Origin of the sequence: Mycobacterium sp. 1164985.4, from assembly GCF_001668575.1 — a bacterium.
GTDB lineage: Bacteria > Actinomycetota > Actinomycetes > Mycobacteriales > Mycobacteriaceae > Mycobacterium.
The window spans coordinates 1-56,366 of sequence record NZ_LZMD01000081.1 but is presented as its reverse complement, the minus strand read 5'-3'; the positions used below and the strand labels follow the sequence as shown (position 1 = coordinate 56,366).

At 67.0% G+C, this 56,366-nt stretch carries 57 protein-coding genes (1 of these 57 running past the window's edge); 25 read left to right on the top strand and 32 right to left on the bottom strand.

The genetic code is table 11. The features are described from left to right. On the bottom strand, positions 1 to 235 hold the beginning of the coding sequence (locus A5650_RS17445) for a class I SAM-dependent methyltransferase (protein ID WP_067080226.1). Its footprint begins 416 nt before the window's first position; the window shows 235 of its 651 coding nt (coding positions 1-235); it begins with the start codon at positions 233 to 235; its stop codon lies beyond the left edge, outside the window. A 66-nt stretch (positions 236 to 301) separates the two neighbouring features. Here A5650_RS17445 and A5650_RS17440 point away from each other — a divergent pair, with 66 nt between their 5' ends. Beyond that, positions 302 to 871 (top strand): TetR/AcrR family transcriptional regulator, encoded by a 570-nt coding sequence (locus A5650_RS17440; protein WP_067080223.1) that lies wholly within the window; start codon positions 302 to 304, stop codon positions 869 to 871. A 3-nt stretch (positions 872 to 874) separates the two neighbouring features. Here the strand turns inward: A5650_RS17440 and A5650_RS17435 are convergent, their stop codons facing one another. Beyond that, positions 875 to 1,480: a TetR/AcrR family transcriptional regulator gene (locus A5650_RS17435; RefSeq protein WP_067080220.1), complete on the bottom strand. Its 606-nt coding sequence runs from the start codon at positions 1,478 to 1,480 to the stop codon at positions 875 to 877. 99 nt (positions 1,481 to 1,579) lie between these two features. Between A5650_RS17435 and A5650_RS17430 the strand changes: the two genes are divergently transcribed. Then, on the top strand, positions 1,580 to 2,947 hold the full coding sequence (locus A5650_RS17430) for a cytochrome P450 (RefSeq protein ID WP_067080217.1): 1,368 nt from the start codon (positions 1,580 to 1,582) through the stop codon (positions 2,945 to 2,947). 8 nt (positions 2,948 to 2,955) lie between these two features. Continuing rightward, positions 2,956 to 4,287 (top strand): cytochrome P450, encoded by a 1,332-nt coding sequence (locus A5650_RS17425; RefSeq protein ID WP_067080430.1) that lies wholly within the window; start codon positions 2,956 to 2,958, stop codon positions 4,285 to 4,287. An 18-nt stretch (positions 4,288 to 4,305) separates the two neighbouring features. Here the strand turns inward: A5650_RS17425 and msrA are convergent, their stop codons facing one another. Both msrA and msrB read right to left on the bottom strand, forming a co-directional pair. After that, positions 4,306 to 4,821: a peptide-methionine (S)-S-oxide reductase MsrA gene (msrA, locus tag A5650_RS17420; RefSeq protein ID WP_067080214.1), complete on the bottom strand. Its 516-nt coding sequence runs from the start codon at positions 4,819 to 4,821 to the stop codon at positions 4,306 to 4,308. Then, the gene (gene msrB / locus A5650_RS17415) at positions 4,818 to 5,279 is read right to left on the bottom strand and encodes a peptide-methionine (R)-S-oxide reductase MsrB (RefSeq protein WP_067080211.1); all 462 of its coding nucleotides are present in this window, start codon (positions 5,277 to 5,279) and stop codon (positions 4,818 to 4,820) included. The genes msrA and msrB overlap by 4 nt, the downstream gene beginning before the upstream one ends. Before the next feature lie 59 nt (positions 5,280 to 5,338). Here msrB and A5650_RS17410 point away from each other — a divergent pair, with 59 nt between their 5' ends. The 4 genes from A5650_RS17410 to A5650_RS17395 are packed head-to-tail and all read left to right on the top strand — an operon-like array spanning position 5,339 to position 8,118. Then, the gene (locus A5650_RS17410) at positions 5,339 to 5,737 is read left to right on the top strand and encodes a hypothetical protein (RefSeq protein ID WP_067080208.1); all 399 of its coding nucleotides are present in this window, start codon (positions 5,339 to 5,341) and stop codon (positions 5,735 to 5,737) included. Between the two features lie 38 nt (positions 5,738 to 5,775). Beyond that, on the top strand, positions 5,776 to 6,285 hold the full coding sequence (locus A5650_RS17405; RefSeq protein WP_067080205.1) for a nuclear transport factor 2 family protein: 510 nt from the start codon (positions 5,776 to 5,778) through the stop codon (positions 6,283 to 6,285). Continuing rightward, entirely contained in the window at positions 6,282 to 7,286 is a 1,005-nt protein-coding gene (locus A5650_RS17400; RefSeq protein WP_067080202.1) for an NAD-dependent epimerase/dehydratase family protein, read from the top strand. Before A5650_RS17405 ends, A5650_RS17400 begins: the two co-directional genes overlap by 4 nt. A 13-nt stretch (positions 7,287 to 7,299) precedes the next feature. Next, a complete protein-coding gene (locus tag A5650_RS17395; protein ID WP_067080199.1) occupies positions 7,300 to 8,118 on the top strand; it encodes a class I SAM-dependent methyltransferase in 819 nt (272 codons plus the stop codon). 75 nt (positions 8,119 to 8,193) lie between these two features. Here the strand turns inward: A5650_RS17395 and A5650_RS17390 are convergent, their stop codons facing one another. Further along, complete coding sequence (locus A5650_RS17390; RefSeq protein WP_067080196.1) at positions 8,194 to 8,850, bottom strand: enoyl-CoA hydratase-related protein; 657 nt, start codon at positions 8,848 to 8,850, stop codon at positions 8,194 to 8,196. A gap of 124 nt (positions 8,851 to 8,974) precedes the next feature. After that, a complete protein-coding gene (locus A5650_RS17385) occupies positions 8,975 to 10,474 on the bottom strand; it encodes an HNH endonuclease signature motif containing protein (RefSeq protein WP_231983289.1) in 1,500 nt (499 codons plus the stop codon). Between A5650_RS17385 and A5650_RS17380 the strand changes: the two genes are divergently transcribed. From A5650_RS17380 to A5650_RS17370, 3 genes are all read left to right on the top strand, one after another. Continuing rightward, positions 10,473 to 10,853, top strand: a complete 381-nt coding sequence (locus A5650_RS17380; protein ID WP_067080193.1) for a DUF427 domain-containing protein — start codon at positions 10,473 to 10,475, stop codon at positions 10,851 to 10,853. The genes A5650_RS17385 and A5650_RS17380 overlap by 2 nt on opposite strands. 27 nt (positions 10,854 to 10,880) lie before the next feature. Then, a complete protein-coding gene (locus A5650_RS17375) occupies positions 10,881 to 11,792 on the top strand; it encodes a DNA-3-methyladenine glycosylase family protein (protein WP_067080190.1) in 912 nt (303 codons plus the stop codon). Positions 11,793 to 11,873: 81 nt separating this feature from the next. Continuing rightward, complete coding sequence (locus A5650_RS17370; RefSeq protein ID WP_064418170.1) at positions 11,874 to 12,437, top strand: Dps family protein; 564 nt, start codon at positions 11,874 to 11,876, stop codon at positions 12,435 to 12,437. Here the strand turns inward: A5650_RS17370 and A5650_RS17365 are convergent. Both A5650_RS17365 and A5650_RS17360 read right to left on the bottom strand, forming a co-directional pair. Beyond that, positions 12,430 to 13,854: a chloride channel protein gene (locus tag A5650_RS17365; protein ID WP_067080187.1), complete on the bottom strand. Its 1,425-nt coding sequence runs from the start codon at positions 13,852 to 13,854 to the stop codon at positions 12,430 to 12,432. The genes A5650_RS17370 and A5650_RS17365 overlap by 8 nt on opposite strands. A gap of 12 nt (positions 13,855 to 13,866) precedes the next feature. After that, positions 13,867 to 14,682, bottom strand: coding sequence for a PaaI family thioesterase (locus A5650_RS17360; protein WP_067080184.1), 816 nt, complete (start codon positions 14,680 to 14,682; stop codon positions 13,867 to 13,869). A gap of 54 nt (positions 14,683 to 14,736) precedes the next feature. Between A5650_RS17360 and A5650_RS17355 the strand changes: the two genes are divergently transcribed. The 4 genes from A5650_RS17355 to A5650_RS17340 all read left to right on the top strand — a co-directional run bounded on the left by A5650_RS17355 (position 14,737) and on the right by A5650_RS17340 (position 24,318). After that, a complete protein-coding gene (locus tag A5650_RS17355; protein ID WP_067080181.1) occupies positions 14,737 to 16,824 on the top strand; it encodes a heavy metal translocating P-type ATPase in 2,088 nt (695 codons plus the stop codon). Positions 16,825 to 17,237: 413 nt separating this feature from the next. After that, on the top strand, positions 17,238 to 21,830 hold the full coding sequence (gltB, locus tag A5650_RS17350; protein WP_067080178.1) for a glutamate synthase large subunit: 4,593 nt from the start codon (positions 17,238 to 17,240) through the stop codon (positions 21,828 to 21,830). Then, entirely contained in the window at positions 21,823 to 23,289 is a 1,467-nt protein-coding gene (locus A5650_RS17345; RefSeq protein WP_067294110.1) for a glutamate synthase subunit beta, read from the top strand. The genes gltB and A5650_RS17345 overlap by 8 nt, the downstream gene beginning before the upstream one ends. A gap of 198 nt (positions 23,290 to 23,487) precedes the next feature. Next, positions 23,488 to 24,318, top strand: coding sequence for a polysaccharide deacetylase family protein (locus A5650_RS17340; RefSeq protein WP_231992648.1), 831 nt, complete (start codon positions 23,488 to 23,490; stop codon positions 24,316 to 24,318). Positions 24,319 to 24,706: 388 nt separating this feature from the next. Here A5650_RS17340 and A5650_RS17335 read toward each other — a convergent pair whose 3' ends face one another. Then, complete coding sequence (locus tag A5650_RS17335; RefSeq protein WP_067294105.1) at positions 24,707 to 25,555, bottom strand: LLM class F420-dependent oxidoreductase; 849 nt, start codon at positions 25,553 to 25,555, stop codon at positions 24,707 to 24,709. Between the two features lie 39 nt (positions 25,556 to 25,594). Continuing rightward, on the bottom strand, positions 25,595 to 27,091 hold the full coding sequence (locus tag A5650_RS17330; RefSeq protein WP_067294102.1) for a potassium/proton antiporter: 1,497 nt from the start codon (positions 27,089 to 27,091) through the stop codon (positions 25,595 to 25,597). Positions 27,092 to 27,278: 187 nt separating this feature from the next. Between A5650_RS17330 and A5650_RS17325 the strand changes: the two genes are divergently transcribed. Further along, a complete protein-coding gene (locus A5650_RS17325) occupies positions 27,279 to 27,971 on the top strand; it encodes a potassium channel family protein (RefSeq protein ID WP_067294221.1) in 693 nt (230 codons plus the stop codon). On the opposite strand, the gene A5650_RS17320 is transcribed toward A5650_RS17325, so the two are convergent. Both A5650_RS17320 and A5650_RS17315 read right to left on the bottom strand, forming a co-directional pair. Then, positions 27,952 to 29,580, bottom strand: a complete 1,629-nt coding sequence (locus tag A5650_RS17320; protein WP_067294097.1) for a SulP family inorganic anion transporter — start codon at positions 29,578 to 29,580, stop codon at positions 27,952 to 27,954. The genes A5650_RS17325 and A5650_RS17320 overlap by 20 nt on opposite strands. Further along, positions 29,577 to 29,954, bottom strand: a complete 378-nt coding sequence (locus tag A5650_RS17315) for an ArsR/SmtB family transcription factor (protein ID WP_067294093.1) — start codon at positions 29,952 to 29,954, stop codon at positions 29,577 to 29,579. Before A5650_RS17315 ends, A5650_RS17320 begins: the two co-directional genes overlap by 4 nt. An 87-nt stretch (positions 29,955 to 30,041) precedes the next feature. Between A5650_RS17315 and A5650_RS17310 the strand changes: the two genes are divergently transcribed. Together A5650_RS17310 and A5650_RS26910 are read left to right on the top strand one after the other, a co-directional pair. Further along, positions 30,042 to 31,046, top strand: coding sequence for a PHP domain-containing protein (locus A5650_RS17310; protein ID WP_067294217.1), 1,005 nt, complete (start codon positions 30,042 to 30,044; stop codon positions 31,044 to 31,046). A 44-nt stretch (positions 31,047 to 31,090) separates the two neighbouring features. Beyond that, entirely contained in the window at positions 31,091 to 31,639 is a 549-nt protein-coding gene (locus A5650_RS26910; protein WP_067294090.1) for a hypothetical protein, read from the top strand. Here the strand turns inward: A5650_RS26910 and dinB are convergent. Together dinB and A5650_RS17295 are read right to left on the bottom strand one after the other, a co-directional pair. After that, the gene (dinB, locus tag A5650_RS17300; RefSeq protein WP_067294087.1) at positions 31,628 to 32,860 is read right to left on the bottom strand and encodes a DNA polymerase IV; all 1,233 of its coding nucleotides are present in this window, start codon (positions 32,858 to 32,860) and stop codon (positions 31,628 to 31,630) included. The two genes, A5650_RS26910 and dinB, sit on opposite strands and share 12 nt — an antisense overlap. A gap of 20 nt (positions 32,861 to 32,880) precedes the next feature. Beyond that, positions 32,881 to 33,528 carry a TetR/AcrR family transcriptional regulator gene (locus tag A5650_RS17295; RefSeq protein ID WP_067294084.1) on the bottom strand — a complete coding sequence of 216 codons (648 nt, stop codon included), beginning with the start codon at positions 33,526 to 33,528 and terminating at the stop codon, positions 32,881 to 32,883. 79 nt (positions 33,529 to 33,607) lie between these two features. Here A5650_RS17295 and A5650_RS17290 point away from each other — a divergent pair, with 79 nt between their 5' ends. After that, positions 33,608 to 35,083, top strand: a complete 1,476-nt coding sequence (locus A5650_RS17290; RefSeq protein ID WP_067294067.1) for a flavin-containing monooxygenase — start codon at positions 33,608 to 33,610, stop codon at positions 35,081 to 35,083. Here A5650_RS17290 and rraA read toward each other — a convergent pair. From rraA to A5650_RS17240, 10 genes are all read right to left on the bottom strand, one after another. Next, positions 35,080 to 35,568, bottom strand: coding sequence for a ribonuclease E activity regulator RraA (gene rraA, locus A5650_RS17285; RefSeq protein WP_067294064.1), 489 nt, complete (start codon positions 35,566 to 35,568; stop codon positions 35,080 to 35,082). The genes A5650_RS17290 and rraA overlap by 4 nt on opposite strands. Next, positions 35,565 to 38,429, bottom strand: a complete 2,865-nt coding sequence (locus A5650_RS17280) for an adenylate/guanylate cyclase domain-containing protein (RefSeq protein ID WP_067294060.1) — start codon at positions 38,427 to 38,429, stop codon at positions 35,565 to 35,567. The genes rraA and A5650_RS17280 overlap by 4 nt, the downstream gene beginning before the upstream one ends. A gap of 2 nt (positions 38,430 to 38,431) precedes the next feature. Next, positions 38,432 to 41,239 carry an ATP-binding protein gene (locus A5650_RS17275; protein WP_067294059.1) on the bottom strand — a complete coding sequence of 936 codons (2,808 nt, stop codon included), beginning with the start codon at positions 41,237 to 41,239 and terminating at the stop codon, positions 38,432 to 38,434. Between the two features lie 68 nt (positions 41,240 to 41,307). Next, positions 41,308 to 41,943, bottom strand: coding sequence for a MerR family transcriptional regulator (locus tag A5650_RS17270; protein WP_067294056.1), 636 nt, complete (start codon positions 41,941 to 41,943; stop codon positions 41,308 to 41,310). 44 nt (positions 41,944 to 41,987) lie between these two features. Beyond that, positions 41,988 to 42,509 (bottom strand): hypothetical protein, encoded by a 522-nt coding sequence (locus A5650_RS17265; protein ID WP_067294053.1) that lies wholly within the window; start codon positions 42,507 to 42,509, stop codon positions 41,988 to 41,990. Between the two features lie 91 nt (positions 42,510 to 42,600). Continuing rightward, positions 42,601 to 43,524: a CopD family protein gene (locus A5650_RS17260; protein ID WP_067294212.1), complete on the bottom strand. Its 924-nt coding sequence runs from the start codon at positions 43,522 to 43,524 to the stop codon at positions 42,601 to 42,603. Beyond that, positions 43,521 to 44,033, bottom strand: a complete 513-nt coding sequence (locus A5650_RS17255; RefSeq protein WP_067294051.1) for a copper resistance CopC family protein — start codon at positions 44,031 to 44,033, stop codon at positions 43,521 to 43,523. Before A5650_RS17255 ends, A5650_RS17260 begins: the two co-directional genes overlap by 4 nt. Further along, on the bottom strand, positions 44,030 to 44,638 hold the full coding sequence (locus A5650_RS17250; RefSeq protein ID WP_067294048.1) for a YcnI family copper-binding membrane protein: 609 nt from the start codon (positions 44,636 to 44,638) through the stop codon (positions 44,030 to 44,032). Before A5650_RS17250 ends, A5650_RS17255 begins: the two co-directional genes overlap by 4 nt. Positions 44,639 to 44,671: 33 nt before the next feature. Further along, positions 44,672 to 45,187 carry a hypothetical protein gene (locus A5650_RS17245; RefSeq protein ID WP_067294045.1) on the bottom strand — a complete coding sequence of 172 codons (516 nt, stop codon included), beginning with the start codon at positions 45,185 to 45,187 and terminating at the stop codon, positions 44,672 to 44,674. A gap of 7 nt (positions 45,188 to 45,194) precedes the next feature. Beyond that, a complete protein-coding gene (locus A5650_RS17240; RefSeq protein WP_067294043.1) occupies positions 45,195 to 45,851 on the bottom strand; it encodes a DUF6474 family protein in 657 nt (218 codons plus the stop codon). A gap of 256 nt (positions 45,852 to 46,107) precedes the next feature. Between A5650_RS17240 and A5650_RS17235 the strand changes: the two genes are divergently transcribed. Next, positions 46,108 to 46,599: an ImmA/IrrE family metallo-endopeptidase gene (locus A5650_RS17235; RefSeq protein ID WP_067294041.1), complete on the top strand. Its 492-nt coding sequence runs from the start codon at positions 46,108 to 46,110 to the stop codon at positions 46,597 to 46,599. Further along, positions 46,596 to 47,756, top strand: a complete 1,161-nt coding sequence (locus A5650_RS17230; RefSeq protein ID WP_067294038.1) for a hypothetical protein — start codon at positions 46,596 to 46,598, stop codon at positions 47,754 to 47,756. The genes A5650_RS17235 and A5650_RS17230 overlap by 4 nt, the downstream gene beginning before the upstream one ends. Positions 47,757 to 47,820: 64 nt before the next feature. Here A5650_RS17230 and A5650_RS17225 read toward each other — a convergent pair whose 3' ends face one another. From A5650_RS17225 to A5650_RS17210, 4 genes are all read right to left on the bottom strand, one after another. Continuing rightward, positions 47,821 to 48,219, bottom strand: coding sequence for a helix-turn-helix domain-containing protein (locus tag A5650_RS17225; protein ID WP_067294033.1), 399 nt, complete (start codon positions 48,217 to 48,219; stop codon positions 47,821 to 47,823). A 387-nt stretch (positions 48,220 to 48,606) separates the two neighbouring features. Continuing rightward, on the bottom strand, positions 48,607 to 49,293 hold the full coding sequence (locus A5650_RS17220) for a TMEM165/GDT1 family protein (protein ID WP_067294031.1): 687 nt from the start codon (positions 49,291 to 49,293) through the stop codon (positions 48,607 to 48,609). Between the two features lie 257 nt (positions 49,294 to 49,550). Further along, entirely contained in the window at positions 49,551 to 50,084 is a 534-nt protein-coding gene (locus A5650_RS17215; protein WP_067090675.1) for a peptidase, read from the bottom strand. Positions 50,085 to 50,205: 121 nt separating this feature from the next. After that, a complete protein-coding gene (locus tag A5650_RS17210; RefSeq protein ID WP_067294208.1) occupies positions 50,206 to 50,514 on the bottom strand; it encodes a S24/S26 family peptidase in 309 nt (102 codons plus the stop codon). Between the two features lie 56 nt (positions 50,515 to 50,570). Between A5650_RS17210 and sodN the strand changes: the two genes are divergently transcribed. Then, entirely contained in the window at positions 50,571 to 50,993 is a 423-nt protein-coding gene (sodN, locus tag A5650_RS17205) for a superoxide dismutase, Ni (RefSeq protein ID WP_064423268.1), read from the top strand. Positions 50,994 to 51,086: 93 nt separating this feature from the next. Here the strand turns inward: sodN and A5650_RS17200 are convergent, their stop codons facing one another. Then, the gene (locus tag A5650_RS17200) at positions 51,087 to 51,245 is read right to left on the bottom strand and encodes a hypothetical protein (protein WP_156744181.1); all 159 of its coding nucleotides are present in this window, start codon (positions 51,243 to 51,245) and stop codon (positions 51,087 to 51,089) included. Positions 51,246 to 51,614: 369 nt separating this feature from the next. Here A5650_RS17200 and A5650_RS17195 point away from each other — a divergent pair, with 369 nt between their 5' ends. The 3 genes from A5650_RS17195 (at position 51,615) to A5650_RS17185 (ending at position 53,947) form a co-directional block, all read left to right on the top strand. Continuing rightward, the gene (locus A5650_RS17195) at positions 51,615 to 51,956 is read left to right on the top strand and encodes a rhodanese-like domain-containing protein (protein ID WP_067294025.1); all 342 of its coding nucleotides are present in this window, start codon (positions 51,615 to 51,617) and stop codon (positions 51,954 to 51,956) included. 93 nt (positions 51,957 to 52,049) lie between these two features. Continuing rightward, positions 52,050 to 53,090 (top strand): DUF4328 domain-containing protein, encoded by a 1,041-nt coding sequence (locus tag A5650_RS17190; RefSeq protein ID WP_067294021.1) that lies wholly within the window; start codon positions 52,050 to 52,052, stop codon positions 53,088 to 53,090. A 5-nt stretch (positions 53,091 to 53,095) separates the two neighbouring features. Beyond that, positions 53,096 to 53,947 (top strand): glycerophosphodiester phosphodiesterase, encoded by an 852-nt coding sequence (locus tag A5650_RS17185; RefSeq protein WP_067294011.1) that lies wholly within the window; start codon positions 53,096 to 53,098, stop codon positions 53,945 to 53,947. Here A5650_RS17185 and A5650_RS17180 read toward each other — a convergent pair whose 3' ends face one another. Next, entirely contained in the window at positions 53,948 to 54,493 is a 546-nt protein-coding gene (locus tag A5650_RS17180) for a ferritin (protein WP_067294205.1), read from the bottom strand. A 132-nt stretch (positions 54,494 to 54,625) separates the two neighbouring features. After that, positions 54,626 to 55,681, bottom strand: a complete 1,056-nt coding sequence (locus A5650_RS17175) for an LCP family protein (RefSeq protein WP_286150384.1) — start codon at positions 55,679 to 55,681, stop codon at positions 54,626 to 54,628. On the opposite strand from A5650_RS17175, the gene A5650_RS27555 reads away from it, so the two are divergent. After that, positions 55,587 to 55,820, top strand: coding sequence for a hypothetical protein (locus A5650_RS27555; protein WP_067294007.1), 234 nt, complete (start codon positions 55,587 to 55,589; stop codon positions 55,818 to 55,820). The genes A5650_RS17175 and A5650_RS27555 overlap by 95 nt on opposite strands. Positions 55,821 to 55,940: 120 nt before the next feature. Here the strand turns inward: A5650_RS27555 and A5650_RS17165 are convergent. Further along, a partial coding sequence (locus A5650_RS17165) for a CPBP family intramembrane glutamic endopeptidase (RefSeq protein WP_156744180.1) occupies positions 55,941 to 56,366 on the bottom strand: 426 nt, incomplete at its 5' end.

Sequence of the window (56,366 nt, the reverse complement as noted above, 5' to 3'; positions counted from 1 at the left end):
CCGGCTGGTGTTCTTCTGAGCCGTGGTGGTGGTCGACGGTGTAGATCACGCCGCCGGTCTGCTGTGCGGCGGCGCCGAGCAGCACGGTGGACTTGCCGCAGTATGTGCCGATCTCGACGCCGATGCCGTCGCCGAGATACTTCACAGCAGCGTCGAACAGGGCCCGGCCCTCGTCGTAGGGCATGAATCCGATGACCTGCTCGGCAAGGGCGAAGAGTTCGTCTGTGGTGCGCATCGGTGACTCAATCTAGTCGCAGCGGATCGTTGCTGGTGCAGGGGTGTTGTAGTAGCGTCCGGACATGTGTCCGACACGGCCATGGAGTCGACTCGGCGCCGTCTGACCGCCAAACAAGCCGACACTGTCGACCGCCTCGGTCGCGCCGCGGTCGAACTGCTCAACCGCGATGGCTTCGCCGGTCTAACGGTGCGCCGAGTGGCCGCCGATGCCGGCGTCGGGGCGGCCACCGCCTACACCTACTTCTCCTCCAAGGAACACCTTGTCGCCGAGGTGTTCTGGCGCAGGCTCGCGGCATCGCCACCGGCGGCGCACGAGTCCGAGGACCCCGCTGCCCGGGTCATCGAGGTGCTGCGCCACATCGCCTTGCTGGTCGCCGACGAGCCCGCGTTCGCCGGTGCGGTGACGACGGCGCTGCTTGGTCGCGACCCCGACGTCGAGGTGCTGCGGCTGCGCATCGGCCGCGCGATCCGCGACCGGCTGGCCGCGGCGTTGGGCGCCGACACGGATCCCGACGTCATCGACACGCTGGAGATGCTGTACTCCGGCGCGCTGGTGCGCGCAGGCATGGGATACGCGTCGTACGCCGAAATCGCGGAGCGACTGGAGAAATCGGCGCGGCTGATCCTGAACTGATCCTCAGCGCGAGCCGAGGATCGCCACCGAAGCGGTGATCGCCGGCTCGATGATGCCGCCCAGGTCGTGGCCGTCCTCGACGAAGAGCGCGGTCAGCTCGCGCAGGCCGCCAAGGATGATGAGCGCCAGGGGACGCGACAGCGGAGCCAGCGAAGCGCGTTCGAATCCCGGCGTGCTGCTGATGTCGACCAGCATGTCGGTGAAATGCTCCATGGCCTCGCGATGCAGCGGATGTGCGACGGCGCCCAGTGCGGGCGCCTCACGGATCCACGCCAGCGTGATGGCCGGTCGCGCCGCGATGTGGTCGACGTAGGCGGTCACCGCTGAGCGGATCTGGGCCCGCCAATCGGCATCGGGATCCGCGGCTGCGCGCACGCCGGCGATCATCGTCTCGTTGTTGCGCCGCAGCAGCTCGATCAGGCATTCCTCTTTGCTCGCGAACTGTTCGTAGAACGTACGCTTCGAGGTTCTCGCCTGCCGAACGATGTCGGCGACGGTGGTGTCGCGATAGCCGCGTTCGGTGATCGAGGCGGCCATACCGTCGAGCAGGCGGTCGCGGAACGCGCCGTCGGCCGCGGTATGCACGCCGTTGTCCAGCGCAGTGGTCATACCGCCTCCTCGACAGCCTTGCGTCTGCTGGTACCAAGCGGTACCGTACTACACGAACCTACGGTACATCGTAGTACCGGGGAACTGGCTGGGAGCGTCATGAGCGAAGCTTTGGTCGTCGAGAAGCCCACACCTGCAGCGGCGTCGCCTGCCGCGGTCAACCTGCCACCGAAGGCGCGGATTCCCAAGCCGCTGCTGGGTCTCGCGTTCGCGGTTTCGCGGCGCTGGACCGTCGCCCAGTTCGCCCGCCTCCACGGCCCGGTCTTCACCATGAACGTCCCGGTCTTCGGACGCACAGTCGTCGTCGGCGACCCGCAGCTGGCCAAACAGATGTTCATGGCCAATACCGACGACGTCGGCAACATCCAACCCAACCTGTCGCGCGTGCTGGGCCCCGGTTCGGTGTTCGCGCTCGACGGGTCCGAACACCGGCGGCGGCGCCGGCTGCTGACACCGCCGTTCCACGGCAGGAGCGTCAAGAACTACGAGGCGATCTTCGAAGAGGAGACCCTGCGCGAATCGGCGAACTGGCCCGAGGGTCAGGCATTTCCGACCCTGGAACCGATGATGCGGATCACCCTCAACGCGATCCTGCGTGCGGTGTTCGGCGCCGACGGCGAGCAGTTGGACGACCTGCGGCGCATCATCCCGCCATGGGTGACGCTCGGTTCGCGCCTGGCGTCGTTGCCCGCACCGTCACGCACATACGGAAGGTTCAGTCCGTGGGGGCGGCTGGCCGAGTACCGCAGGCAATACGACGAGGTCATCGACAAGCTGATCGACCGGGTCACGGCCGACCCCGGATTCGAGGAGCGGACCGACGTTCTTGCGCTGTTGCTCGCCAGCACCTATGAGGACGGTAGCGCCATGTCCCGCAAGGACATCGGCGACGAACTGCTGACCCTCCTTGCGGCCGGACACGAGACCACGGCCTCGACCCTGGCCTGGGCGTTCGAGCGGATCACCCGCCATCCCGACGTCCTTGCCAAGCTGGTGACCGAGGCGGAGACCGACGGCAACGACTACCGCCAGGCCGTCCTTGGGGAGGTGCAGCGGTCGCGCACGGTGATCGACTTCGCGGGCAGGCACGTCTACGCGTCGACCTTTGAGCTAGGCGAATGGGTTGTCCCGCAGGGCTATACGATGCTAGCGAGCATCTCGCTGATGCACGACAGGGCCGCTGAGTTTCCCGATCCCGAGCGCTTCGACCCGCAGCGCTTCGTCGACGAGCGACCGCCGACGTTCGCCTTCATCCCGTTCGGCGGGGGGACCCGCCGCTGTGTCGGCGCCGTGTTCGCCAACGTCGAGATGGACGTGGTGCTGCGGACTGTATTGCGCCACTTCGTGATCGACACCACCGCGGCGCCCGCGGAGAAGACGCACTCGCGCGGCGTGGCTTACACCCCGAAGGACGGCGGCCGCATCGTGGTGCACCGCCGCAACACACCGCTCGCGCAGGAGGAGTGAAGGAACCGATGACGAACGCTACCGCCGCCGACCAGCAAGCCCCGGTCACACCCGGCAAGTTGCCGCCGGCGGTACCGCTGCCCAAACCCGTCCAGATGGTGCTGATGGCGGGATTTCGCCGCTGGTTCCTGGGCAAGGCGCTTCAGCGATACGGCCCGGTGTTCGCGATCAACGTGCCATTTTTCGGCCGCAGCGTGGTGATCGCCGATCCAGCGCTGATCCGCACCGTGTATCTCGCGAGCACCGACGACCTGATCAACGTCCAGCCGAACCTCAGCCGAATTTTCGGCCCCGGTTCGGTTTTCGCGCTCGACGGCGTCGAGCACCGCAAGCGCCGCAAGCTGCTCGCGCCGCCGTTCCACGGCCAGAGCATCAAGAACTACGAGAAGATCATCGAGGAGGAGACGCTCCGCGAGACCGCGACCTGGCCCGAGGGCGTCGAGTTCGCGACGCTCGAACCGATGAACCGGATCACGCTGAATGTCATCCTGCGCACCGTGTTCGGGGCTGACGGGGCCGAACTGGACTATCTGCGCGAGATCATCCCGCCGTGGGCCAAGCTCGGTTCGCGCATGGCGACATTGCCCGAGCCATCTTTCAAGACCGGTCGCTACAGCCCGTGGGGCCGCCTGGAGACGTTCCGCCGCAACTTCGACCGGACCGTTTTCGCGTTGATCGACAAAGCCGAGGCCGACCCCGCTCGCGAGGAGCGCACGGACATCCTGGCGCTGCTACTGGGCAGCACCTATGAGGACGGCACCCCGATGTCGCACCAGGACATCTCCGACGAGCTGCTCACCCTTCTCGGCGCCGGCCACGAGACGACGGCGTCGACGCTCGGCTGGGCGTTCGAACGGTTGCGCCGCCATCCCGCGGTGCTGGCCAAGCTGGTCGAGGAGAACGACGCCGGCGGCAACGAGTACCGCCAGGCCTTCATCAACGAGTTGCAGCGCAACCGGACCGTCATCGACTTCTCCGGACGCCACGTGCTGGCACCGCATTTCGACGCCGGCAAGTGGCGGATTCCCCACGGCTACACCGTGATGGTGGCGCTGGCGAACATGCACGCCAACCCGGACGTGTTCCCCGACCCCGAACGCTTCGATCCCGACCGGTTCATGGGCAAGCGCCCGCCGACGGCGTGGGTGCCGTTCGGTGGCGGGACCCGCCGATGCATCGGCGCCGCGTTCGCCAACGTCGAGATGGACGTCGTACTGCGAACGATCCTGCGCCACTTCGTGATCGAGACCGACACTGCACCCGACGAGAAGGTGCACTTCCGCGGGATCGCGTTCACCCCGAAGGACGGCGGCCGCGTCGTGGTGCGCCACCGCCGGTAACCGAGCGCGTCGGTGTTCCTACTGGTTGGCCGTTTCGCGCTTGGGCAGCTTCCAGCCCGGGCGCGGGAAGTGGCAGGTGTAACCGCTCGGGTAGCGCTCCAAGTAATCCTGGTGCTCGGGCTCGGCCTCCCAGAAGTCGGCGGCCGGGGTCACCTCGGTGACGACCTTGCCGGGCCACAGTCCTGACGCATCCACATCGGCGATGGTGTCCAGCGCGACGCGCTTCTGCTCGTCGTCGAGGTAGAAGATCGCCGACCGGTAGCTTGTGCCGATATCGTTGCCCTGACGGTTCTTCGTGGTCGGATCGTGGATCTGGAAGAAGAACTCCAGCAATGCGCGGTAGTCGGTCCGCGCCGGGTCGTAGACGATCTCAATCGCCTCGGCGTGGCCGGGGTGATTGCGGTACGTGGGATTGGCGTTCTCGCCGCCGGTGTAGCCGACACGCGTCGACACCACGCCCGGTTGCCTACGGATCAGATCCTGCATGCCCCAGAAGCAACCGCCCGCCAGGATGGCTCTCTTGTGGTCGCTCATGCTTGCGCCTCCTCATTCACGAACAGCTTCTTGTAATCGCCATACCCCTCGGCCTCGAGGTCGTCGAGGTGGATGAATCTCAGCGAAGCGGAGTTGATGCAGTAGCGCAACCCACCCTCTGCGCGGGGGCCGTCGGTGAAGACATGGCCGAGGTGGCTGTCGCCGTGCGCCGAGCGCACCTCGGTGCGGACCATCAGGTGCGAGAAGTCGCGCTTCTCGACGACGTTGGTCGCTTCGATCGGACGGGTGAAGCTGGGCCACCCGGTCCCGCTGTCGAACTTGTCGACAGAGGCGAACAACGGCTCGCCCGAGACCACGTCGACGTAGATGCCCGGCTCGTGGTTGTCCCAGTACTCGCCGGTGAAGGGCCGCTCCGTGCCGTTTTTCTGTGTGACCTGGTACTGCTCCGGCGACAACGCGTTCACTGCGGCCGGATTCTTGTTGTATTGCTTTGCCATAGTGCCTGTATAACCACCGAATCGACCGCCATGTTCCAGTCGGCGATTACGGTTGTGTGATGCGCACATTCCTCGCCGTGATGGCCGCTGTGCTGGCCGTGTGGGCGGCCCCGGCGGCAGCGGCCGAGACGGCCGTACTGTCCGAGCGGCCCGGCCATCCGGGCCTGCTGTTCATCGACAATCCCGCGATCGTCGACCCGCAGCCGATGCGCGCCGAGTCCTACAACCGCGTCGCGGGCGACCGCGCCGTCGGCGTGCACTTCACCACCGGCACCCCGCAGTGTTACGGCGTGCACGCGTCCGTGCTGGAGACACCCGAGACCGTCACCGTCGAACTCTTCGGCGGCGCGCTTCCCGAAGCCGCGGGCCGGCCGTGCATCATGATCGCGGTGTCGGGGATCCTCGAGGTCCCGCTGCAGAATCCGCTGGGCAGCCGCCAGGTGCTGACCGCGTTCTGACCCTCGACAAGCTCGGTAGAACGTGTTCTAGTTCTGGTGTGACGGGCAGCAGCACCTTCAGCCGCGACGAATTGGCCGCGGCGTTCCAACAGTTCGAGGCGACAGTCGACCGCGCCGCACAGACCCGCGACTGGGATCCCTGGGTCGACCAGTACACCGAAGACGTCGTCTACGTCGAGCACGCGGCGGGCACCATGCGCGGCCGCGAACAGGTGCGCCCCTGGATTTGGAAGACGATGGAGTCGTTTCCCGGTAGCTACATGACGTCGTTCCCGTCGCGGTGGACCGTGATCGACGAGGCGACCGGCCGCATCATCTGCGAGCTGGACAACCCGATGCGCGACCCCGGCGACGGCACAGCCATCAGCGCCACCAACGTCTCGATCCTCACCTACGCCGGCGACGGACTGTGGCGTCGGCAAGAAGACATCTACAACCCGCTGCGGTTCGTCAAGGCGACGGTCAAATGGTGCCGCAAGGCCGCCGAACTCGGCACCTTGCCGCCCGAGGCCGAGGAGTGGATGAAGCAGTACGGAGGAGCCAAGTGAGCAAGCTGGTCATCGGAGCCAACGGTTTCCTCGGATCGCATGTCACCCGGCAACTGGTGGCCGCAGGCCACGACGTCCGCGTCATGGTCCGCCCGAACGCGAACACCAAGAGCATCGACGATCTGCCGGTACAGCGTTTCCTCGGCGACATCTGGTACAACGACACGCTGCGCGCGGCCATGACCGGAGTCGACGACGTGTACTACTGCGTCGTGGACACGCGCGGCTGGCTCAAGGACCCCACGCCGCTGTTCTATACGAACGTCGAGGGCACCCGAAACGTGCTCGAGGTCGCCAAGGACATGCGTTTGCGGCGGTTCGTCTACACCAGCAGCTATGTGACGGTCGGCCGCAGGCGCGGGCACGTGGCGACCGAGGACGACGTGATCGTCGACAAGGGTTTGACGCCGTATGTGCGGTCGCGGGTGCAGGCCGAGACGCTGGTGCTGCAATATGCGCGCGAGCACGGCGTGCCCGCAGTCGCGATGTGCGTGTCGACCACCTACGGCGGCGGCGACTGGGGCCGCACCCCGCACGGCGCGATCATCGCCGGGGCGGCGTTCGGCAAGCTGCCGTTCGTGATGCGCGGTATCGAGTTGGAGGCCGTCGGTGTCGACGACGCCGCGCGCGCCATGCTCCTCGCCGCCGAGCACGGCCGAGTCGGCGAGCGGTACCTGATCTCGGAGAAGATGATCAGCAATGCGGAGGTGGTGCGCATCGCGGCCGAAGCCGCGGGGATGCCTGTGCCGACGAAGTCGCTCCCGCTGCCGGTCTCCTACGCGATGGCCGCCCTGGGCACCGCCAAGGCGCGGGTGACGGGCAAGGACGAGAAGTTCTCGCTCGGCTCGCTCCGGCTGATGCGCGCGGAAGCGCCGGTGGATTGCAGCAAGGCGCGACACGAATTGCGTTGGAGTCCAAGGCCTGTCGAGGAGTCGATCCAGGCGGCCGCCAGGTTCTGGGCGGGGCTGCGGGACGCGCGGCGTACGAGCAAGGCCGGTTAGCCCGCGAGTAGAGATGCCCGACAAGCTCCCCGTCGATTTGTCCGGTGCGCCGCAGACCATGCTTGCGACGTTCTACGCCAAGGCGCTCGACGCCGACTTGCCCAACGCGATCCTGGGTGACCGGTTTGCCAAGGACATCGTCGAGCGCATCGACTACGACTGGTCGAAAACAACGATCACGCCGGCCAATTCGGCATCGGTGACCACCCGCAGCGCGCACTTCGACAGGTGGACGCGCCAGTTCCTGGCCGCGCACCCGCGGGCGGTCGTGTTGCATCTGGGCTGCGGGCTGGACGCGCGGGCGTTTCGAGTGGACACCGGGCCCGGGGTCGACTGGTTCGACATCGACTATCCGGAGGTCGCGAGTCTGCGCACGCAGCTCTATCCGCACCGCGACCGTTACCGGGTGATCGGCGCCTCGGTCGCAGATGCATCTTGGCTGTCCGGAATCCCCTCGGATCGGCCGACTTTGATGATCGCCGAGGGCCTCACCATGTATCTGACGGAATCCGACGGTGCGGCGCTGCTGCGGCGGGTGGTCGACGGGTTTCCCTCCGGTGAACTGCAATTCGACGCGTTCAGCCGGCTCGGCATCCGGTCGCAGGTCCTGAACGCGGTGGTGCGGCGCTCGGGGGCGACGCTGCAGTGGGGGATTGACGGTCCGGACGACATTGCCGAGGCGGTGCCCGGTGTGCGGTTGCTGGCGTGGGTGTCACCGTTCGATTCGCCGACATTTCGTGACGTCGCCTGGTATTACCGGGCGATGGGGCGTGCGATGGCTGTGCTGCCGTCGCTGCGGTACATCGCGCAGTATCATCGCTGGGCGTTCTGACCGTTGCACTCGAAGCTGAAGATATGCATGCAAATGAGCGGTGGTTCGTGCAGAAGCTCAGTTTCGGGAGGCTAGCTACCGGACCTTGAGTTCGGCGATCACTTCCGCGTACAGGCGCGCCTTGATGGCACCGAACACCGTGCCGGCTTTGGCGGCCAGCGCACCGGCGCGCGTGACCGCGGTGTCGAGGACTTCACCCTCCCCGGCGGTGGCCGCGGCGATCCCCGCCGCGCGGGCGTCCTCGCCGCCGTAGCGTCGCGCCGTGGTCATCGCGTCGTGCGCGGTCGCGATCGGAAGGCGGGACCGGATGAGGGCGTTCATCCCAGCGGTGAACGGGATGCCGAGGTCGACCTCCGGCAGGCAGAAGAAGCCGCGATCGGCGCGCATGACGATCTGGTCGTGGGCCAGCGCCAGCATCGCACCGGCGGCGAACGCGTGCCCTTGCACCGCGGCGATGATCGGCGCCGGGAACGCCAGCACGCGTACCAACAGCGCGTGCACGTCGGCCAGATTGGCCTCGGCCGCATCGGGATTCGCGGCCATGAAGTCGAGGTCGAGCCCGTTGGAGTAGAACTTGCCGCTGCCCGTGGTGACGACGGCCCTCGGCCCGTCGGCGGCCTCCACCTCGTCGAGTGCCGAGTTCATCGCGGTCAGCCGGTCGGGGTGGAAGCGGTTCTCGTCCTCGCCGAGGGTCAACACGTACACCGCGCCGTGCCGTTCAAGTTCTGCCATCAGCCGATTACACCACCTACTTAGGAACAGACGGCGTACTACCCGAATAAGGCCTACCCGTCGTGGCACATCATCGCGGTAGCGGCGTGGTTCGGCGACCGACCGCACCAGCCGGCGTCGGCTCTTAGAACGGTGCCGGGTCGGCATTACGCGCCCGCTCAGCTCTGATCCGTGCGGCGAATTCGGCTGCGCGAGTGCGTCTTCGCTTCGGCATCTTCGCTGCGCGATCAGGTGTGGGCGGTGGAATATCCGGTGGCGGTGGCAAGTTGGCGGTGGTCGTGTCCCATTCGAAGAACAGCTTGCTACCGGGGTGGGTGGTATAGGTGTGGCCGCTCGGTGCGGTCCAGATGACAGTTCCATCCGGAAGCTGGACGTCGCGCCAGCCGTCAGGGCCGCCGCAGAATGTCTTCATCATGTGGTTCTTACGGCACAGGCATTTGAGGTTCGACGGATGCGTGGGCCCCAGGGGCCACGGGGTCGTGTGATCGATGTCGCAGAGGTCGGCAGGCACATCGCATCCCGGTGCGCGACAGTACATATCACGCATGCGCACGAATTCGGCCAGCGCCGCTGACGGCTGATACCGCGACTCGGCTTCCGACCTCGGCATCTTGATCGGGCGCACCTTCGCCCCGCGGCTGATCAGCCAGGGCAGTAGGAACGTGGGCAAAGCCCCTTGGCCCAGCAGTACTGCAGTGCCACGCTTCTCGGTTGTGGGAGCGGCCTCGCCTTCGGTTGCGCGAGTGGCATTGTCGAGCGCGGCTTGGTCGGCGATCACGTGTATGAGGACATTCGACGCATGCACACCGGCAGCGGCGCATGTCGGCGATCCGCACGCACAAGCCAATTGGTTATGGCCGGCCGCTAAGGCGCCGACAGCGTCGGCGCGCCGCTCGCCGATACTGCGCGGATCGTCGTCGCACAGCCCCTTCATCATCTCGGCGACGCGCCGTTTGAGGGCGGCCGCATCCGTGGCCAACAACCGGCCCCACACCGAAGTGGTGCCGGCCGGGTCGTCTTCGTCACCGAAGTGGAAGTCCCGGGTGCGGGCCGTAGCTTTTGATTTCCGCACCGCGAGCGGGTCGAACCGGTGGACGAGCGCGTCGACCGCATCGTCGAGTCGTCGCTCCGACAGCGGACTCAATCGAGACGCCCGTTGGGCGAGTGCGGTGTCGATGAGTGCCAACGCCTCAGGATCCTCGATCAGCGTGGTGCGCCATGTGATCGTCGAGACGATCCGCGCACTGATACCGCCCTGCTCGAACAACGCGGCCACCTGTGGCAGCCGCTCGCGCAGCGCCTGCGCGATGCGCATCTGCCCCGAAGCGCGGCGATGACCGACCGTCATCGCCGCAGCCACCTCGGCGGCGACGGCATCCCACGGATCGAACGCGGACCGCTGCCGCTCGTCGTCATCGCACACCTTGCGCCGGACCAACTCTGCAATGGCCGCGAGCCGGCGTGCGGCGGCTTGTGCCTCCGCACGTGCACCCTCGGCGATGGCGGCGACCACAGCGGCGTCGTCGGCCTCTGCGAAGTCCGATCCGAACATGTGTTCGACTATGCCATCGTCCACCGACACGTCCGGAATGCCGACCGCCACCTTGGGCGTTGGCCATGTCATGAGCGATCGACCCGTACTCGAGCCCACCGCGGAGCATCCGATCACCGTCGAGCCGACCGGCAGACACGTCACCGTCCGGGTGAACGGCGAGATCGTCGCCGACACAGAACGTGCGTTGACGCTTCAGGAGTCGACCTATCCGGCGGTGCAGTACATCCCGCACAACGACGTCGTCCAAGACAAACTCAGGCCCAGCGACACCCAGACGTACTGCCCGTTCAAGGGCGACGCCAGCTACTACGACCTGGTGACCGACAACGGCACCGTCGTCGAGGACGCCATCTGGACCTACCAGAAGCCCTACCCGGCCGTCGCCCCCATCGCCGGTCACGTGGCGTTCTACCCGGACAAGGCGGAGGTCACCGTCGTTCAGGCATAAACCGTCGACCCGGCATAACCTTGGCCGGTGCACACCTCGGTCAGCGTCGTCTTCGACGGCCCGGTCAGCCCCGCGTTGACCCTGGCGCCGCTGCGGCGTGGCCGGAAGGACCCCTGCTACTTCGACGACCCCGACGGCGCGATCTGGCGCACCAGCCTGATGCGCAGCGGCCCGGTCACCGCGCGCCTCACCAAATCGGCACCCGACACCGTCGACTGCGAAGCATGGGGCGAGGGTGCCAGGGAATTCGCCGAGACCCTGCCCGCCCAACTCGGCGCTTACGACGACAGTGTCGGCTTCGCGCCCACGGAACCGACAATCGCCGCGGCGCATCGACGCGTGCGGCATCTCCGGCTGGGCCGCACCGACCGCGTGCTCGAAGCGCTGATTCCGGCGGTGCTCGAACAGCGGGTCTACGGCAAGGACGCGCGCCGCGCGTGGCGGCTGCTGGTCACTAAGTTCGGCGCCCCCGCACCCGGTCCGGCGCCCGCGCACATGCGGGTGCCGCCGCCCGGTGACATCTGGCGCCGCATCCCGTCGTGGGAGTTCCACCGCGCCAACGTCGATCCGCGCCGCGCTCGCACCGTCGTCGTATGTGCTCAGCGCGCCGACTCCCTGGAACGGCTGGGCGCCCGGTCACCGGCCAGGGCGCGTGCCGCGATGGCGTCGCTTCCGGGGGTCGGTGAGTGGACCGCGGCCGAGACGAGTCAACGCGCGTTCGGTGACGCGGATGCGCTCTCGGTCGGCGACTACCACCTGGCGAAGATGGTCGGGTGGAGCTTGCTGGGCCATCCGATTGACGATCCCGCGATGGTCGAGGTGCTCGAACCGCTTCGCCCGCACCGTCACCGCGCTGTGCGCTTGTTGGAAGTGAGCGGTCTTGCGGTGCTTCCGCGGTTCGGCCCGCGCATGGCGATCCCGAATCTGATCGAGATGTGACGTCTGTGACGTGGTGATTACCCCGCCGACGCAGCGGGTAGTCGAAGCCTCGACACCGTATGCGTGCAAAGGAGCTTTCCCATGCCTAAGTCTCAGTACACCGTTCCGGGTATGACCGACAAAGACGCGGCCAAGATGGCCGAACTGTTACAGAAGCAGCTGAGCCGGTACAACGATCTGCACCTGACACTCAAGCACATTCACTGGAATGTGGTGGGCCCGAACTTCATCGGAGTCCACGAGATGATCGACCCGCAGGTCGAGTTGGTGCGCGGCTACGCCGACGAGGTCGCCGAGCGCATTGCGACGCTGGGCTACTCGCCGAAGGGCACGCCGGGCGCGATCATCGGCGACCGCTCCTGGGATGACTACTCGCTGGACCGCGACACCGTGCAGGCGCACCTGGCCGCACTCGATCTGGTCTACGACGGTGTCATCGAGGACACCCGAAAGAACATCGAGGACGCCGAGGATTCCGATCCGGTCACCGAGGACATGCTGATCGGCCACGCCGCCGAGTTGGAGAAGTTCCAGTGGTTCGTGCGTGCGCACCTGGAGAACTCGGGCGGCCAGTTGGCCAACAAGGGCGCGTCGACGGAGAAGGACGCCGCCAGCCAGGCCAAGAAGAAGGCGCCGGTCAAGTAGTCGCTTCGGGCGGAGGTGGCCGGCGTCCGTCGTCGCCACGCGCGGCGTCGGCGGCTTCCCGGTCGAGGCGCTGCGCGCGGTAGATCGAGACGTCGGTGCGCGACATCAACATGTAGGCGATACCGACGGCGACCATCGCGCACGGGATCACCGAGAACGAGCCGGTCATCTCGGCCACCATGATCATCACGGCAAGCGGCGCGTGCGCGACGCTGCCGAAGCACGCCATCATGCCGACGACGACGAACGTGGCGGGGCTGTCGGGGATCCCGGGGGCGTCGACAAGATCGCCGAGTCGCCACAGCGCGGCGCCGACGAACGCGCCTACCACGACACCGGGCCCGAAGATGCCGCCCGAACCGCCGGTGCCGATCGACAACGACGTCGCCAAGATTTTGGCGAGCGGTAGGAGCAGCACGATCCACAGCGGTATCGCCATCAGGGTGTCGGTGGCCGTGGCCTTCTGCGCCCATCCGTATCCGCTGGCCAGAACCTGCGGGATCGCCAGGCCCAGCAGTCCCACCGCGAGCCCGCCGACCGCGGGTTTGAGCACCTTGTGGCCCGGCAGCCGAGCGGTCAGTGCGACGGTTCCGTAGAAGATACGCGCGTAGAGGTAGCCGACGCCGGCCGCGACGATGCCGAGCACGACGAACCAGCCCAGATCGAGTGGGCTGTCGAAGCGGTACTCGGCGGCGACGAATCCGAACAGCGGGTCGAAGCCGAGGATCGAACCGAGTACCGAGTAGGCGGTCGCCGAGGTGATGAATCCCGGTATCAACGCCCGGTAGTCGAAGTCCCGGCGGTACACGATCGAGGCCGCCAGCACCGCGCCGCCGAGCGGGGCGCCGAAGATCGCTCCGATACCAGACCCGATGCCCAGCGACACCGCGATCCGGCCGTCCTCGTCGGACAGGTTCAGCCAACGGGTCAGCATGGATCCGAAACCTGCGGAGATCTGGGCGGCGGGGCCTTCGCGACCGCCGGAACCGCCCGACCCGATGGTCAGGGCGCTGGCGATGGTCTTGATCACGATGGCTCGTCCCCGGATGGCGCGGGGGTCGGTGTGCACGGCTTCGATCGCGCTGTCGGTGCCGTGTCCTTCGGCCTCCGGTGCGAACTTCGCGACCAGCCACGCCGATACGAGCGCGCCGCCGCAGACCACCAGCGGGATGGCCCACGGCCGGTCGAAGCCCGCCGAGCCGGGATCGCCGCCGTCGCCGACCGGTTTGGGGATCCGGTAGCCGGCCAGGTCACCGAGCAGGAAGTCGCCCGCATAGTCGAGCGCCAGATAGAACACCACCGCGCCGAGGCCGGCGATGACGCCGATCGCGATCCCGAGAATCAGCCACTTTCGGATGTAGCCGGAGCGTCGAACGAATTCCCCGAGGCCGCCGCCGGTTTCACGGGTCTCGGCCATGGTCTTTAGATGCTAGTGCGAATCTGCGCGGTATGCGGTCAGTCTGGCGAGGATCGCCACACCTCCACCGGGGCCGACGGCTTGCCCCTCGGCGACGCCCGTCCGGCGCCCGACACGCAAAGCGGTTCCGGCGTAACGAGATTCGGGTCCACTGTGGAAGGGCTTCATGAAGTTGACCCTCAGCGACGCAGTTCGCAGCGGGCGGTCTGAACCATCGGTGTCGAGTGCCGCCGATGCCACCAGTTCCAGCGCCATGGCCGTCACCCCACCGTGCACGATGCCGATCGCGTTGTTCAGCACGGGGTCCTCGTCCTGCAGCAGAACCCGCCCCGCGCCGCCGCTCTCGGCGACGCGGACCGCCATCCGGTCGGCGAGCGTGCCCGGCGGCAGCGGGCCCGACGGGCCGTCGGGGAACGGTGCGATGTCGGCGGGTGAGTGGATGTAGAACGAACGCACGGTGGCCGTGGCGAGCACGGCGTCGCGGTGGGTGAGTTCGCACAACGCCAACGCGACGTCGCTCTTGGCGCCGAACGGTCGGGCGGTTGCGACCACAGGTACATCGGGGGCGCCCGCGATGATCTCGGCGGCGTCGGGATCGGCTTCCAGGGATAGCTCGCTGGACACCGTCCACTCGTCGTCGGCGCGACGCCGGTGGTTGACGAGGCCGCACGCGTGGTCGACGAGCATCGCCATGGGCGCGATCGTCGGGGCGCCGGTCAGCGGGTTCACCATGCCGCCCACCGGGATCGCGGCCACGCACTCGCCGGGCGCGTCCGTGGACGTCACGATGCCGAACCGGCCCAGCGGAGTGTTCAGTGGATGCGACATCGAGGTACAGCGTGACCGAACAAGCCCTGGCCATATACCCCTAGGGGGTATAGCATGACCGCTATGACGCACACCGGCCATGGCGCACAGCACCCGGACACGTCCGCGGTCGGTCATTCGGGGCACGAGCATCCGCAGGGCCACGACCATTCGGGCGGCCATGACCATTCTGGCCACGTCGCCGAGTTCCGGCGCCTGTTCTGGACCATGCTCGTGCTCGCCGTCCCCACCGTCGCGCTGTCGGGGATGTTCTCGATGATTCTCGGCTACTCGCTGCCCGACGTCCCCGGGATCCGATGGGTTCCGCCGGTGCTCGGCACCGTGATGTACGTCTGGGGCGGTCGACCCTTCCTGGCGGGCGCGGTGAGCGAAATCCGTTCCCGCGCACCGGGAATGATGCTGCTGATCGGGCTGGCGATCACGGTGGCGTTCCTGTCGTCCTGGGGTGCGAGCCTCGGTGTGCTGCACCACGAGCTGGACTTCTGGTGGGAACTGGCACTGCTGATCGTGATCATGCTGCTCGGCCACTGGATCGAGATGCGCTCGCTCGCGCAGACCACATCCGCGCTCGACTCCCTGGCGGCGCTGCTGCCCGACGAGGCCGAGCGGGTCGTCGACGGCGGCACGGAGACCGTCGCACCGGCCGAGTTGCGTGTGGGCGACGTCGTGCTGGTGCGCCCCGGAGGCAACATTCCGGCCGACGGCGAGATCATCGCCGGCTCGGCGGACGTCGACGAGTCGATGGTCACCGGCGAATCGCGGCCTGTTCGCCGCGAGGCGGGCGACCACGTCGTTGCCGGCACGGTGGCCACCGACTCAGGGCTGCGGGTGCAGGTCAGCGCGGTCGGCGACGAAACGACGCTGGCCGGTATCCAGCGATTGGTGACCGAGGCGCAGAACTCGTCGTCGCGGGCGCAGCGACTGGCGGACAAGGCGGCGGGTTGGCTGTTTTGGTTCGCGCTGTCGTCGGCGATCGTCACCGCGGTGGTGTGGTCGTTCGTGGGATTGCCCGCCGCGGCCGTCGTCAGGACCATCACCGTCCTGGTGATCGCCTGCCCGCACGCGCTGGGGCTGGCGATACCGCTGGTGGTCTCGATCGCCACCGAACGCGCCGCGCGCGGGGGCGTTCTGGTCAAGGACCGGCTTGCGCTGGAGAGCATGCGGACCGTCGAGGCCGTGCTGTTCGACAAGACCGGCACGCTGACCAAGGGGGAGCCGACGGTCACCGCGGTCGCGACCGCACCCGGCCACTCCGCCGAGGACGTGCTGACGTGGGCGGCGGCCGCCGAAGCGTACTCCGAGCATCCGCTGGCCAGGGCGATCGTCGCGGCCGCGCGCGACCGCTCGCTGAACCTGCCGCCGACCACCGACTTCAGCTCGTCTCCGGCGGTTGGCGTCAAGGCCACAGTCGAGGGCCGCAGCGTCCAGGTCGGCGGCCCGCGGATGCTGGCCGAAGCGGGGCTCGCCGACCTGCCCGAAACGGGGCAGTGGCGCGACGAGGGGGCGATCATCCTGCACGTCGTGGTCGACGGTGGGGTCGCCGGTGCGATCAAGCTGGCCGACGAGGTGCGACCGGAGTCCCGCCAGGTGGTCGAGGCGCTGAACAGGCTGGGCATCGAAGTGGTGATGATCACCGGCGACGCGGAGGCCGTCGCGCGGTCGGTGGCCGCCGACCTTGGGATCGAACGGGTGTTCGCCGGGGTACGACCGGAGGACAAGGCGGCAAAGGTGGCCGAGTTGCAGCGTGAGGGCCGCAAAGTGGCGATGGTCGGGGACGGCGTCAACGACGCACCCGCGCTTGCCCAGGGCGATATCGGCATCGCGATCGGCGCGGGAACCGACGTGGCGATCGCCTCGGCCGGGGTGATCCTGGCCGGCTCGGATCCGCGCTCGGTGCTGTCGGTGCTGCAGCTCTCACGGGCCGCATACCGCAAGATGAAGCAAAACCTCTGGTGGGCAGCGGGATACAACTTGGTATCGGTGCCGCTGGCTGCGGGGGTGTTGGCACCCGTCGGCTTCATCCTGCCGATGTCCGTCGGCGCGATCTTGATGTCGGCTTCGACGGTCGTGGTGGCGCTCAACGCCCAACTGCTGCGACGGCTGGACCTCACCCCCGAAGCCAGCCTGAAAGCGTTTTCTTAAGAATCTGGCTAGGCTTTTCGCAAACCCCTACGCAGCGGTCTAAGCTGGAAAAAGCGCCGAAATAGCGCACTTCAGCAAACGCCGGGCGGCGTCGGGAGGGAAGTGTGATGTGTACCGCACCCCGCTGGAGAATCGCTGAACGCTTTGAAAATCCTAGGGCGGCAACGATATTGGGTGCAAAACCGAGTGGTGGCGAGCGAGACGGCCACACCGTCCCGCCGACGTAGTTAGGGTCTACTAAGTTGGCATGTCACCCGGTGTTTGTCATATCGTTTTCTCCACTCGGGGCAAGTGGATACAGGCCGGCGTTCGATGCTGCACGAAGGCACTCCATGGCCGGACCGGCTAACCGCCGCTGTCTACGGCTGTCAGGCAGAAGCTTCATAAGACGTGCAGGAAAAGGGTAGGTGCGAATGGCGCCCAGGATGCAAGGGCTGTACAACCCCGCGTTCGAGCACGACGCGTGCGGCGTCGCGATGGTGGCCGATATGCACGGCCGCCGCAGTCGCGACATCGTCGACAAGGCGATCACCGCCCTGGTGAACCTGGAGCACCGCGGCGCGCAGGGTGCCGAGCCGAACACCGGCGATGGTGCGGGCATCATGTTGCAGGTTCCCGACACGTTCCTGCGCGAGGTGGTCGACTTCGAGCTGCCGGAGCCGGGTAGCTACGCGACCGGCATCGCGTTCCTGCCGCAGTCGTCTAAGGATGCGGCGACCGCGTGTGAGGCCGTCGAGAAGATCGCCGAGGCCGAAGGACTCGAGGTTCTGGGCTGGCGCGAGGTACCGATCGACGACTCGCCGCTGGGCGCGCTGGCCCGCGACGCGATGCCGACATTCCGGCAGGTGTTCATGGGCGGTGCGTCGGGCATGGAACTGGAGCGTCGCGCGTACGTGGTGCGCAAGCGCGCCGAGCACGAGCTCGGCACCAAGGGACCGGGCCAGGACGGGCCCGGGCGTGAAACCGTCTACTTCCCAAGCCTTTCCGGGCAGACCTTCGTCTATAAGGGCATGCTGACCACCCCGCAGCTCAAGGCCTTCTACCTCGACCTGCAGGACGACCGGCTCACCAGTGCGCTGGGCATCGTGCACTCACGCTTCTCGACCAATACGTTCCCGTCGTGGCCGCTGGCCCACCCGTTCCGGCGCATCGCCCACAACGGCGAGATCAACACCGTCACCGGCAACGAGAACTGGATGCGCGCACGAGAGGCGCTCATCAGGACCGATGTGTTCGGCCCGAACCAGGATCTCGACAAGATCACCCCGGTCTGCACCCCAGGGGCGTCGGACACCGCCAGGTTCGACGAGGTGCTCGAACTCCTGCACCTCGGCGGGCGAAGCCTGCCCCACGCGGTGCTGATGATGATCCCGGAGGCCTGGGAGCGCAACGAGTCGATGGACCCGGCGCGCCGAGCGTTCTACGAGTACCACGCGTCGCTGATGGAGCCGTGGGACGGCCCGGCGTCGATGACCTTCACCGACGGCACGGTGATCGGGGCGGTGCTCGACCGCAACGGGCTGCGGCCATCGCGGATCTGGGTGACCAGGGACGGTCTGGTGGTGATGGCCTCGGAGGCCGGCGTGCTCGACCTCGATCCGTCCACCGTCGTCAAGAGGATGCGCCTGCAGCCCGGCCGCATGTTCCTGGTCGACACCTCCAAGGGCCGCATCGTCGAGGACGAGGAGATCAAGGCCGAACTCGCCGCCGAGCGTCCCTATCGGGAGTGGCTCGACGCCGGCCTGTTCCACCTCGACGAACTGCCACCCGGCGATTACGTGCGCATGCCCCACCACCGGGTCGTGTTGCGCCAGCAGATCTTCGGTTTCACCTATGAGGAGCTCAACCTGCTGGTCGCGCCGATGGCGCGCACCGGTGCCGAGCCGCTCGGCTCGATGGGCACCGATACTCCGGTCGCGGTACTCTCGCAACGCCCGCGGATGCTCTACGACTACTTCCAGCAGTTGTTCGCCCAGGTGACCAATCCGCCGCTGGATGCCATCCGCGAAGAGGTGGTGACCAGCCTGCAGGGCGCCCTCGGCCCCGAGGGCGACCTGCTCAACCCGAACGCCGAGTCGTGCCGCCAGATCGTGCTGCCGCAGCCGATCCTGCGTAATGCCGAACTGTCGAAGCTGATCTGCGTCGACCCCGATCACGAGATCCGCGGGCACAAGCACGGTATGCGCGCGGCGGTGATCCGCTGCCTGTACCCGGTCAACCGCGGTGGGCAGGGCCTCAAGGAAGCGCTGGACAACGTACGCGCGAAGGTGTCGACGGCGATCCGCGAGGGCGCGCGCATCATCGTGCTCTCCGACCGCGAATCCAACGAGCAGATGGCGCCGATCCCGTCTCTGCTGTCGGTATCGGCCGTGCACCACCACCTCGTCCGGGAACGCACGCGCACCAAGGTCGGGCTGGTCGTCGAGGCCGGTGACGCCCGCGAGGTGCACCACATGGCCATGCTGTGCGGCTTCGGTGCGGCGGCGATCAACCCGTACATGTCGTTCGAGTCGATCGAGGACATGGTCGAACGTGGGGTCATCACCGGCATCTCCAGCGACCAGGCCAAGGCCAACTACGTCAAAGCCGCGGGCAAGGGTGTGCTGAAGGTGATGTCGAAGATGGGCATCTCCACGCTGGCCTCCTACACCGGCGCCCAGCTGTTCCAGGCCATCGGCATCAACCAGCAGGTGCTCGACGAGTACTTCACCGGATTGACCTGCCCCGTCGGCGGAATCGACCTCAACGACATCGCCGACGACGTCGCGGCCCGCCACTCGCTGGCTTATCTCGACCGGCCCGACGAGTGGGCGCACCGCGAACTCGAGGTCGGCGGCGAGTACCAGTGGCGCCGGGAGGGTGAGTACCACCTGTTCAACCCGGACACGGTGTTCAAGCTGCAACATTCAACTCGCACCGGCCAGTACGAGATCTTCAAGGAATACACCGAGCTGATCGACGATCAGAGCGAGCGGATGGCCTCGCTGCGCGGGCTGCTCAAGTTCCGCGACGGGTTGCGCCCGCCGGTGCCGCTCGAGGAGGTGGAGCCGGCCAGCGAGATCGTCAAGCGGTTCTCGACCGGCGCGATGAGCTACGGCTCGATCTCCGCCGAGGCGCACGAGACGTTGGCCATCGCGATGAATCGCCTTGGCGGACGATCGAATTCGGGTGAGGGCGGCGAGGCGGTGTCGCGCTTCGACCGCGATGAGAACGGCGACTGGCGCCGCAGCGCGATCAAGCAGGTGGCCTCGGGGCGGTTCGGCGTGACGAGCCACTACCTGAGCAACTGCACCGACATCCAGATCAAGATGGCTCAGGGCGCGAAACCCGGTGAAGGCGGCCAGCTTCCGGGCGGCAAGGTCTACCCGTGGGTCGCCGAGGTGCGGCACTCGACGCCCGGCGTCGGCTTGATCTCGCCGCCGCCGCACCACGACATCTACTCGATCGAGGATCTGGCGCAGCTGATCCACGACCTGAAGAACGCCAACCCGCAGGCCCGTGTGCACGTCAAGCTGGTCTCCGAGAACGGTGTCGGAACGGTGGCCGCCGGTGTGTCCAAGGCGCACGCGGACGTCGTGCTCATCTCCGGCCACGACGGTGGTACGGGCGCAACTCCGCTGACATCGATGAAGCACGCCGGCGCGCCGTGGGAACTCGGTCTGGCCGAGACCCAGCAGACGTTGCTGCTCAACGGTCTTCGCGACCGTATCGTCGTCCAGGTCGACGGTCAGCTCAAGACGGGCCGCGACGTCGTGGTCGCCGCGCTGCTTGGCGCCGAGGAGTTCGGCTTCGCCACCGCGCCCCTGGTGGTCTCGGGCTGCATCATGATGCGCGTGTGCCACCTCGACACCTGCCCGGTGGGCGTGGCCACCCAGAATCCGGTGCTGCGCGAGCGGTTCACCGGAAAGCCCGAATTCGTCGAGAACTTCTTCATGTTCATCGCCGAAGAAGTGCGCGAGATGATGGCCCAATTGGGCTTCCGCACGGTCAACGAGATGGTGGGGCAGGTCGGCGCGCTGGACACCACGAAGGCCGCCGAGCACTGGAAGGCCTACAAGCTCGATTTGACGCCGGTGCTGCACGAGCCCGAGTCGGCGTTCATGAACCAGGACCTGTACTGCAGTTCGCGTCAGGACCACGGCCTCGACAAGGCGCTCGACCAGCAGTTGATCGTGATGTGCCGCGAAGCGCTGGATTCACAGACGCCGGTGCGCTTCTCGACGACGATCGCCAACGTCAACCGGACCGTCGGCACGATGCTCGGCCACGAGGTGACCAAAGCATATGGCGGACAGGGTCTTCCGGACGGCACCATCGACATCACCTTCGACGGTTCGGCGGGCAACAGCTTCGGGGCGTTCGTGCCGAAGGGTGTCACGCTGCGGGTCTACGGCGACGCCAACGACTATGTCGGCAAGGGCCTCTCGGGTGGACGGATCGTGGTGCGGCCATCGGACAGCGCTCCCGACGACTACGTCGCCGAGGACAACATCATCGCGGGCAACGTGATCCTGTTCGGTGCGACCAGCGGCCAGGTGTTCATCCGCGGCCAGGTCGGCGAGCGGTTCGCGGTGCGCAACTCCGGTGCGCACGCGGTGGTCGAAGGCGTGGGCGACCACGGTTGTGAGTACATGACCGGCGGCAAGATCGCGATCCTCGGTCCGACGGGGCGCAACTTCGCCGCGGGCATGTCCGGTGGCATCGCCTATGTTTACGACCCAGACGGGTCACTGCCGGAGAACCTCAACGCCGAGATGGTGGAACTGGAGGGCCTCGACGAGGAGGACCTCGACTGGCTCGCGGGCATGATTCAGGCCCACGTCGATGCCACCGATTCCGCTGCCGGAGCACGGATCCTCAACGACTGGGACAACAACGTGAAGCACTTCACCAAGGTGATGCCCCGCGATTTCAAGCGGGTACTCGAGGCGATCGCCGAGGCCGAACAGCGCGGCGCCGACGAGAACGGGATTGCCGAGGCGATCATGGCGGCCGCCAGTGGCTGATCCCCGCGGTTTCCTCAAGTACACCCACCGCGAGACGCCCCAACGGCGGCCCGTGCCGATTCGCCTGCGCGACTGGAAAGAGGTCTACGAGGACTTCTCCCACGACACCCTGCGCGAGCAGGCGGCCCGCTGTATGGACTGCGGGATCCCGTTCTGCCACAACGGTTGCCCGCTGGGCAACCTGATCCCCGAGTGGAACGACCTGGTGCGCAACGACCGCTGGCGCGACGCCATCGAGCGGCTGCACGCGACGAACAACTTCCCGGAGTTCACCGGCCGGCTGTGCCCCGCCCCGTGCGAGGGCTCGTGCGTTCTGGGCATCAACCAGGATCCGGTCACGATCAAACAGGTCGAGGTCGAGATCATCGACAAGGCCTTCGACGAGGGTTGGGTGACGCCGCTGCCGCCGGATGTCAAGACCGGCAAGAAGGTCGCCGTCGTCGGCTCGGGCCCGGCCGGGCTGGCCGCCGCCCAACAGCTGACCCGCGCCGGGCACAGCGTCACGCTGTTCGAGCGCGACGACCGCATCGGTGGGCTGCTGCGTTACGGCATCCCCGAGTTCAAGATGGAAAAGCGCCACATCGACCGTCGTCTGGAGCAGATGGCGGCCGAGGGCACCGAGTTCTGCACCGGGGTCAACGTCGGCGTTGACATCACCGCGCAGCAGCTTCGTAAGGAGTTCGACGCGGTGGTGCTCGCCGGCGGCGCGACGGAGCGGCGTGACCTGCCGATCCCGGGCCGGGAGCTCGACGGCATCCACCAGGCGATGGAGTATCTGCCGTGGGCCAACCGCGTGCAGTTCGGCGATCCGGTCACCGACGAAAACGGCCTGCCGCCGATCCATGCGAAGGACAAGAAGGTCATCATCATCGGCGGTGGTGACACCGGCGCCGACTGCCTGGGCACCGCCCACCGCCAGGGGGCGGCCAGCGTGCACCAGTTCGAGATCATGCCGCGACCGCCGGAGACGCGTGCCGACTCGACGCCGTGGCCGGTCTACCCGTTGATGTTCCGGGTGTCCTCCGCGCATGAGGAGGGTGGCGAGCGCGTCTACTCGGTCAACACCGAGGAGTTCGTCGGCCAGGACGGGCACGTCACCGGGCTGCGCGGCCACGAGGTCGAGATGAAGGCCGGCAAGTTCGAGAAGATCGAGGGCACCGAGTTCGAGCTGGAGACCGATCTCGTGCTGCTCGCGATGGGCTTCACCGGGCCCGAGCGCGAAGGCCTGCTGACCGACCTCGGCGTCGAGATCAACGAACGGGGCAACGTCAGCCGCGACGCGGATTTCGCGTCATCGGTGCCCGGAGTGTTCGTCGCCGGCGACATGGGACGCGGGCAGTCGCTCATCGTGTGGGCCATCGCGGAGGGTCGCGCCGCAGCGGCCGGTGTCGACCGCTATCTGATGGGACACTCAGCGCTTCCGGCACCGATCAAGCCGACCGCAGTTCCGCAGCGATGAGCGCTCGCGCGAAGAGCAGAAGGCAGCGATGAGCGCTCGCGCGAAGAGCAGAAGGCAGCGATGAGCGCTCGCGCGAAGAGCAGAAGGCAGCGATGGGCGCTCGCGCGAAGAGCAGAAAGAAGCGCTGACGCGCTAGCCGGCCGCGACACGCGGCGCAATTGGACGGATATCGCGTCCTGACGCGCGACAGTAATGGCGGTGATCGGCCGCTACCGAACTGTCCGCGCCGGGCTCGAGCTCAACCGGCGCAACTTCATCGCGGCCCTGTCCATCGCTACGGTCGGCGCCGTGGGACTGAGCCGTTGCTCGACGGACGGCCAGCCGCAGGTGACCGGGGTGGCGGCCGAGGCGCCCGACCCGGACGGCTTGTTGCCGCCGCCGCCGAAGTCGGCACGGGTCGCGTTGCCCGACGACGGGGTGCTGAGCAGTCTGCCCGGTGACGGTGACCTCCTCGCGCTGACCGTCGACGACGGGGTGAGCAGTGACGTGGTGGGCGCTTACACGCAATTCGCCAAGGACACCGGAATACGGCTGACGTACTTCGTCAACGGCGTCTACCGCTCCTGGACCGACCATGCGGACCTGCTGCGGCCGCTCGTCGACGACGGCCAGATCCAGCTGGCCAACCACACCTGGTCACACCCGGACCTCACCAAGCTGCCCCTCGCTGACGTGGCCGAGCAATTGCGCCGCAACCACGAATTCCTCTGGAAGACATACGGAGTCGACGCGCGCCCGTACTTCCGCCCGCCTTACGGCGCAACCAGTCCGCATGTCGACAAGGTCTCGAGCGACCTCGGCTACACCATTGAGACGTTGTGGTCGGGCACGCTGGAGGACCACGAGTGGATACCGCCGGCCGAGGTCGTGCATATGGCCGCCGAACACTTCACCCCGCAGAAGATCGTCATCGGCCACCTCAACCACCCACCCGTCACCGAGGTCTTCGGGCAGTTGATCGACATTCTCGAGGCGCGCAGGCTGCGGACAGTGACGCTCGATGACGTGTTCTTCCGCCCGCCGTCGTAGTCACATCTGTCACTTCAGCAACTCTAAAAACATCCGACTATTCATCGGCGCGCCTACCACTGTTTGCCCAGGGGCGGGGTTCTAATGACTGCATGAGGGCACTGAGGTAAGGTTAGCCCCCGGTCAGCTATCGGTTTCGACACAGGAGTCCGTTCCGTGTATGTCAACCCGCTATCCCGGTCCCGGGTGAGCCGAATCGCCTGGTCACTCCTACGTCATCCGCTGAAGAGCCGCGAATTTCCGGCCAAGGCCGAGCGCCTCATCACCGCCGACGAGCTCCGTCTCTACGGCGTCTAGCGAACTGAACGGGGTGGTTTTCCTCTCCCCGAGCCATTCTCTACCGCCGTTTGCCAAATCGTTATATCTTCGTGATCGTCAGAAACGGCGGCTAACTTCGTAGACCTGAGCCCACGATCGCATCGGCCAGCGGTTCGAGCACCGCGGGATCGTGCGGCGGCGGCAGGTAGATGATGGCCAGATCGAGTCCCTCCTCCCCGAGGGCCGCGGCCTCCTCGACGGCTTTGGCGTAGTTGTGGTCAGGGTCCAGCCGGACGTGAGCCGACAGCATGATCTCCTTCGGGTCCCGCCCGATGTCGGCACAGTGGCCGGCCAGCACATCGCGTTTGCGGGCGAATTCCTCCGGCGTTCCACCGACGAAGTTCCAGTGCTGGGCGTACCGGGCGGTGATCCTCAGCGTGCGCTTCTCGCCACTGCCACCGATGCAGATCGGCGGGTGCGGGCGCTGCGGACCCTTCGGCTCGTTGCGGGCGTCCTTGAGCTGGAAGAACTTGCCGTCGAACGACGTCGTCTCCTGGCTCAGCAGGCTCGTGATGATCTCGCACGCCTCGTCGAACCGGTCGAACCGTTCCCTGATCGAACCCAGCTCGATGCCATACGCCCCGGACTCCTCCTCGTTCCAGCCCGCGCCGATGCCGAGCTCCAGCCGGCCGTTGGACACGATGTCCAGTGCGGCGGCCATATTCGCGAGGACCGCGGGGTGGCGGTAGTGAATGCCGGTCACCAGCACGCCGACGCGCAACCGCTCGGTCGCCTGCGCGAGCGCGGTCAGCGTCACCCAACCCTCCAGGCACGGGCCGGTCGGGTCGGAGAAGATCGGATAGAAGTGGTCGAACGTCCAGCCGGATTCGAACACGTCGATCTGGTCGGCGGCCTTCCACAGCGCCAGCATGTCGGCCCAGGTCGTGTTCTGCGGGGATGTCTTGAAAGCGAATCTCACTGAATCGAGATTAGTCCGGTCCGGCTGGGAGCTGCCTGTCTACTCGGCCTCACCGAATTCATCGAACCAGTAGGCGAGCTTGCCGCGGCGGCTCACCGCGCGCAGCCGGCGCTCGGCGATCGCGCGCGTCTTGGTGGTGGTGACGATCAGCAGTTCGTCGCCGATCGAGATCCGGGTGTCGGGCTGCGGAACGAAGGTTCTGCCGTTGCGGATGATCAGAGTGATCACGCTCGGATCGGGCAGACGCAATTCCAGCACCGTGACACCGTGCAACCGCGACGGCGCCTCCACCGTCATGGTCAGCAGTTCGGCGTCCAGCACATCGAGGGGAGCCGACTCGACGTGAATCTCGCGCGTCGCCTCCTTGGGGATCAATCCCAACCGGTGCGCGACGAAGCGCAGGCTCGGGCCTTGCACCAGCGTGAACACCACCACGAGGATGAACACGATGTTGAGCAGCCGGACACTGTCGGGCACACCACCGACGATCGGGAATGTCGCCAACACGATCGGAACGGCGCCGCGCAGACCGGCCCACGACACGAAAACCTGCTCGCGCCAGGGTATTCGGAACCAAACGAGGGACAAGAACACCGACAGCGGACGCGCAACGAGCAACAGCACCAGGCCCGTGACGATGCCGGGAACCACCTCGACGCCCAGATCGCTGGGATCGACGAGCAGACCGAGCAGGACGAACAGCCCAATCTGCGCCAGCCAACCGAGACCTTCGGCGAACGAGCGCGTGGCCGACCGGTGCGGAAGGCCGGTGTTGGCGAGCACCACCGCCGACACATACGCGGCGAGAAATCCGCTGGCGTGTGCGCTGCCGGCGGCGGCGAACGCGACCATGCCCAGCCCGAACGTGGCCAGCGGGTACAGGCCCGACGCCGGAAGCGCGATGCGGCGCAGCGCGATAGAGCCCAGAAAGCCGACGCCCAGACCGACCGCGGCGCCGACTGCCAGCTCGTAGACCAGTTCCGCCATGGCGTGTACGGGCGAGAGCTCCAGCGGTGCCACGCTGAACATCAGCACGAGGATCACGGCCGGGGCGTCGTTGAAGCCGGATTCGGCTTCCAGAAGGCCGGCTACCCGGCGGGGCAAAGGGACCACGCGGAGCACCGAGAACACCGCGGCCGCGTCGGTGACGGAGACGACGGCGCCGAGCAGCAGCGACAGCTGCCAGTCGATCCCGAGCAGCAGGTGCGCACCGGCGGCGGTGACGACCATGCTGACCGCAACCCCGATGGTGGCGAGGGCACCCGCAGGCGCGAGCACGCGCCGGACGTCGGAGAACCGCGTCGTCAGACCGCCCTCGACGAGGATCACGGCCAGCGCCACCGTGCCGAGGTGATCCGCCAGCAGGTAGTTGTCGAATTGAAGGCCGAGCCCGTCCTCGCCGACGACGACGCCGACACCGAGAAATAGCAGCAGGCTGGGCAGCCCGACCCGGCTGGCGGCCCTGGTGGCGACGATGCTCGCCAGCAGCACCACCCCAGCGAGCAGCAGCACGAGATACAGCTGCTCCAGGGTCATTTACTCGCCGTTCGGAAACCGGGTGGGTGGTGTGTGAGGTGCAGTAAAACACCTACCACGGGTCCTGGCCGTTGAGTCTCACCCGGTAGCTGCGCGCAGTGCCGCCGCGATGGGTCAGTATGGGTGCGTGATACGGCTCCCCTGGCGGCGTCCCGACACGCCGCAGCGCGTCGAGGAGCGCCAGATGATGCGGGTGGGCATCGCCGGTGCCGGGGCGGTCGGCCGCTCCGTGGCACAGGAGCTGATCGACTACGGCCACAAGGTTCTGTTGATCGAACACAGCGTCCGGCACTACGAACCACAGTCGGTGCCCGATGCGGAATGGTTGCTCGCCGATGCGTGCGAGCTGTCGGCGTTGGAGGAGTCCGGGCTGCAGATCTGCGACGTGGTGATCGCGGCCACCGGCGACGACAAGGTGAACCTGACGGCGTCGTTGCTGGCGAAGACGGAGTTCGGCGTCGGTCGCGTGGTGGCTCGGGTGAACGACCTTCGCAACGAGTGGTTGTTCACCGAGGCGTGGGGTGTCGACGTGGCGGTCTCGGCGCCGAGCGCACTGGTCGCGGCGATCGAGGGTGCGATCGACATCGGCCACGTTGTGCGGTTGATGCAGTTGCGCCACGGCCAGGTGAGCTTGGCGAAACTGACACTGCCCGAGGGCGATCCGCTGGTCGGTCAGCGGATGCGCGACCTGCCGCTGCTGGAGAACACCGCGCTGGCGATCATCATCCGCGACAGCGGGATCGTGCTGCCCAAGTCCGACGATGTGCTCGAGGCCGGTGACGAAATGCTGTTTCTCACCGGCGGGCCGACGCACGGCGAGGTCGCGGCGCTGGTGCACGGGGCGATGCAGGCAACCGCCGTCAAAGCACCCGAGAGCTGACATGCGTCCGAGCGTGGTTGATCGCCTCGTCGAGCGAGTCCATCAAGTGGTTCTCGTGGCGGAGTGAGTCGAAAACGCCGACGTTGGTGAGCAGGCTCATGTGCTCTGGCCGGACGCCTTTGATGATCACCGTGATGCCGCGCGACTCCAACTCGGTTGCGATCTGCGCCAACGTGTTCGCGCCGGTGGCATCGAGCATCCCCAGTTGGCTGAGCCGGATGATCACCACCGAGGTGCGCGGCTCGCCGGTTCCGGTGATCTCGTTCGAGATGCGCTCGGCCACTCCGAAGAACATCGCTCCATCGAGGCGCAGAAGTGCGATCTGGTCGTCGCCGGGGCGCCGAGGGCCCGGAAGCTCCTCGCGGGTGACGCTGCTCCGACGAGCGACGCCGCGCAGCGCGAAGAACGCCGCGACCACCACCCCGATCTGCACGGCCTCGATGAGGTCGAAGCACACCGTGATCGCGGCGGTGAGTACGAACGTCACCGCGTCCGAGCGGGTGGAGTGCAGGATCTTGCGCACTGTCGACACCGAGATCATCCGAAACGACGTCACCATCAGCACGCCGGCCAAGGCGGACAGCGGTATTGCGGACACCGGCCCGGTGGCCAGGTAGACGACCGCGAGCAGGACCAGCGAATGCACGATGGCCGCGACCCGTGTTCGGGCGCCGGACCGCACGTTGACCGCGGTACGGGCGATGGCTCCGGTCGCGGGCATACCACCGAAGGCGCCCGACGCCACCGACGCCAGGCCTTGGCCCACGAGTTCGCGGTCGGGATCGTACGGACCCGTCGGTGCCATGGTGGCGGCCACGCGCGCCGACAGTAGGGACTCGATCGCAGCCAGCGCCGCGATCGCCAGGGCGGCACCGACGAGGGTCCGCATCCCGGCCAGGTCCACCTGCGGTAGGACGGGTGCAGGGAGATGCGAAGGTAGCCCACCGATGCTGGTGACCTGAATATCAAGGGCCACAACGGCGACCGCCACGACGATCACGGCCGTCAGCGACTCCGGGATGCCGCGGTGCAGGCGCGGCAGCGTCACCATGAGCGCCGCGACGACGGCCACCACGGCTAACGTGCGCGCGGCCGACGGCCAATCCGCCTGTCGGACAACGCCCCACGCCACCGACAACGTGCGGCCGCCGGCCGGGCTCCCTTGCCCGAACGCGGCGGGCACCTGCTGGAGAAAGATGATGGCGGCGATGCCCAGGGTGAATCCCTCGATGACGGGCCAGGGGATAAAGGTGACTGCGCGGCCCAGACCGGTGACGCCGGCGGCGAGCACGAGCAGCCCGGCCAGCACGGTCACAAGGGCGATGCTGCCCAGGCCGTATTGGGCCACTATTGGGGCGAGTACGACGGCCATCGCGCCGGTGGGCCCGGACACCTGCACATGCGATCCGCCGAAGACGGCGGCCACCAGCCCAGCGACGACGGCGGTGATCAAACCGGCCGCCGCACCCACGCCCGAGCTGATGCCGAACGCCAGGGCCAGCGGTAGGGCGACGACGCCGACCGTGATTCCGGCGACGATGTCGCGTCGCCACGATCGGGGGAGATCGGCATAGTCGCGGCGGCCCGGAAGCAGGCGGACGAGGTTCACTTGTCGTGCCTTAGCGGGGGCAGGGACTTGAGAGCCTCCAACTGATCCCGTTGGGCGCCGAGGACGTCGGCGAGGAACGCCCTCGCGATGACCAGCAGTTCGGAGATCTTCGGGTGCGCGAGTTCGTAGATCACCGAGTTGCCGACGCGTTGCGCCGAGACCACGTGGTGACGCTTGAGTACCGCAAGATGCTGGGACAACAGCGTGGGCTCCAGCTCGGTGTCGGCGAGGATTTCACTGACCGACGTCGGCCCGTTGTTGGCCGACAAGATCTCGAGGACGCGGATGCGCGCCGGATGGGCCAACGCCTTGAACAAGTTGGCTTTGATCTCGTAGAGCGGCAGCTCGGGGCTACCGGGAAAGCGATGTGGCATGGATCTCAGCAATTGATGGATTGAGTAAAGTCGCAATCCACCATATCGAGGCAGGGTGTGCAAGGGCAAAACGGGCACACTGGGGTGATGGACCCCGTCATCGCACTCCGGCAGATCGCCTATTACAAGGACCGTGCGCGCGAAGACCCGCGCCGGGTGATGGCCTACCGCAACGCAGCCGACATCGTCGAAGCGCTCTCCGATGCCGAACGCGACCGCCACGGCACCGCGAACAGTTGGCAGTCGCTGCCGGGCATCGGTCCCAAGACCGCGAAGGTCATCGCGCAGGCATGGGCCGGACGTGAGCCCGATGTACTGGTCGAACTGCGTTCCAACGCCAAGGATCTCGGCGGTGGCGACATCCGGTCGGCGCTGCGGGGTGATCTGCACGTGCACTCGAACTGGTCGGACGGGTCTGCTCCGATCGAGGAGATGATGTCGGCAGCAAGGGATCTCGGGCATGAGTACTGCGCGCTGACCGATCATTCGCCCCGGCTGAGGATCGCCAACGGCCTGTCGCCGGACCGGCTGCGCCAGCAGCTCGACGTCATCGACGAGTTGCGCGAGACGGTCGCGCCGTTGCGGATCCTCACCGGCATCGAGGTCGATATCCTCGAGGACGGCTCCCTCGACCAAGAGGAAGAGCTGCTCGAGCGGCTCGACATCGTGGTGGCCAGTGTGCATTCGAAGTTGGCGATGGACGCGCCGTCGATGACGCGCCGCATGCTCAAGGCCATCGCCAACCCGCACACCGATGTGCTGGGCCACTGCACCGGCCGCCTGGTCACCGGCGGGCGGGGGATGCGGCCGGAATCGAAGTTCGACGCCGAGAAGGTGTTCACGGCCTGTAGGGATCACGGTACGGCGGTCGAGATCAACTCCCGGCCCGAACGGCGCGACCCGCCGACCCGGCTGCTCAAGCTCGCGCTGGACATCGGTTGCCTGTTCTCGATCGACACCGATTCACACGCGCCCGGGCAGTTGGAGTTCCTCGGGTACGGAGCGCAGCGTGCGCTCGACGCCGAGGTGCCGGTCGACCGCATCGTCAACACGTGGTCCGCCGATCGACTGTTGGCGTGGGCCGGATCATGAAAATCGCCGACGGTTAACCGACCCGAACGGGGTACAGGGTGTCTGTGAGACGAAAAATCGGTGAGACGGCCGCGGCGCTGGGCGCACGTGCGGCAGAGCTCGCGAACGCCGCGGGCGAGACGGCCGGACGCATCGTGCGTCGCGTCAGTGGAGAGTCCGAAGACCAGGGCGCGGCGGCCCCGACGCCGCAGGAAAAGGCGCCGTCCAAGAAGGCTCCGGCCGGGAAGGCGACCGTGGCGAAGGTGGCCGCCAAGAAGGTGCCGACGAAGGTGGCCGCCAAGAAGGCTCCGGCCAAGAAGACGGTTCCGAAGATGCCCGCCAACAAGGCGGTGTCCAAGGCTCCGGTCAAGAAGGCGACGGCCAAGAAGATCCCTGCCAAGAAAGCGCCTGCGAAAAAGACTGTGCCGCCGATGAAGTCGGCAAAAACCGGCGCTGCCAATCCGCCGCCGGATCCGAGGCGAGCGGCCAAGAAGGTCGCGGCCAAGAAGGTCGCGGCCAAGAAGGCGTCGGCCAAGAAGGCGACGGTCAAGAAGCAGCCCGCCAAGGCGAAGAAAGCCCAGCCGCGCAAGGGACGGCCCGGTTCAGTCGGGTAGGTGGGGGACCTCGAAGCCAGGGTCACGGCCCCACACGTCAGTAGGGGAGACGCCGCGCGTCACCGCCGCATTGCCGTACCGCCGACGCACCTGGTCGACCGCCTCGTCGACCGCGGTCGTGTCGTGGCTCTCTTCGAAGGGCAGCTCGAGTTGCTGTGCGCCATCGCGATCGATGTTGGACACCGCGAACCCGATGAGGGTCAAGCCGCGCTCAGTCATCAACGGCGCTGCAGCGGCGACGAGGCCACGCGCGGCGTGCAGGATCACCTCCGTCGACGCCGTGGCGCGGGGCATAGTGTGCGAGCGGGTGGCACGGCCGAAGTCGTCGAAGCGCAGACGCAGGACGACGGTGCGCCCGGTCCTGCCGGCCTTGCGCATCCGCCGGGTGATGCGGTCGACCAGGTTGACGACGACGACGTCGACCTCCTGCGCGGACATCGTGTTGCCGCGACGGCCCAGCGCGCGCTGCGCACCCACCGAGCGTCGACGCACGCCGGTGACCACCCGCCGCCGATCGATGTTGTGCGACAAGGCGAAAAGCCGGCTGCCCATCGCACCGCCGACAAGGGAGCCCAGAGTGGACTCGCTCAGCTCGGCGACGTCGGCCACGGTCTCGATGCCGTAGGAGTGCAGCTTCTCGGCGGTCTTGACCCCGACGCCCCACAGCCGGCGCACGGGCAGCGGATGTAAGAACGCCAGCTCGCGATCCGGTGGGACCAGCAGCAGCCCGTCGGGTTTGGCTTCCTGGCTGGCGACCTTGGCCAGGAACTTGGTGCGCGCGATGCCGACGGTGATCGGCAGGCCGACCTCTTCTCGGATGCGCTCGCGCAACCGCGCGGCGATCTCGACCGGGGTGCCCGACACCCGCCACAGACCCGACACGTCGAGAAACGCCTCGTCGACCGAGAGTGGTTCGACCATCGGGGTGGTGTCACCGAACACCTCGAAGACCGCGGCGCTGGCCTGTGAATACGCCGACATCCGCGGAGCCGCGACGATCGCGTGGGGGCAGAGGCGGCGCGCCTCGCGTCCGCTCATGGCGGTTCGCACCCCGTAAGCCTTGGCTTCGTAGCTGGCGGCCAGCACGACCCCGGCGCCGACGATCACCGGCTTGCCGCGCAGCGCCGGGTCGTCGCGCTGCTCGACCGAGGCGTAGAAGGAGTCGAGGTCGGCGTGCAGAATGCTCGCCGCGCCGGGCCCGGGACCGGTGGACACGAACATATGTTCGCATCGAGGACCGACTAGTGGCGAGCCGTGCCGTAGATGCTCGTGACCCAGATGTGGGCGAGGGTGTCGACGAGCTGCGCCGGGTCGACGGCCGGCTGCTCGGAAGCGAAGGCCGCGAGCATCGCGCGCTCGTTCATCAGGTTCAGTGACGTCGCAAGATCACGTGCCGGGATCGTCTCGGGCGCCTCGCCGCGCGCACGTTCGGTTTCGATCGACGCGGTGGTGTAGTCGATCCACTTCTGCATGAAGCCCGACCACCGCGTGCGCACGTCGGGGTTGCTGGGCCGGGCGGCCGCCCCGGCGAGCGTCACGGCGCGATGCGAGCCGAACGTCCGGAACAGGGCGTTGATGGCCCGCCAGACCCCGGCGGGATCCACTGCGGTGTCCATGCCGCCCATCGCGTCGTCGGCGTTGCGGTCGGCCTCGTCGATCACCTGCTCGACGAGTGCGCGAAGCACCGCGTCCTTCGACGGGAAGTAAAAGTAGAACGTCGGGCGGGAGATGCCAGCGCCCTTGGCCAGGTCGTCCACCGAAATGTCGGCCAGCGAGCGCTCCTCGAGCAAGGCCTCGAGCGTGGACAGTATTGCCTGTTCGCGGTCGTCGCCCGAGGGCCTACCGGAACGGCGCCCACGCGGTCCGCGGGACTGACTGACGGTGGTCACAACCCATGACTTTACACGGTGTCGACTTTTTCGACACACTGTTGACTAACTCGACACAGCGTTGATACGCTCCGGTACCATGAGCGAACACCTCGACGTCGTCATCGTTGGAGCCGGCATCTCCGGCATCAGCGCCGCCTGGCACCTGCAGGACCGCTGCCCCGGTAAGAGCTACGCGATCCTGGAGCGCCGGGAGAACCTCGGCGGCACCTGGGACCTGTTCAAGTATCCGGGTATCCGGTCCGACTCGGACATGTTCACGCTGGGCTTTCGGTTCAAGCCGTGGACATCGGAGAAGGCGATCGCCGACGGGCCGTCGATCATGGCGTATCTCAAGGAGACGGTGGCCGAGTACGGCATCGACAAGCACATCCGCTACAAGCACCGGGTGTTGTCGGCGAACTGGTCGGACCAGGACAACCGCTGGACCGTGCGCGTCGACCGCGATGGCGAGGAAGCGGAGATCACCGCGTCCTACCTGTTCGCCGCCAGCGGCTACTACAACTACGACGAGGGTTACACCCCCGAGTTCGTCGGCCGCGACGACTTCGAGGGCACGATCATCCACCCGCAGCACTGGCCAGAGGACCTCGATTACACGGGCAAGAAGATCGTCGTGATCGGCAGCGGCGCGACCGCGGTCACGCTGATTCCGGCACTGGCCAACTCGGGAGCGGGCCACGTGACGATGCTTCAGCGCTCGCCGACCTACATCGGCGCGCTGCCCGATGTCGACCCGTTCGCCGTCCAGACCAAGAAGGCGTTGCCGGAGAAGGTGGCGTACGTGCTCAACCGCTGGAAGAGCATTCTGTTCCAGTCGGCGCAGTACCAGATCAGCAGGCGCTTCCCGAATTTCATGCGCAAGCAGCTGATGACGATGGCGCAGCGCCGGCTGCCGGAGGGTTACGACGTGCAGAAGCACTTCGGCCCCCGGTACAACCCCTGGGACGAGCGACTCTGCCTGGCGCCCAACGGAGATCTGTTCAAGACCATCCGTCACGGCAAGGCCGACGTCGTCACCGACACCATCGAACGGTTCACCAAGACCGGCATCAAGCTCGCTTCCGGTGAGGAGCTGACCGCCGACATCATCATCACCGCAACGGGTTTGAACCTGCAGTTGTTCGGCGGGGCGGAGATCATGCGCAACGGCGAACCGATCGAGCTGAACGAGACCATGGCCTACAAGGGCATGATGCTGACCCACATGCCCAACATGGCGTTCACGATCGGCTACACCAACGCATCGTGGACGCTGAAGGCCGACCTGGTTTCGGAGTTCTTCTGCCGGGTGCTGAACTACATGGACGCCAAGGGATTCGACCGCTTCGAGCCCAAGCATCCCGGTAACAGCGTCGACGAGCGCCCGCTGATGGACTTCACCCCGGGGTATGTCCTGCGTGCACTGGACTACCTGCCGAAGGCAGGACATGTCACGCCGTGGCGGCTCAAGCAGAACTACCTGCTCGACGTGCGGTTGATCCGTCGCGGCAAGGTCAACGACGAGGCGCTCGAGTTCAGCAAGCACGAAGCGTCGGTGAAGGCTTCGGCCTAGCCCACGTCAGGAGCGACGACCACGATGCCGTCGTCGTCGCTGTAGGCGATGTGGCCGGGCTCGAACACGACACCGCCGAACTCGACCGCGATATCGCGTTCGCCCGCACCGGTTTTCGTGCTCTTCCGCGGATTGGTGCCCAACGCCTTGATGCCGATGTCGAGGGTGCGCAGTGTCGCGGAGTCGCGGACGGCGCCGTTGATGATCAAACCGGCCCAGCCGTTGTCGACGCCGAGGCCCGCGATGACGTCACCGACCAACGCCGAATGCAGCGACCCGTCGCCGTCGATGACGAGCACCGCGCCGTCACCGGGTTCGGACAACACCGATTTCAGCAATGCGTTGTCCTGGAAGCATTTCACGGTGACGATCGGCCCGGCGAACTCGCCTCGCGCGCCGAACTGGCGGAATTGCAGATCGCAACTGCGCACGTCGGGGCCGATGTCGTCGACAAGGTCGGCGGTGGGTCGGGGTTCGATGCTCACCGGTCGATGGTAGCGATTGGCCCGGCGAGCAGTACGGGGTCGATGTTGGTCAGCGCAAAGGAGACCGCCTCGTCCAGACCCATCACGCTTCCCATCCCGCGCAGTTCACGCGCGCGGACGGGTCCCAGCGCCGCCGCGACGATCTCACCGGTTTCGCGTAAAGCCTGAAAAACGAAATTTCCACCGGTGGTTTTCGAAGCCGTCGATGGCATCTTGGCTGATTCGAAGAATGAAGCATTCCGGAAGGCGGAGTACGCGGCCGATTGGAGGACCGCGGCGACGTCCGGTCGAGTCTCGGCCAGCGCCCTGGCGCACTCGGCCAGGCAGGGAGCCGAATGCATGGGATTCATGATGCCGCGATACATGTACATCGCTCGACCGGCGAGGGAGAGCGTCAGTGGCCAGTCGCGTAAGCGTCCGGCCACCAACGACGCCGTGATGAAACCCGGTGCGATCTCCTGGCTGGGCGAACTACAGCGTTGCGCGCTCTCGTCGAGTAGCGCCCGGGATCGCTCAGGATCAGTGTCTACCAGTGACAACGCCAGCGCGTTGAGTGCGATGACGGTGGCTCCCGGCATGTCGGAGCGGCGCGCCAAGACCATCGCACGCTCAGCCCTGGCGGTGGCCGCGTCGGAATCCATGCTGCCGAGCAGCGCACTGCTGACGCTGTAGGCGAGAAATATGGCTGCAATCCCGGGGTAGCCGTTGGCCTCGGCCAGTTCCGCTGCTTGCGAATAAGCTTGGACCGCTTCGGTGTAGGACCCTCTGGCCAACGATTCCTCGGCTCGTAAGGTGTAGGCGTCGATCGCGAGCGGAGGACCTTCCAGAACTACGTACTGAGCCGAATCCAGGGCCTGGCGGCAATATACGGCCGCCCGCCTTGGGTCGCCACTGTCAAGCGCCTCGTAGGCCGCGACCATCAGCACGCGCGGAAACTCGGGATGTTCGGCAGCTCCGGGTATCGCGATCACTTCCGATGCCGGTACCGACCACATCTGGCCGATTCGGTTTGCGTTGGCGCGGTGTCGGTGAGGATGGTTAGCCACGATCTGTACGGCGTGACCGACGTCATTGGCGGCGATCGCGTTGGCAAGCGCGGATCGGATGTTGTCGCGCTCGAGGCCCACTTGCCGCTGGCCGACCCCTCGGGTCCAATTACCCAGGCCGGAAAACCAGCCTCGCTCTGACGCGATGTCATGCGCGGCTTGGGTGAGCAGCTCGGCGTAGAAGCGGGAGTGCCGTCCACGGGTCGTGCCGATCTCATCAAATTCGGCGAGCCACTCCTCGCTGTACTGACGGAGTGTTTCCAGTAGGCGGTAGCGCGTCCCGGCTTCGTGCTCCTCGGCGACCACCAACGACTTCGTCACCAGACTGGTGACCAGATCGAGCACCGCCTGAGGTTGCACGGGTCCACCGCTGCAGACATCCTCGATCGCCTCGAGCGTGAAACCGCCGGAAAACACGGCCATGCGAGCGAGGAGGCGTTGTTCGTCAGGGTCGAGCAGTGCAAACGACCAGTCGATGGCCGCCCTGAGGGTCGCGTGCCGTCCTACCGCTCCGCGACGCCCGCCGGCCAACAGCTCGAACCGACGGTCTAGCCTCTGCAACAGGTCCGCCGGAGTGAGCGCGATGACACGGGCCGCCGCGAGTTCGATGGCTAGTGGCACGCCGTCGAGACGCTGGCAAATCTCGACCACCGCGCGGGCGTTGTGCTCGTTTAGCACGAAGTCCGACTTCACTCGCCGAGCCCGGTCAACGAACAACCTGGCGGCGTCCGTGCGGAGCAGGCTCTCGATGTCGGCGTGAGGCTCGCCTGTAGCCAGCGGTGGCAGCGCAATCAGCTGTTCACCGTCGATGGCCATGCCTTCCCGGCTGGTGGCCAGGATGTCGACACCGGGACACGACGTCTCGATTCGTGCGGCGATCTGCGCCACCGAGCTCAACACGTGCTCGCAGTTGTCGAGAACAAGTAGGAGGTGCTTCTGTGAGAGAGTCTCGATCAGAACATCATCCAGGGATTGTCCGCCGCGATTGCTCGGTTGGAACACCTGTGAGATCGCTTCAGCTACCCCCGGCGGATCCGTCACGGGTGCCAGCTCGAGGAGCCAGGCGCCTTCCCGGTAGTGCGGAAGCAGCTCGGCGGCAACCTGAATTGCCAAGCGGGTCTTGCCGACTCCGCCTACACCGGTGATCGTCACGACCCGTGAATCGGTCAGTGCGCGAATCACCCGCGCCACGTCGGCTTCGCGGCCGATGAATGAACTCACCTGCGCGGGGAGATTGCTCGGAAATGTTGCCAGACTGCGTAACGGGGGAAACTCCTGACCTAAACCATCGAGAGTCAGTTGGAATACCCGTGTCGGACTACCCAGATCGCGAAGCCGGTGTTCGCCGAGGTCGATCAGGCCCGCTCCGTCAGGAAGCTGGTTTCGCACCAGAGTTTCGGTGGACGCGGACAGCACGACCTGTCCGCCATGGGCTGCAGCCATCAAACGCGAGCAGCGGTTGACCGGCTGACTGGCGTAGTTGTTGTCGTTGACCACGATGGCCTCGTCGGTGTGTAGTCCCATCCGAGCGCGCAGCGGAACCGGTGTGACCCACGTCTCGTCGGCCAGTGCATGCTGAATAGTTGCTGCCGCCGCCACGGCGTCACGTGCGGTTGCAAACGCCGCTGCCATCCCGTCGCCCATCTTGGCGAACACGTAACCACGTTGAGCCGCAATCGCTTTCTCGAGTATCTCGTCATGACGATCCATGGCGGCCTTCATCGCCGTCGGATCTTGCTCCCACATCCGGGTGGACCCCTCCAAGTCGGTCAGGAGGAACGTCGCGGTGCCGCATGGCGGAGATTGCTGTTTCATCGCTACACGGGCTCCGAGGCGATGTTGGCCACGGCGTAGGAGATCGCTCCATCCATCGTCATCGCTGCCCCTTGGATACGCAGTTCACGTCTGCGGTCATCACCGAGTGCAGCGGAGACGATTTCGCCTGTCTCTTGCAACGCTGCGAGTATGAAGTTGACCTTCGATGCCGACGGCGAGGTGTCGACTTGTCGTGCCACGGCAGACTTGCTTGCTTGCGCGTAGGCGGCATATGCCGCGCCACGCAGTACACCCGCTACCTCGGGTCGTATTTCGGCGATCGCCCGTGCGCACAACGAGAGGCATGGTGCACTTTGCATCAGCGCGACGCTCCACCGCCACAGGCGCATGGTCTTACCCGTCAACGAAAGCGTCAGATCCCAATCTCGTAGGCGACCGGCGACAAGGCAGGCCGTGAGGACACCGGAGGACACTTCCTGGTTCGGCGTGCTGGCTAGCTCGATGCTTTCGTGCAGCACGGCTCGGGCGCGCTTCGGCTCGGTGTCCGCGAGGGCCAAAGCCAACGCGTTGAGGCAGATCACTATCGCGCCCGGCATGCCGGATTGTCTGGCCAGTGCGACGGCATCCTCCGCCTCGGACACCGTGCCTTCAGTGTCGATGCCGCCAAGCATTGTGCACTGGACCCCGTAGGCACGAAAGATGCCTGCCAAACCGGTGTATCCGTCGGCAAGCGCGATTTCGGCGGCGCGACCGTATGCCATGATGGCGTCTAGGTATTCGCCACCTGCCAGCGCCTGCTGCGCTCGAAGGCTGAAGGTGTCCATCTCGACCCGATGGGAATGTGTCGTTCCTGCGGTGCGCCGGCTGGCCTCGGCTGCCTGTCGGCACAGCTTCTCGACTTCGTCCCAGTTGCCCGTCGCTTGGACGTTGTATGCCGCGGTCAGCAGCACCAAGGGATAGCCCGGCTCCTCGGCAGCTCCCGGTAGCGCGAGAACGGGTCCGGCTTCGACGCGGAGTACTTGGCCGGTCGGCCCCTCTGCCTTCTCCTGATGGGGTTGGCTTGCGACTATGCGCACGGCGAGCTTGGCATTGCCGGCGTCTATGGCGTTGCTCAGTGCCGATCGGATGTTGTCGTGCTCAAGCTTGATTCGCCCCGCCCACACCAGTTGTTCTGGGCCGTAGTAGTTTTGCACCGCACGCGCCGACAGGTTGGCGTAGAACTCGGCATGCCGGATCGTCAGCGTGTCGGTCTCGCTCCACGCCGCGGCTTTTTCCTCACAGTATTGACGGAGGGTCTCCAGCAATCGATACCGCGTGCCAGGGCTTCCGTCCTCCGCGATGACGAGAGACCGCCCGACGAGGCCGGCGACCATATCCATGACTTCCTCGCGCTGCACGGGATCGCCGCTGCAGACCTCTTCGATCGCCTCGAGCGTGCACCCTCCCGAGAACACCGCCATCCGAGCGAGCAAACGCTGCTCCGCATCGCTGAGAAGGTCATAGGACCAGTCGATGGCTGCCCGGAGCGTTGCGTGGCGTTCGACCGCGCCGCGACGCGCACCCGCCAAGACGTGGAACCTGCGGTCAAGGCGCGCCAGCAGCTCCCCGGGACTCATCGCGATGATTCGGGCAGCGGCCAATTCGATCGCGAGAGCCACACCATCAAGACGCCGGCACACCTCCACGACGGAGCGTGCGTTGCTGACGGTAAGAGCGAAGTCCGCCTTGACTTGTCGAGCCCGGTCGACGAACAAGCCGATCGCGTCGGACTGCCGGAGCGACTCGAGGTTTTCGTCGGGGTCACCGACCATCATCGGCGGCAAAGCAATCAGTTGTTCGCCGTCGATCGCCATTCCCTCTCGGCTCGTGGCGAGTATGGCCACAGACGGGCATAACCGCTCGATTCTCGTCACCAGCCGGGCAACCGGGCCCAGAAGATGCTCGCAGTTGTCGAGCACCAGGAGTAGGTGAGATTGAGTGAGCGCGTCGATCAGCGAGTCCTCCAAAGACTTCCCGCCTGTGCTCGAGAGCCGAAGGGACTTCGCCACCGCACCCGCCACGCCGTCGGTATCGCGAACCGGAGCCAGGTCGACGAGCCAGGCTCCATCGTTGTAGTGAGGCAAGACGTCTGCGGCTACCTGTAGTGCCAGGCGAGTCTTGCCGACTCCACCGACACCGGTCACCGTCACGACCCGGAAGTTCTCGAGTGCCGCTTTGACACGCGCGACGTCGGCCTCACGGCCGATGAACGAACTCACCTGCGCGGGAAGGTTCCCCGGGAACGAATCCAGCGTTCTCAGCGGCGGGAAGTCGGCGCGGGCACCGTCCGGCAGCAGCTGGAATATTCTCGTGGGCCGACCGAGGTCGCGAAGCCTGTGCTCGCCGAGGTCGACAAGATCCATGCCGCCCGACAACTGCCCAGGCAGCAACATCTCGGTGGCGCCCGAAAGTAATGTCTGCCCGCCATGAGCGGCCGTCATCAATCGGGCGCACCGATTGATCGGTAGGTTCGCGTAGCTCGCGCCCTCCACGAGTATGGCCTCGTCGGTGTGCAGCCCGACCCGTGCCCGCAGGGGCTGGCGGGTCCCCCATACCTCTGTTGTCAGCGCGCCTTGGAAAGCCGCGGCCGCCGATACGGCGTCACGGGCCGTCGCGAACGCGGCCGCCATCCCGTCGCCCATGCGGGAGAACACGAACCCGTGGTGCTCGGCGATGGTCTTCTCCAACAGCTCGTCGTGACGAACCATGGCGGCCTTCATCGCCTCGGGGTCCTGCTCCCACATTCGGGTCGACCCTTCGAGGTCGGTCATCAGGAACGTCACCGTGCCCGACGGCGGTTGCCCAGTCATGCTCCCAACCCCGTTGATGGCGGGTAGGCGAAGCGTAACTTTTCAGAAGACCGTCCGGGCCGAGTTGATCAGCGATCTGTGCAGGCCACGATGATGTCGTGCACGAACTGCGCCAGCCCTGGCCCAGCGTCGTCGTAAAAACGCCGGAACCGCTCGTCGGCCAAATACATCTCGGCCAGGCCCACGTGCATCTCGTGATCGCAGTCGTAGAACCGTTCGATGGTCGCGCGATGCCACGCGGCCAGCTCGTTCGCGCGGCGCGTTCCTGGCGCGACGCCGTCCCTGTGGGCCTGCGTCAGCGCCGCCAACAGCGCGTCGTTGTCGGCCTTGGACTCGATCCAGTCCTGCTTGGTCATCCGTGCCGTCCGCCGCTGCGATTGATTCCACGCGTCGGTGCCGCCCCAGCGCTCTTCGGACTCCTCGGCGTGGTCGTCGAATACCGCGCTGCCGAAAATCTCGACCTGTTTCTCGGCGGTCAGTTGAATTCCGTTGCGGTGCCTGCTCATCAGTTCCTCCACTGCTTTGATCATGTGCTGCAGCCGGTCCGATCGATCCAGCAGGAGTTGACGCTGACGCCGTAGCTGCTCGAGCGTGTCGGCCTCGCCGTCCAGCAGGACGCGGATCTGCTCGAGGGGTATGTCGACCGCCCGGTACACCAGCACCAGATGCAGCCGCTCGATATCGGGTACGGTCATGGCGTCCATAGCGCCACTATCGACCCTGGCGCCGCGTCAGGGTCAAGCGGTTATCAGTTTCCGTCGCCGGCGCGACGGATCAGCAGCACCACGATGATCGCCAACACACCCGCCGCGATCGCCACCGCCACCGGCAACCGCGATGGCTCCGGCCCGATCAACGGCGCCGGTTCCGGGCCCGACACGGGGTTGGCGGCGCTGGCAACGGTCGACTTCGCTTGTGCAGCGGCTTCTTTCGCCGCCGACTCGAGGCTGTTGTCCTTGGCGGCCGATTCCGTAGGGGGCGCTGTCTTCGGCGGAGCCTTCTTCGCGGGCTCCTTCCTGGCGGCGGGCGCCTTTTTGGCGGGCGTCTTCTTGGCCGGTGCGGCCTTCTTCGCCGCCTTCTTCGCCGGGGTCTTCTTCGCCGCCTTCTTCGCAGGAGTCTTCTTGGCGGGCGTCTTCTTCGCCGGCGCCGGGGGGGTCAGCGGATCCGGCGAGGTGCTCGCCGACTCCGCGGCAGCGGGCTGCGGGGTCGACTCATCCGCCGGTGGTGAGCCCTGCGGCTGTTCGTCGGGTCGGCCCTGCTGGTCTGCCATCGGGCTGCTCCTTTGCAGTGTCTCGGCGCCAGGCCGGCCGAGAGGGCGACCGGCAGTCGAACGTTCCCATCATGCCAGGTCGGATGCGGCGCTAACCCGTGACGGCCAGACCGGCCGCCAGCACCAGCGCGACGACCATCAGCGAGGTCTCGACCCGCGCCCTGGTGCGCGACGCCACCGCCGTCGCGCTGTGCGACCGTGCGGCGGGCACCCACATCGTGCGGTTTCGCCAGCCGAGGACGACGAGAGCGACTGTCGTCGCGATCTTGGCCGACAGCAGCCGCCCGTAGCCGGTGGCGTAGAGCTCGGCCGGTGCGCCCAGTCGGATCGCGGCGGCCGCCGCCCCGCCGGCAAGCAGCGCCAGCACGCAGACCATCGACAACTGCGAGAAACGCGGCAGCATCCTGGCCCATTGACCCCGGTGGTCGACCGTGAGCACCAGCGCGGACAGCGCTCCGCACCAGAGCGCCGCGGCCAGGCTGTGCACGGTGACCGCCGCACCGCCCAGCGCACTCTCCGCGAAGTGCCCCGTCAGTTGGCGTGCGGCCACCCCGACCGCCACGGCGCCGATCATCACGACGTTCCTCGACGACGTCCGCGGCGCGGCGAGCGCGGCCACAACGACGGTCGCCGCGACCGCAACCGCGAGCATGCCCGACCGCCCGGCAGCGGTCGCGGTCGCAAAATCCAGCGTGGTCTGCACGCCGAGCCGAAGCACCGGCAGCCCCGCGGCCTGTGCGGCCTCGACGAGCAACCGGGCCAGCTCGGCCAGCAGCCACACCGCCGAGGTGACCGCGAGCGGTCGCGACGAGCGGACCAGCAGCTCGCCGCGACGACGCTCACCGTCGAGCATCGGCACCACGGCCAGGCCCAGCGCCACGACGCCTGCGCCGTCGGCCAGTGCTCGCACGGCGATCACGGCCAACGACCCCTGCGGATGGGCCAAGGCCCAAGCCAGGACCGCCGCGGCGGCCGCCAGCAGCACCCCGACGGCCACCGTGCGTGCGCGGGTCACGGGCGCCGCCGCACCGCCCACAGCGCGCCGGCACCGATGATGACGACGGCGCCCACGAAGAACGGCCACACGGGAACCCCGTCGTCGCCCGAGGCGTCAGCCGGGGCGGCCGCCGACGGGCCCGGCGTCCCGGTCCCCTGCACGCTCAGCTCGAACGACCACGACCCGTTGACCACGTGCCCGTCGGCCGAGGTGGCCCGGTAGTTGACGGTGTACCGCCCGGCTGGCCCGAGCGGCCGCACCCCGACTCGCAGGACGGCGCCCTGGACCTGCGGTTCACCGGTCGACCACAGGTTGCCGTCGGGGCCGACGACGGTCATCGCCGCGAACTGTGTCTGCATCGCTTCGCTGAACGTTGCCGACACCGACGTCGGCGTCTGAGTCAGTCGGGCGTTCTCGACCGGGTCCGTGGCGATGCGGGTCGCGTGCGCGGACGCGGTGCCCGCACCGGCCAGCGCCGCCGCGGCCACCCAGGCGATCACGAGCACACCGGCGGCAATCCTCCTCATGCCCGCCGCCTGGAAATGAGCGCCACAGCGAGGGCGATGGCGGCCACACCCAGCGCCCCACCGGCGAGCCACCGCGTCCCGGTGTCGGTCGTCGGCGGCGTATCCGAGCTGGTCAAGTCCAGCGTCGGCGCCGGGTGTTCGGGTTCGGTTCCGTCGGCTGTCGCGGGCTGGCTCCAGTGCACGACGGTGCCGTCGTCGTAGGTCTGGGTGGCGGGGAAGCTCACCGAGTCGTCGTCGGGGAGCTTGACCGAGGCGCGGAACAATGCGAACTGGTCGGACGAGATGCCGGTTCCCGGCGCGGCCGTCCAGGTGATGGAGCGCACGGTGCCCGCGGCGGTGTCGCGGTCCAGCCGTGCGGTCCACCCTGGCATGACCTCTGTTCGCACCGACGTCAGATTCGGGAGCTCGACGGTCAATTCCGTTGTGAGGGCACCGGTGTCGGATTCACCGGGGACCCGGAATGTGAGCACCGCGTAGTCGCCGGGGTCCGTGTGGTCCGCATCCACGCGGACGTGGGCCGACGCGGTGCCGGCGAGCGCGATTGTCGACGCCGCTGCGGCGACGGCGACGAGGGCGCGCAGGGGCGCCCTGGTGATGGTTCTCATCGGAAGGGCTTTCTGTGTCGTGGGGAAAGTCGATCAGCGGGCGAGGCTGACCGGCGGGCCACGATGAGACACAGACGCGGCGAGAAGCAGCGCGGAGCGAAGCGGTTGTTCGGCACGACGAGCGCTGCGGCGCGCCTGCGGCGGAACCGGTGCGCACACGATCTGCACGGCCACCCGCACCACGCGCGACACCGCCCGGCATAGGCGGTCGCCGGCCGCGATCAGCACCGCACCCACACCGACGGCCAGCACGTGCGCGGCCACCATCGTCGTGCTCGGTGGTGCGTGGGTATGCCCGGATGCGCCGAGCAGGACGTGGCCGACGACCTGTCCCGACGCCAAGATTCCCAGCAGCACAGGGGTTTCCGAGGCGCTCGAGAGACCTGCGGTCAGCGCGCAGATGGTCGCCGCAAGGATGGCCAGCGCAACCGTCGCCGCGCCGGTCGGTAATTCGGCACCGCCGTATCCGTGCGCGGCCGCGGCGAGCGTCGCCGTCAGTAGCCCCGAGGCCACGCCACGGAGGCGTGCCGCGAGGCCGGTGGGCGACATGGAGCGCTCAGCTCACGCCGAGCCGAGCCATCAGGTCGGCGTCGATTCCGTCGAGTTGCTGTTCGATCGAGGCGTGCGCCGCCTTACGTCGTGCCGGCGGCATGTGCTCGGCGGCGGCCACCGCGGCAGACAGGTCGCCGAGCCGCTCGGTGATCGCTCCGACGAACTGTTTGGTTTCGGCGTCCTTGGGCTTCTTCTCGGCGACGAGGCGCAACGACTGCTCGGCACCGGCGATGCGGGCCGACAGCTGGGCGCCGTACCCGTTGAACTGACCGACCTGGCTGAGCGGAACCCCGAGCCGGTCCGCGCGGCGCTGGTCGAGGTAGCCGCGTGCGGTGATCGACGCGCGGTAAGCGACCGGAACCACGATCGGGGCGAGCAGCCGGGTCACCGTCAGCAGCCGCCGAATCCGGCTGGGGGAGAAGAGCTTGCCTTCGCGGGCGGCCTTCAGCTGCGTCTCGGCAACCTTGAGCGCCGCCCGGTCACTGTCGCGCTGTGCCTTGAGCTGCGCTTTCAGCGCCCTGGTCTCGGCACGGTTGGCGGCCTTGATGCGACGGGCCTCGTTCTTGGCGGCCAGCTTGGCCTCAAGTTTCGCCTTGGCCTTGATCGCGCGGGCCTCGGCCCTGCGGGTGGCGCGGGTTTTGCGTCGCTTGAACAGGCTCATCCCGGCTTGCCTCCCAGTAATGTTCTCGGCCGCTGACGGCGTCGCTGTGCGGGTTGTCGGTGCAGCACAACCCTATCGTTGCGAGCTTGTGGGCTGCGGGCGGCTCGATGCCCGCGGGGCCGCTGCGGATACGCCTTGGCTGGACCGGGCAATGCGGGCATGCTTATCCAAAAACCGCGAGTTCGCGAACTTGCGCCAAGAAGCCGCCCGTCATGACGGCAGACAGCGCATAGTGAACTGGTTGGAAGGGGGATCCATGCCAGCTAATCGCCGTGTCACCCGAGCGGTCGGGGCCGTGCTCGAACTGGCGCCGCGGCACGGGGAGGTGTCGCTGGCCCGGCTCATCGAGGCGGTCAGCGAAGACCGCAAACGACGCATCGAGCTCAAGATGGCCGAGCTGCCGCCCGGTGTCTGTGGGCAGTGGCGCCAGTACAACGACCACGACGTCTTCCTGATCCAGAAGGGCCTGCCCGCGTGGGACCGCACGCTGGCCCACGAGCTGGGGCATCTGGTGCTGGGCCACGACGGCATTCCCGTGGCGCAGGCCGCCGAACAGAGCACGGAGTTCGCCAGCTCCGATCTCATCAGCTACATGCTCAACCAGCGGACCGGATGTATGGGTCCCGCCGGTGAGGAGGCCGAGCAGGAAGCCGAGGACTTCGCGGCGCTGCTGCTGTACCGACTCGGCAGGCTCCCGTCGGACCGTTCGTCGATCGTCCAGGTGCGGCTCGGAGAGGCGTTTGGTTGATCGTCTGGGTGATCGCCGGTCTACTCGGGCTGGCCACCGGCCTACGCATCGGGTGGGCGCTCGTCAACAAGCAGAGCCTGGTGAGCACCGCGATGATCCTCGCGCTGGCCAGCCTGGCACTGATCGCCGCCCTGAATTGGCAGCCGCTGACGCTGCTGATCGACGAGCTGCTGCATTGGCCCAACATCTCGCTGGGCCTGTCTCAGGTCGCACTCGTCGCCTGTGCAGCCGGCAGCTGCGTGATGATCACGTCCGCGTCGTCGGTGCGTAAACCGGCGACGATTCGCAGGATCGCCATGGCGCAGTACGCCGTCGCGGCGGTCATCGCCGGGGTGACTGTGCTGGCGTTCTTCGCTGCGGGTCGCCAGCCTGAGATGTCGGCCCAGGACTTCCTGCAGCGGAATCTGAGCGCCGGCGGGAACTCACTGCCCTGGCTGCTGCCGCTGCTGTACGTGCTGCTGGCCTTGTCGTTGGTCTCCTGGGCGGGCCTGCGCTATTCGAACCGCAGCCGCCGCGGGCGGGCGCTGTTCGTGTTCACGCTCGGCATCGTGCTGATCGCGGTGGCGGCCGCCTTTTTCTTCCTGCGCGCCGTGGACCGCAGCGGACCGGTCGGCGTCGGCGCCGCGGCGACGCTCCTGGGCTGCGCGATGGTGGTCGTCGCCGCGGGATCCCTGTTGCCGAGCATCGAGGACTGGTTCGGTGCTCGTCGCGAACTGCGGGCGATCCAGCCGATACTCGCCGAACTGGGCCGCAGACATCCCGACATCGGGATCGGAGTCCGGCCACGCGGTCCACTGGTCTTCCGGGTCGCCGAGCGGATGTCGCTCATCTCCGACGCGCTGTATTTGGAAGCCACGGCCGCCGAGTACCGCCGCAAGCTCCGGGTGGACCCTGCCGGCGCGGTGACCGGTGACGAGGCCGAGGAGGACGCTGAGCTCGAATCGCCGGCCGTTCCGCCGCAGGAACAAGCGAAGGCTATAGCCGAATGGATCCATTCTGGAATCGATGGCGCCGCGGAGGATCAGCGCGTCGACTTTCCCGGCCTGGGCTGGCTCAACCAACCCAGCGAATACTCAGACCGCGAGTGGATTCTGGAGATCGCTAATCAGTACCGCGCGTTGACCCGCCGCGGTGGCGCGACGGGTCAAACAGCGTAGCTGGTCTGCGTAGCTGGTCTGATGGCCGCGCTTCGCCAGCCGGGGCTGCGCGGACTGGCTCGGGCTAATCGTCGAGATGCTCGCGGCGACGCAGCTCATCGACCTTCTGGGCGATGTCCTGCTGGGCCTCCGGCGACAAGCCGACGGTGCGGGCGGCAATACGCCGGACACCCTCGTCGCGCATGCTGGCGAGCCAGGTCAGCTCCTTGTCGAGCTTCTCGTAGTACTCGTCGTCGGTGAAGTAAGCCGGCTTGATCCGGAAGAAGTTGGCAAGAGCTGCCATGGTCGCTGCCGAGGGGTTGGTGCGGTTGCCGGAGCGCAGCTGCGAGAGGTACGGAGCGGACATGGTGACGCCCTCAGCCTTCAGTGCCGCGATCACCTCAGCGGAGGTGTGCGGGCCGCGTCCCGGCGGGTAGACCGTGTCAAACAGCCGGTTCAGGCGAGCGGCGAACGTCGTGCTCATCTATATGACCTCCACATGCATTGGACGAGCGGTGTACAGGCGGCGTATTTGCTGATCATCGTAGCGAGTGTTGTGGTCACAACCAAGTGCAAACCCGGGAAAAGTTGATTTGCTCCCTCGTCACCGCTCGTTACGTAGCCGGCTTGCACATCCGAGGACGCTCCGAACGTGGGCCGACGCTTCTACCATACGATGCGACGAAGCAAACAACAGCGACTCCGTCGAGCTAGTTTATCCAGGGTGCCGGATTACGCGACCCGTTTGAAAAACCTGACTGCCTCCGGCAACATCGTTTGCATACATTCGGGTGGTTCACGGCGTTTGCCAAATAATTAACGCGCGGTCGCCGAAACACCCAGCGACCTGGGGTCCGAACACGTTGTGGTGTCAGGTCGGCCGGGTCGACGGCTCTTCTGTGGCGGCCTCCGCGGGTGCCCTGCGCCGCCGAATGAGCCACGTCAGCAGCACGGCGACGGTCACGGAGGTGGTGACGCCGACCGCGGCCCATCGCAGTCCGAGCGCACCGTCGAACAGCATCCACAGCCCGAACAGCAGGAACAGGACGCTGGCGAGGCCGTGCAGGAACGCTTCGGGTAGTCGCTTGTGCATCAATCTGCCGGCCGCGATGGCGGCGCCGTCGGCCAGCACCATGCCCGCCGTCGCGCCGATCCATACACCGGCCCAGTTCCGGTCGCTGGCCAGGGCGACGGTGGCCAGCATCGTCTTATCGCCGAGTTCGGCGAGGACGAATGACGAGACGATCGCCGGCACCACGTAGCGCGGCTCGGCGATGCGAATCTCTTCGTCGTCACCCTTCTCGCGCCACGTCCACACCGCGAACAGCAGGAATGCGATGGCGGCGACGAACGCGATCGGGCGTTCGGGCAGCGTCATGCCGAGGAAGTGCCCGATGGCCACCGACAGACCGTGCACCAGCATCGCGGCGATCGCGACACCCGAGAGCACCACCCACCATCGGTGCCGCAGCGAGTAGGTCATGGTGATCAGCTGCGATTTGTCGCCGAGCTCGGCGACGAACACCATAGCGAGACTGACCAGGATGGCGGCGAGCATTCGGACGACCCTTTCGACGCGTCGCCGACGATGCCGAGCTCTCCGCCCGCCGGCTTCGGTCGAAGGTCTCGCCCACCACACGGGGTGTGGTTCGTCGGCCGGGCTTGCGCCAGTATGTCGACACGACGATTGGGGGCTACTCCCCTTCGCTTACTGAACCGACCTTAGCCGCGGTCAAGCGGATGCGCCAGCGCCGCAGTGTTTTCGGGCAGCCGAATTCGCTGTTCAGGGATCCGAATCGAATGCTTCGAAAGCCCTTATGCCGCAAGCAGCATCGCAAGTATCGCGGTATCCGGATGGCTGATCGGGTCGACGCCGACGCGGCTCACCATCGAGGTCACCGTTCCGTCCGCTTCGGCTTCCACCCACGCGGCGCGGTGCTCGAGGCCGAGGTGTGGGAGCCCGGGCAGCAGCACGCAGCCAGACGCCGCTCCGTTGCACTCGGGCAGCGACGGCGTGGTTTCCGAAGGGGGATGCAGCATCAGCAGCGCCGGAGGCTGGTGCTCGGCGAAATAACCTGGCGGCACCGCTGATTCGCCCACCACGGTGCCCTCGGCGACGACCAAGCCGACGGTGTTGGGTTCGGGCTCGTCGGGCAGCTCTTCGCGGGCACCGAATATCGTTGTCGTGGACAGCAATCCGGGGAGCGACGCGACGCGGACGGCGACCATGAGCAGCTGCGCCCATTCCTTGGTCGAGTCCGGCCAACGGCCCGAGATCACGAAACCCTTGAGTGAACCGCGTGAATGAAAGGGGGCGACTTCGATCGCCTTACCCGACTCCCTCTCCATATCGCCTCCGCGCCATCGGTGTTCGGACGCCGGCCCCAGCCGACTGATGGCCCGACACGCCAGTGGGTCGATTTGCTCAGCATGCGGCAGAACTCGGCTGGCACGCAAGAGGACACGACTGCTAACGGCCGGAATCGCCTCGGGCAGTCCACAGCACGCGATACGACCCGGCCGCCGAGATCCAACCGAAATCATGCGAGTCGACGGCGCCGGGCGCGCCCGGATTGTCTGAGCGGGCTTCAAAGATCACGTCGCGGCCCGCGCCGTACACATCGCCGACCCGCTTGACGAGCCACCGTCCCGACTGGCGCGGATCCCGGAACACCCTTAGCTGGCCCCGCCGAATGCGACCGCCCCGCATGCCCAAAAGCCCGTCGCCCGGAGCAACCGTCGGGCGCATCGAGTCGTCCACCACTCGGAACAGCCGCAGCGGCCAGCGTCGCGGTGTCTGGTTGCGGCGCACACCCAAAGGGTAAGTTAGGACACATGCTGCATCGATTGTTCAACAACGCAACCCCCGCCCATGCCCACTGCGATCTGTACTGCGGCGTCTACGACCCCGCGCAGGCCAAAATCGAGGCGCTCTCGTGCTTGAAGACGATCCAGAAGTATCACGACTCCGACGATGAGCACTTCCGCGCGCGCTGCATCATCATCAAGGAACGCCAGGCCGAAGAGGTCAAACATCACCTGATGGTGCTGTGGGCCGACTTCTTCACCAAGGACCACTTCGAGCAGTTCCCCAACCTGCACCAGCTGTTCTGGGACGGAGTGCACGGCGCCGGCGATGTCAAGAAGTCGCTCGACGTCGCGGTCGCCGAGAAGTTGCTCAAGACGATCGACGAAATCGCCGACATCTTCTGGCAGACCGACAAAGGCAAGCAGATGGGTGTCTATCCGCCCGCCTGACCCAACCGCCTGACACCGAAGAGCCGCCGAGTCATCGACCGGCGGCTCTTTGTATCGAGTTCGAGGATGTATCGAGTTCGAGGCGGGCGTTCGTCAGTACAGGACGATGAGTGCAAGCACGACCAGGAGCACCAGCGCGATCACACCGGCGCGCAGGAACGCCATCAACTGGGTGCGGGTGTAGGCGGACGGCGTCGACGATTGCCACTCCGTGGGTGGCATGGCCGAACCCGAACCCATCGAAGACGTCATGAACCCCTCCTGACCTGCATCTTTGAAGTCTCCCCCCGTGAGATCGATCACAGCTTGCCAGCTGTGACGCCGATCATAACCCCTGATGTGTCGCCGGGAAAATCGGCTCGACATGTGCCGTCGTCGACGTCGCATGACCCGACTCTGCGATTAGTTCGACTAGGGATTTCGCTCGCCAGTCGAGAATCTGTTGATGGGAACGCTGGATACCCGACGGGTTATCCACAGTTTTCCTCAGGAAAAGCACAGATTCAGCGGCTCACGGCGGGTTCTTCGACGTGGCGGGCCTGTGGATGAACCTGTGGAAACTGTGGATAGGTCGGGATTGCTGTCGGCGCGCGGCGCCCGACGGCATGTCAGCATTGAGGCATGGACGAGGCTGAGGTTGCGCAGGCCGACATCGCCGAGGTGCCGACGACGTTCGGACCCGACGCGATCCTTCTGGATGTCCGGGAGGACGACGAGTGGGCTCGCGGTCACGCACCGGACGCACGGCACATCCCGATGAGCCAGATTCCCGCGCGCCTCGCGGAGATCGACACCGAGGCCCGGGTGTACGTGATCTGCGCCGCCGGTGGGCGCTCGCAGCGGGTGGCGCAGTACCTGGCCAGGAACGGCTACTCGCCGGTCAACGTCGACGGCGGCATGTTCGCCTGGGCCGGGGCCGGCAGGCCGGTGGTCACCGACGACGGTGGCCCGGGCGTGGTCTGACAGATCGTCGCTACCCTGGTCGAATGGTCGGGCGAGGAATGCCGATCCTGCGCAGGCGAGGAGCGAAATGATCCCGCGTACGCAAGGAGCGAAATGATCCAGGTGTGTTCCCAGTGTGGAACCCGGTGGAACGTGCGCGACCGCCGCCGGACGTGGTGTCCACGCTGCAACGGTTCGTTGATGCCGCCGTCGGCGCCCGCACCGACCTCGGATGCCCAGTGGAGTGCTCGTCCGCCCGGTCCCGCCGGAGGCGGTCCGGGCATCGGGTCGCGGCCGCAGTTGCCCCCCGGCTATCGGTGGGTCGCCGTGCGGCCCGGCGCACCGCCGCATCCGCGGCGTCCCAGGCGGGTCCTCGGCCCGACACCGCGCTACGCGACCATCCCGCGGTGGGGCCTCGTCGACCAGATCGCACCGGCCGACCAACAGCAGGAGGTGGCGCGCGGCGGGCCGTCGTCGGGCGTGCTGCGCGGCACCCTGTGGCTGACGATGGCGGTCCTAGGTGCTGCGGCCCTGATCCACCTGGCGCGCTACGCGCTGCTGATCATCAACCGCACGGTGTTGCTGCCTCCTTGGCTCGCCGCGATCGCGACGTGGTTCGGCGTCGTGCTCAGCGTCGTCGCGGCGTTCATGGTGGTGGCGAGCCTGATCATGCTGACCAACTGGCTGATCTCGCGACGGGCCGCCGCGTATGCGTTTCGGGGGGCCACCGATCCTCGACCGTCCTGGCGGCTGCAGGCCGGCTGTCTGCTCCCGTTCGTCAACCTGTTCTGGGCGCCGGTGTTCGTCATCGAGCTGGCGGCCGTCGAGGAACGACTCGGCCATCTGCGCCGGCCGATCGTGGTGTGGTGGCTGGCGTGGATCGCCAGCTACGCGGTGTCGATCTGGTCGATCGCGACCAGCTTCACGCGCGACGCGCAGGGCATCGCCGACAACACCATGACCACGATGATCGCGTACCTGCTCGCGCTGGCGACCCTCCTCCTGGCCGAGAAGGTCGTTTCGGGCTTCGAGCGGCGCCCGGTCGAGCGGCCGAGCAAGCGCTGGGTGATCGTCCCCGACGACGGCTCGCGTCCCGAGGATCAGCCCGAGCCCGAGGTTCCGGTTGAGTCCCGAGGGCAGGACCCGGCAGCATAGGTCGTATGACTGGCGACTCCGAAGCCGCCGACGCCGCGGCTTCCGGACCGACGCTCGGGGGCCATCCATTCGTCGTCGCGCACCGTGGCGCGTCGGCCGACCGTCCCGAGCACACGCTCGCGGCGTACGAGCTTGCGCTCAAGGAGGGCGCGGACGGCGTCGAGTGCGACGTGCGGCTCACTCGTGACGGCCATTTGGTCTGCGTACACGACCGCAGGGTCGACCGGACGTCGAACGGCACCGGCCTCGTCAGTGACATGACCCTCGCCCAGCTACGCGAACTGGACTTCGGCGGCTGGCATCCAAGCCGGAATGCTGTTGAGGCGCAAGGCGATACCGGGTTGCTCACTCTCGAGGACCTGATCTCTCTAGTGCTCGACTGGAACCGGCCGGTCAAGCTGTTCATCGAGACCAAACATCCCGTCCGGTTCGGTGCGCTGGTGGAGAGCAAGGTGCTGGCGCTGTTGCACAAGTTCGGCATCGCCGCGCCGGCTTCGGCGGACCTGGCGCGCGCGGTGGTGATGTCGTTCTCCGCCGCCGCGGTGTGGCGGATTCGCCGGGCGGCGCCGATGTTGCCGACGGTGTTGCTCGGCGAGACGTCGCGGTATCTGGGCGGTAGCGCGGCGACGACCGTGGGCGCCACCGCGGTGGGGCCCTCGATCGCGACGCTGCGTGAGCATCCGGAACTGGTCGACCGGGCGGCCGCGCAGGGCCGGGCGATGTACTGCTGGACCGTCGACCATTTCGAGGACGTCCATTACTGCCGCGACCTAGGGGTGGCCTGGGTAGCGACCAACCATCCCGGCCGCACCAAGGATTGGCTGCAGAACGGTCTGGCGGGTGCGGGGCGCGACTAGTTAGAGGCTGCCGCCCGCGGCCTTCGGCGCAGCGCTGTCCGCTGCCGCCGCACCCAGTTCGCGCGCGACGAAGTCCTCCAGATGGAACAGGTTGGCGCCGGCCCGGTCGGCGATACGCACCAGCGTCGTCATCTGCGCGACCTCCTCGACCTGTTCGCCGAGGAACCACTGCATGAACTGCTCGCCGAGATGGTCGCCCTCGTCGCGGGCCACACCGGCCAACCGGCTGATCTGTTCGGTGACCGTACGTTCCTGGTCGAGGGCCAGGGCGAGCGCGTCGCGTGGTGTGGCGAAGTTGTTGCGCACCGGGTCGACCCCGGGGATTTCGACCTCGACGTCACGGTCGATCAGGTACTGGACCAGCATCATCGCGTGATTGCGCTCTTCGACGGACTGGCGGTAGAAGTGCTTGGCCAGCTGCGGAAGGTCCGCGCCGTCGAAGTGAACGGCGATCGCAAGATATTGCTGCGCGGCCCCGAATTCGTTGCGGATCTGCTCTTGCAGAAGGGCGTGGAATTTCGTGTCGGACGCTTCGGCGATGGTCATGACCGCCACGATATGCCAGGTCAGACGGCATTGTCAGTGAAGGTCGGCCTAACACAGGCGAGCTTAGCCTAATTGAGCGCAGCCTTTGTGATGGCGCTTACAGGGCCGAGCATCAGTTTGCTGTAGCGCCGCTCACGGCTGCGCGTCGAGGACATCGGCGGGGATGGCGGCGTCGGTGCGCAACGCCTCGAACAGCTCGCTCGAGAGCTCATCGTCCCACACCACGACCGAACCGACGTCGCCGCTGGTGTATTCGCCGATGGGCACGGTCGTGGTCAGTACGTCGCCGTGCATCGCCCAGGCGAGCCGGGCCAGGTTCCACACGTGGTCGTTTTCGTTGACGGTGACGGTGCGCGTGGCCGCGCGCGCCATGGGATACCACCGCAGGGGGTTGAGCAGCACGGACGGGCTGGTGGCGCGGTGCAGCAGGGCCGCCATGAACTCCTGCTGGTGGCGCATGCGGTCCAGGTCGGCGCGCGGCGTGGCCCTGGAGCGGACGAATCCGAGCGCGCTGCGGCCGTCGAGTTCCTGGCATCCGGCGGGCAGGTCGATGCCGGCGAGCGGGTCGCTGATGGGTTCGGTTGGGCACACTTGGACCCCGCCGACGGCGTCGACCATGGTGGCGAACCCGCCGAAGCCGATCTCGGCGTAATGGTCCATCCGCAGCCCGGTCGCCTCCTCGACCGTTTGGACGAGCAGCTGGGCGCCGCCCAGGGTGAACGCGGCGTTGATCTTGTCGCTGCCGTAGCCGGGAATCGACACGTACGAGTCGCGGGGGATCGAGACCATCGTCGCCTTGGTGCCCGAGGCGATGCCGGGGATGTGCACCACCAGGATGGTGTCGGTGCGCCCGTCACCGAGGTCTCCTCCGGTGGTCCACTCCGCCTGCTGTTCGGGGGTCAGATCCTGGCGGCTGTCCGAGCCGACCAGCAGCCACGTGGTTCCCGGACCCGACGCGGGACGGTCAGGGTAGTCGACGAGCGCGGTGATGCGCTGCAGCGACGAGTCGACCCAGAGCCCGCCCGCCACCACGCCCGCGACGGCCAACATCAGGACGACCAACAACAGACGTCCCCAATGCCGTTTGCGCCGAGTGCGCTTCGGCTTCGGTGGCGCAGGTGCGGCCGGGGGCGGTATCGGCATGCGCGGTGGGGCCGGTCTGCGCTCGGCGGCCGGCCTGGCGCTCATCGGCGGGGGAGGCGGTGGTGGCCTGCGGGGCGGTGGTGGCCTGCGCGGCGGCGGTGCGGGTCGACCACCCGACGGCGGCCTCGGTGGGGGTCCCGGCGGCATCGGCGGGGCGGGCTGGTTCGGCGGAGGCGGCCGGTAGTTGGGGTCTCGGCGGATCACTTGTGACGGCTCCCGGCGCGGCCGCGGCGGCGGCTCGAACCCGCGGGGCGGTTGCCGGTTGTCGGTCACCCATCAGAATCTACGTCGCGAGCGCGATTGTTCACCGCAACCAGCCCAGATGACCTGCGGCGAGCGCATAACCGACGAACGCCACAGCGTCGATCAGCGCGTGCGCGACGATCAGCGGCCACAGCCGGCCGGTGCGCAGATAGACGTAGCCGAACACCACGCCCATCGCCAGGTTGCCAAGGCCGGCGCCGAAGCCCTGGTAGAGGTGGTAGAGGCCGCGCAGTGCGCTGGTGGCGACGACGGCCGTCGCCGGGCTCACCCGCAACTGCCGGAGTCGGGTGATCAGGTAGCCGACGGCGATCACCTCTTCGGCCCACCCGTTCGCAAACGCGGTCAACAGCAGGACCGGTATCCGCCACCAGGTGTCGTACAGCTCGGCCGGCTCGACGTTGGCGTTCATGCCAAGCAGCCGCGCGATCTGATACAGCGCGAGGCCGGGCACCCCGATGAGCGCCGC

Coding starts and splice junctions, on each gene's coding strand:
- A5650_RS17185 (WP_067294011.1), top strand. CDS start 53,096: ATGACTGGCGACTCCGAAGCCGCCGACGCCGCGGCTTCCGGACCGACG.
- msrA (WP_067080214.1), bottom strand. CDS start 4,821: ATGAGCGACCACAAGAGAGCCATCCTGGCGGGCGGTTGCTTCTGGGGC.
- A5650_RS17410 (WP_067080208.1), top strand. CDS start 5,339: ATGCGCACATTCCTCGCCGTGATGGCCGCTGTGCTGGCCGTGTGGGCG.
- A5650_RS17195 (WP_067294025.1), top strand. CDS start 51,615: ATGGACGAGGCTGAGGTTGCGCAGGCCGACATCGCCGAGGTGCCGACG.
- msrB (WP_067080211.1), bottom strand. CDS start 5,279: ATGGCAAAGCAATACAACAAGAATCCGGCCGCAGTGAACGCGTTGTCG.
- A5650_RS17315 (WP_067294093.1), bottom strand. CDS start 29,954: ATGCCACATCGCTTTCCCGGTAGCCCCGAGCTGCCGCTCTACGAGATC.
- A5650_RS17245 (WP_067294045.1), bottom strand. CDS start 45,187: ATGTCGCCCACCGGCCTCGCGGCACGCCTCCGTGGCGTGGCCTCGGGG.
- dinB (WP_067294087.1), bottom strand. CDS start 32,860: ATGTTCGTGTCCACCGGTCCCGGGCCCGGCGCGGCGAGCATTCTGCAC.
- A5650_RS17380 (WP_067080193.1), top strand. CDS start 10,473: ATGAGCGATCGACCCGTACTCGAGCCCACCGCGGAGCATCCGATCACC.
- A5650_RS17200 (WP_156744181.1), bottom strand. CDS start 51,245: ATGACGTCTTCGATGGGTTCGGGTTCGGCCATGCCACCCACGGAGTGG.
- A5650_RS17435 (WP_067080220.1), bottom strand. CDS start 1,480: ATGACCACTGCGCTGGACAACGGCGTGCATACCGCGGCCGACGGCGCG.
- A5650_RS17310 (WP_067294217.1), top strand. CDS start 30,042: ATGGACCCCGTCATCGCACTCCGGCAGATCGCCTATTACAAGGACCGT.
- gltB (WP_067080178.1), top strand. CDS start 17,238: ATGGCGCCCAGGATGCAAGGGCTGTACAACCCCGCGTTCGAGCACGAC.
- A5650_RS17390 (WP_067080196.1), bottom strand. CDS start 8,850: ATGGCAGAACTTGAACGGCACGGCGCGGTGTACGTGTTGACCCTCGGC.
- A5650_RS17255 (WP_067294051.1), bottom strand. CDS start 44,033: ATGAGGAGGATTGCCGCCGGTGTGCTCGTGATCGCCTGGGTGGCCGCG.
- A5650_RS17370 (WP_064418170.1), top strand. CDS start 11,874: ATGCCTAAGTCTCAGTACACCGTTCCGGGTATGACCGACAAAGACGCG.
- A5650_RS17240 (WP_067294043.1), bottom strand. CDS start 45,851: ATGAGCCTGTTCAAGCGACGCAAAACCCGCGCCACCCGCAGGGCCGAG.
- A5650_RS17330 (WP_067294102.1), bottom strand. CDS start 27,091: ATGACCCTGGAGCAGCTGTATCTCGTGCTGCTGCTCGCTGGGGTGGTG.
- A5650_RS17280 (WP_067294060.1), bottom strand. CDS start 38,429: ATGAAACAGCAATCTCCGCCATGCGGCACCGCGACGTTCCTCCTGACC.
- A5650_RS17275 (WP_067294059.1), bottom strand. CDS start 41,239: ATGACTGGGCAACCGCCGTCGGGCACGGTGACGTTCCTGATGACCGAC.
- A5650_RS17220 (WP_067294031.1), bottom strand. CDS start 49,293: ATGCTCGCCGCCATCCTGGTCAGTCTCGCTATGGTGTTCGTCGCCGAG.
- A5650_RS17265 (WP_067294053.1), bottom strand. CDS start 42,509: ATGGCAGACCAGCAGGGCCGACCCGACGAACAGCCGCAGGGCTCACCA.
- A5650_RS17180 (WP_067294205.1), bottom strand. CDS start 54,493: ATGACCATCGCCGAAGCGTCCGACACGAAATTCCACGCCCTTCTGCAA.
- A5650_RS17385 (WP_231983289.1), bottom strand. CDS start 10,474: ATGACATGGCCAACGCCCAAGGTGGCGGTCGGCATTCCGGACGTGTCG.
- A5650_RS17355 (WP_067080181.1), top strand. CDS start 14,737: ATGACCGCTATGACGCACACCGGCCATGGCGCACAGCACCCGGACACG.
- A5650_RS17360 (WP_067080184.1), bottom strand. CDS start 14,682: ATGTCGCATCCACTGAACACTCCGCTGGGCCGGTTCGGCATCGTGACG.
- A5650_RS17235 (WP_067294041.1), top strand. CDS start 46,108: ATGCCAGCTAATCGCCGTGTCACCCGAGCGGTCGGGGCCGTGCTCGAA.
- sodN (WP_064423268.1), top strand. CDS start 50,571: ATGCTGCATCGATTGTTCAACAACGCAACCCCCGCCCATGCCCACTGC.
- A5650_RS17290 (WP_067294067.1), top strand. CDS start 33,608: ATGAGCGAACACCTCGACGTCGTCATCGTTGGAGCCGGCATCTCCGGC.
- A5650_RS17215 (WP_067090675.1), bottom strand. CDS start 50,084: ATGGAGAGGGAGTCGGGTAAGGCGATCGAAGTCGCCCCCTTTCATTCA.
- A5650_RS17430 (WP_067080217.1), top strand. CDS start 1,580: ATGAGCGAAGCTTTGGTCGTCGAGAAGCCCACACCTGCAGCGGCGTCG.
- A5650_RS17365 (WP_067080187.1), bottom strand. CDS start 13,854: ATGGCCGAGACCCGTGAAACCGGCGGCGGCCTCGGGGAATTCGTTCGA.
- A5650_RS17250 (WP_067294048.1), bottom strand. CDS start 44,638: ATGAGAACCATCACCAGGGCGCCCCTGCGCGCCCTCGTCGCCGTCGCC.
- A5650_RS17225 (WP_067294033.1), bottom strand. CDS start 48,219: ATGAGCACGACGTTCGCCGCTCGCCTGAACCGGCTGTTTGACACGGTC.
- A5650_RS17325 (WP_067294221.1), top strand. CDS start 27,279: ATGCGGGTGGGCATCGCCGGTGCCGGGGCGGTCGGCCGCTCCGTGGCA.
- A5650_RS17395 (WP_067080199.1), top strand. CDS start 7,300: ATGCCCGACAAGCTCCCCGTCGATTTGTCCGGTGCGCCGCAGACCATG.
- A5650_RS17175 (WP_286150384.1), bottom strand. CDS start 55,681: ATGAGCGCCAGGCCGGCCGCCGAGCGCAGACCGGCCCCACCGCGCATG.
- A5650_RS17425 (WP_067080430.1), top strand. CDS start 2,956: ATGACGAACGCTACCGCCGCCGACCAGCAAGCCCCGGTCACACCCGGC.
- A5650_RS17270 (WP_067294056.1), bottom strand. CDS start 41,943: ATGGACGCCATGACCGTACCCGATATCGAGCGGCTGCATCTGGTGCTG.
- A5650_RS17190 (WP_067294021.1), top strand. CDS start 52,050: ATGATCCAGGTGTGTTCCCAGTGTGGAACCCGGTGGAACGTGCGCGAC.